We start from the raw sequence: 55,686 nt of genomic DNA on the forward strand, positions 1-55,686 counted from the left end.
GGTACGCGCGCATGCACGAAGTGCGGATTGTGCGAGACGCGCACCCACGCGGTGCCGGGTGTCGGCAGCGCGCGTACCGGCATCGTGTTCGTGGGTGAGGCGCCGGGTGCCGACGAAGACGCGAAGGGCGAGCCGTTCGTCGGTCGGGCGGGGCAGCTGCTCACGAAGATCATCGCGGCGATGGACGAGGCCGCGCTGATTCCAGGCGTGCCGCTCAACCGCGAGACGGTCTACATCTGCAACGTGCTCAAGTGTCGGCCGCCCGAGAATCGCAATCCGCTGCCGCACGAGATCGAGAGCTGCTCGCCCTACCTGCACCGACAGCTCGAAGCCCTTCAGCCCCGCATCATCTGTTGCCTCGGAAAGTTCGCCGCCGAATTGTTAGTAGGTTTGAAGGGCACGATCGGCGGGCTTCGCGGGAAGATTTATCGCTTTCGTGGCGCCAAGCTGCTGGTGACGTACCATCCGGCGGCGTGCCTCCGAAACCCGGCCTACAAGCGGCCGGTGTGGGAAGACATGCAACTCCTCGCACGCGAGTACTTGAAGGACCAGTAGCCCGGCGAGTCCTCCTCGCCGATTCATCAGGAACGCTGCGAATCGACTGATTCCCCCCCGGGAGACCCTTCATGACCGACATGCTCTCGCGCTCCCTCTCGGGCCTCTCCGAAGGACCGGTTCCACCGCAGTCGCTCGATGCCGAGCGTGCGGTGCTGTCCGCATGTCTGCTCGGCGCCGAGGCGATCGGACGCGCCGTCGAGAAGATCGACTCGAGCGTTTTCTACCGCCCCGCGCATCAGAAGATCTTCGATGCCTGTATCTCGCTCTACAACCGAAACGAGCGCGCGGATCTCATCACGGTGACCGAAGAACTGCGCATGCGGGGCGAGCTCGAAAGTGCGGGTGGCCCTGCGGCACTCGCGCAGTTGCTCGAATCGGCGACCACCACGGCGAACGTCGAAGAGCACGTGCGCATCGTGGCGTCGAAGGCGGTGCTGCGGCAGTTGATTCGCGCGTCGCAGGAGATCCAGGGCGAGTGCTTCTCGGGTTCGGACGAGACTCAGAACATTCTCGACCGCTCCGAGCAGAAGATCTTCGCGATCACCGACTCGCGCGTGCGCCAGGGATTCGTGACGCTGAAGGATCTTCTCAAGCCGACCTTCAAGCACATCCAGGAGCTCTACGAGCGCAAGGTGTTCGTCACCGGCGTACCGTCGGGCTACGACGACCTCGACAAGATGACGGCAGGCTTTCAGGCGGGTGATCTGATCATCATCGCGGGTAGGCCTGCCATGGGAAAGTGTCTCGCTGCGCATACTCTGATCGACGACCCGGACACAGGAGCGCGCGTGACGCTCGAAGAGTGCGTGCGCCGGCAGATGACGCGCGTCATGGGCATCGACGATCGGGGTCGTGTGCGCGCCGCCCCGATCTCGGCGTGGGTCGACAGCGGAGAGCAGCCGACCTATCGCGTGATCACGCGAACCGGTCGCGAGGTCGAAGTGACCGGTCATCATCCATTCCTGACCGTCCATGGCTGGCAGCCACTTCACGATCTGCCGGTGGGTTCGAAGATCGCGGTGGCGCGAAGCTTGCCGGTCTTCGGCTCGGATGAATCCTGGAGCCTCGAACGAGTGCGGCTCCTCGCTTACTTCATCGCCGAGGGCGGGCTCACGAGCCGGTGCCCGAACTTCACCAATACCGACCCTGTCATCGTCTCGGATTTCCACGAGTGCATCGAGCGCGAGTTTCCATCCACGCATACGAGGCTCCAGGATTCGCGTGGCATCACGTGGCGGGTATCACGCAAGCGGAACTGGCCTGAGGAGATCGCGGACCGCGTCCATCCTGTCACCGACTGGCTCGACAAACTTGGACTCATGGGCAAGAAGTCTGATTCGAAGTCCTTCCCGGCAGAAGTGTGGTGCTGGAGTCGCGAGCGCCTCGTCGAGTTCCTCAAGACGCTGTTCTCGTGCGACGGGACGATCTGCTCCATGTGGGGCGATCCGCGCATCGAGTTCACCGTCGCCTCTCGCAGTCTGGCATTCGACGTCCAACACGCGCTGTGTCGTTTGGGCGTCGTTGCCAAGCTGTGGCGGAAGACCGATCGGTCGTGGCGTGTCGAGATCACGGAGCCGGCCTCGGTGGACTGCTATCAGCACGAAGTCGGATGGATCGGTGAGAAAGCGACCCGATTCTCCGATGCATCGCCAGCCCGTCTCCCGGTTCGCGCAAGGCACTCGAACGTCGGGCATCCGTCGGCGGATGCGTGGGAACTGGTTTCGGCCGCGGCGAGTCGCAGCGGCGTTACCATCACGGAGCTCGCCAGTCGCGCGGGCGAAGCCCTCAAACGGGGCCACAATCTGCACCGCAATCGAGGGATCACGCGCACGCGACTCACCGCATTCGCCGAAGCGAGTGGCGATCCGGACCTCGGTCGCGCCGCGAGTCCCGATCTCTACTGGGACGAGATCCTCTCGATCGAGCCGGCTGGAACTCAGCAAGTGTATGACCTGAGCGTCCCCGACGGCGCGAATTTCGTGGCCGCCGATGTGTGCGTTCACAACACGTCGCTTGCCGTGAACATGGGCGAGAACGCGGCGATCCGGCACAAGGTGCCGGTCGCGATCTTCTCGCTCGAAATGAGCAAGGAGCAGCTCGCGATGCGCTTGTTGTGCTCGCAGAGCGAAGTCGCACTTCACAAGGTGCGCAGCGGCTTCCTCGGCCACGAGGACTGGCCGCGCCTCACGACCGGCGCCGGGCTGCTGAGTCAGGCGCCGATCATGATCGACGATTCGGCGTCGCCCACGATCCTCGAGATTCGCGCCAAGTGTCGGAGGCTCAAGGCCGAGAATCGGCTCGGGCTGGTGCTCATCGACTACTTGCAGTTGGTGCGGTCGGCAGGGGCGGCGGAGAATCGCGTGCAGGAGATCTCGCAGATCACGCGCGGACTCAAGGCGCTCGCGAAGGAACTCGCGGTGCCGATCATCGCGCTGTCGCAGCTCTCGCGTGCGGTGGACAGCCGTGCCGGCAACGAACGCCGACCCCAGCTCTCGGACCTGCGCGAGAGTGGGAGTATCGAGCAGGACTCGGATCTCGTGATGTTCGTGTTCCGCGAGGAGTACTACAAACGCGACGATCCGAGCTTGCGCGGCAAGGCCGAGCTGATCGTGGCCAAGCAGCGCAACGGTCCGACCGGCGAGATCGACATGACGTTTCTCCACGAGTTCACCAAGTTCGTGCCGGGATCGAACCTGATGCCGGGCGAGACGGAGCCCGGCTTCTAGCGCATGACCGACGATCTCGCGGTTCGCGGCGTGAGCTACCTCTCTCGCCGTGTCGAGGACGTGCTCGCCGAGATCGGGCGCGTCACCATGCTGATCGGCGACATCGGGCGCTCACTGATTCCCGCCCTGCGCTCGTTCCCGCTCATCGTGCAGCAGATGAGCGTGATCGGCGTCGGATCGCTGTGGCTGGTGGCGGTCGTCAGTCTGTTCACGGGTGCCGTGTCGGCGGTCCAGGCCGCCTATCAGTTCTCGAGCGTGGTGCCGCTCAAGTACATCGGCGCGGTGATCCTGCGCTCGGTCATCATCGAACTCGGGCCGGTCCTCACGGCACTCGTGGTCGGAGGACGCGTCGGCGCATCGATTGCGGCCGAGCTCGGCACCATGAAGGTGACGGAGCAGATCGACGCGCTGCAGGCGATGGCGATCAGTCCGGTGCGCTATCTGGTGGTGCCGCGCGTGATCGCGGCGATCATCATGCTTCCGGTCGTGACGGTGTTCGCCGATGCGATCGCGGTGTTCGGCGGCTACGTGGTCGCGGTCTCGACGCTCAACGTGAGTTCTCACACCTACATCGTGGGACTCAAACAATTCTTCTACATGAAGGATCTCTCGTCGGGACTGCTCAAGGCGACGTTCTTCGGCGGCATCATCGGAGTGATGGGCTGCTACTACGGTTTTCGCACCGAGGGAGGAGCCGAGGGCGTCGGCATCGCGACCACGCGCGCGGTCGTCGCTTCGTGCGTGCTGGTGCTGATCAGCGACTACGTGCTGGCCAACGTGCTGTTCCGGCTCATCTTCGCGTCGTGACGACCGTCATCGACTCCGGCCGCCCCATGATCCGCATCCGCGGATTGAGCAAGCGCCTCGGCACCCGACAGGTGCTCGACGGCCTCGATCTCGACGTCGCGCGCGGCGAGAGTCTGGTGGTGATGGGCCCGAGCGGCACCGGCAAGAGCGTCCTGCTCAAGCACATCATCGGACTCATGAAGCCCGATGCCGGGACCATCGAGGTCGACGGCGAAGAAATCACCGCACTCGGCGAGCGCGACCTCGACGAAGTGCGCAAGCGGATGGGCATGCTGTTCCAGGGGGCGGCCCTGTTCGACTCGATGACGGTCGGCGAGAACGTCGGACTTGCGCTGCGCGAGCATCAGCGGTGGCCCGAGGATCGCATTCGCGAACACGTGCGCGAGCGACTGCAATGGGTCGGCCTCGAGGGGGTCGAGAGCATGAAGCCGGCGTCGCTTTCGGGTGGCATGCGCAAGCGCGTCGGACTCGCACGCGCGATCGTCATGGATCCGGCGGTGATCCTGTACGATGAGCCGACCACCGGGCTCGACCCGATTCGCGCGGACGCGATCGACCAGCTGATTCGCAGTCTGCAGCGACGCATGGGGAGCACCGCCGTGGTGGTGACCCACGACATGGCGAGTGCGTTCAAGGTCGCGGACCGCCTGGCGATGCTGTACGGCGGCCGGGTGGTATTCCAGGGCACCGTCGAGGAAGCGCGCGCGACGCGTGATCCGATGATGCGCCAGTTCATCGAGGGCTCGAGCGAGGGGCCGATTCAGGAATGAGCCGGAGAACCGAGATTCAAGTCGGCATCACGGTGCTGGCGGCGCTGGCGATCGTGGTGGTGAGCGTGATGTGGCTGAAAGACTTCTCGATGGGTCGCGGTGCGCGGGTGTGGACCGTCGCGTTTCCGCAGACCGGGGGGCTCTCGAAGAGCGACGAAGTGCAGGTCAATGGAATCCGCAAGGGCGCGGTGGACGACGTTGCGCTGGCGGGTGACGGCGTGGTGGTGAAGCTGGCACTCGCCTCCGACGTGCACCTCACTTCCGACTCGCGCGTCGCGATCCGCAACGTGGGGCTGATGGGGGAGAAGGTCATCTCCGTCGACCTGCGCACCTCGGGGCAGCGCTACGCCGTGACCGATACGATTCCGGGCGTCTACGAGAAGGGGATTCCCGAGGTGATGGCGGAGCTCGGCGGCACGATCTCGGCGGTGAACGCGATCGCCTCGAACATGCAGGCGCTGGCGTCCACGATGAACGAGAACGGCAGCTTCGCGGCCACGCTCGCGAACTTCAAGCAGACCAGCGAGGAATTGCGCGGCGCGGTGACCGAGAATCGAGCCACGCTTCGAAACACGCTCGGTGACTTCGCGGCGGCGGCGCGCACCGCGCGCGGACTCACGACCGATCGAGAAGCGCAGCTTCGCAAGTCGCTCGACGACTTCGGGCGCGCGGCCGAGAACATGAATCGCCTCTCTTCGCGCCTCGATTCACTTCGCGCCTCCCTTCAGTCGGTGACGAGCCGCGTCGATCGCGGCGAGGGCTCGCTCGGCAAGGTGATGAAGGACGATTCGCTCTACAACGAGATCAAGGGCTCGATCCGCTCGCTCAACGATCTGATCGCGGACGTGAAGAAGAACCCGAAGAAGTATCTGCACGTGAGCGTGTTCTGATCATGAAGAAGAAGGCCGTCAAAGCCGCCCGATCGCACTTCTTCTGCACGCAGTGCGGCAACGAGGAATCGCGATGGTTCGGCCACTGCGCGAGCTGTGGCGCCTGGAACTCGGCGGCCGAAGCGCCGGCGGCGGGAAGCCCCAGCGCCGGCACCGTGCATCGTTCTTCGACCGCCGCGGCGCGCGCGCGCTGGCAACCGGGCGAGACCGCGACTGCGGTCCCGCGGCCGCTCGCGGACGTCGAGGTTTCGGACGTGCCGCGATTCCCGACCGGCATGCGCGAGCTGGATCGCGTGCTTGGCGGTGGCATCGTGCCGGGCTCCCTGCTGCTGGTCGGCGGCGACCCCGGCATCGGCAAGAGCACGCTGTTGCTCCAGGTCGCGTCGCGCCTCGCGGCGGCCGGGCGTCGCGTGCTGCTGGTGGCGGGTGAAGAGAGTGCCGAGCAGGTGCGACTGCGCGCCGAGCGACTCGGCGCGCTGCCGCAGAATCTGCTCATCCTGTGCGAGACCGATCTCGAACGCGTGCTCGAAGCGGCGGCGGCGCGCAAGCCCGACGTCATGGTGGTGGACTCGATCCAGACCATGGCGCGCAGCGATCTCGAGGGCGGACCCGGAAGCGTCACGCAAGTCCGCGAGTGCGGACTCGAACTCATGCACTTCGCAAAGGCGTCCGGCGCCGCGGTGTTCCTGGTCGGCCACGTGACGAAAGACGGCGGGGTCGCGGGACCACGCGTGCTGGAGCATCTGGTCGACGCGGTGCTCTATCTGGAAGGCGAGCGCTATCAGCAGTACCGCGTGCTGAGGGCCGCCAAGAATCGGTTCGGCTCGACCCACGAACTCGGCGTGTTCGAGATGGGCGACCGCGGACTGATCGAAGTCGACAACCCGAGTGCGGCCTTCCTGTCGGGAGGCGACCGCGAGGCACCCGGTGCGGCGGTGGTCGCGAGCCTCGAGGGTTCGCGCCCGCTGCTCGTCGAAGTGCAGGCGCTGGTCTCGACCTCGTTCTATGGCACCCCGCAACGGGTGACGAGCGGCTTCGATCCGCGCCGGCTCGCGGTGTTGCTCGCAGTTCTGGAGCGTCGCGTGGGGCTGCGACTCGGCCGCCACGACGTGTTCGTCTCGGTGACCGGCGGACTCAAGCTCGACGAGCCGGGCACCGATCTGGGCGTCGCACTCGCGGTTGCCTCGTCGTTTCGCAATCGACCGCTGCTCGCACGCACCTGTGCGATCGGCGAGGTCAGTCTGTCCGGCGAACTGCGCGCCGCGTCGCGACTCGAGCTGCGCGTGAGAGAGGCCGCACAACTCGGCTTTGCGCGCGTCGGGGCGCCGGCGGCGCAGGCCCGAGATCTCGACGTGCCCGGGATCGAGATCGTGCCGCTCGCGACCTTGCGAGAAGCGTGCGACCAGCTGCTCGGCGAGCGCGTGGAGTCGGCGGTTCCCGCCGCGGGCACCGGTGCGGTTCCCGCCGCGGGCGCCCGCGCAACCGTCGCCAGCACGCCGCCACGCGCGTCGCGTCGTGACCGCACATGAGCACGGTGGCGCTGCTGCTGTGCGCGGGGCGTGGCGAGCGCCTCGGCGCCGAAGTCGGCAAGGCGCTGGTGCCGCTCGCCTCGCGGCCACTCTTCACCTGGAGCCTCGAAGCGCTCGAGCACTGTCGCGCGATCGACGCGATCGTGGTGGTCGGTCCGGTCTCTCCGCTGCAGCACGCGCTTGCGGCGACCGGGCTCGCAATCCGCAAAGTCGTGGCGTGGACGGAAGGTGGCCGCGAGCGACAGCACTCGGTCGCGCGGGGACTTCACGTCATGCCGGAGGACGCGGAGATCGTCGCGGTGCACGACTCGGCCCGCGCGCTCGTCACGAGTGAGCTGATCGAGCGGGTGATCGAGGACGCACGAATCCATGGCGGCGCGATCGCGGCGCTGCCGATGTCCGACACGGTGAAGCGGGTTGGGGACTCGGTGATCCTCGAGACGCTTGCGCGTGAAGCGCTGTGGCGCGCACAGACGCCTCAGGCATTCCGGCGCGCATGGCTCGTCGAGGCCCACGCGAAGTCGGCATGCGCGACCGCGGTCGCGACCGACGATGCGGCGCTGGTCGAGGCGCTCGGCCACCCGGTGCACGTGACGCCGGGAGATGCGCACAACCTGAAGATCACGACGCCCGACGATCTGGCGCTCGCCGAAGTTTGGCTCGCGCGCCGCGGGATCGGCGTCACGGAGACACGCGGATGAGCGCACGAGTGGGCATCGGCTACGACATTCATCGCATCGCGGTGGGGCGACCGCTGGTGCTGGGCGGCGTGCGATTCGAGAGCCCGTGGGGGCTCGATGGACATAGCGATGCCGACGTCGTGTCGCACGCGATCGGAGATGCGCTGCTGGGCGCGATGGCGCTCGGTGATCTGGGCACGCACTTTCCACCCGGCGAACCGGCGTGGAAGGATGCTTCGAGCCTCGACCTGCTGGCGCGCATCCGTGCACTGCTCGATGCCCAGGGCGCGCGCATCGTGAACGTCGATGCGGCAGTCGCCGCCGAGGCGCCCAAACTCATGCCGATGCGCGATCGTATGCGCGAGAACGTCGCGTTCGCACTCGGGCTCGAGGTCGCTCAGGTCTCGATCAAGGCGACCACCAACGAGCGTCTGGGCGCGATCGGGCGCTCGGAAGGGATCGCAGCGTGGGCCGTCGCGATGGTGGAGGTCGGGTGAGCGTGCGGGTCCGCTTCGCCCCGAGTCCGACCGGCTGGCTGCACGTCGGCGGCGCACGTACCGCGCTGTTCAACTGGCTGTTCGCGCGCCGCCACGGCGGCGTGCTGGTGCTGCGAATCGAGGACACCGATCTCGAGCGCTCGAGTGCTGCGAGCGAACAGGCGGTGCTCGAGGACCTCGCGTGGCTCGAGCTCGACTGGGACGAGGGACCCGACCGCGGAGGCCCGCACGGACCCTATCGCCAGAGCGAGCGCATCGCGCTCTACAAAGAGCGCGCGGAGCTGCTGGTCGCTCAGGGGGCTGCGTATCCGTGTTTCTGCACCGATCACGAACTCGAGCTGCGACGCCAGGCCGCCCTGGCCGGCGGCCGGCCCCCGCACTACGACGGGCATTGCCGGACCCTGTCGCAGACGGAACGCGACGGCCTGAGAGCCGAGGGTCGTCCCGAGAGTGTGCGCTTCCGGGTCCACGACCACGACGTGGTGCTGACCGATCGCGTGCGCGGCGAGGTGCGTTTTCCGGCCGGCATGGTGGGCGACTTCGTGGTGCTGCGCGCGAATGGTCTGCCGACCTACAACTTCGCGTGTGTGGTCGACGATGCGGGCATGCAGATCACGCACGTGATCCGCGCCGACGAGCATCTCGCCAACACGCCGCGTCAGCTCATGCTTTACGCCGCGTTCGGGTGGGATCCGCCCGCATTCGCGCACGTCCCGCTGATCCTCAACCCCGATCGAACCAAGATGAGCAAGCGTGAAGGCGAGGCGGCGGTGGCGGTCGGCGACTGGCGCCGCGCGGGCTATGTGCCAGAAGCGTTGACGAGCTATCTGGCACTGCTGGGCTTTCATCCCGGCGATGATCGCGAAGTGCTCACGCGCGCGGAACTCGTCGAGGCCTTCGAGCTCGAACGAGTAGGACGAAGCGGCTCGGTGTTCGATGCCGCCAAGCTGCGATGGATGAATGCGCACTACCTGCACCATGCCGATGGCGCGACGCTCGAGCGCTGGTCGCGAGCGTTCCTGCCCGCGAGCGCGAACCAGCTGGAACCGCCGGCCCTCGAGCGCATGCTCGAGGTGGTGCGGGGCAATTTGCACACGCTGACGGATCTGCCAGTGGCGTTGGCGCCGTTTCTCGATGACGCACCGCCGATCGCGGAGGATGCCGCGGAAGCGCTGCGCTCCGAGCGTGCGGCGCCGGTGCTCGCAGCCGTCGCGAATGAGGTGAGACTGCTTGCGGAGTGGAACGCCGAAGGGTTTAGATCCGCGGTCACTGCGGCCGGCAAGGCGGTCGGCGCAAAGGGCCGCGAGCTGTTTCAGCCGGTGCGCGCCGCTCTCACCGGGCAGACTCATGGGCCGGAGCTGCCGCAGCTCGCGGAGTTGCTGGGGCGTGATCGCGTGATGTCGAGACTCGAGGCTCATTCGAAGGGCAGGGACGCTTGAAGGTTGCGATTCTCATGGGCGGGCGTTCGTCGGAACGCGAGATCTCGCTGCGGTCGGGGCGCGGCATCGCACAGGCGCTGCGTAATCTCGGGCACGAGGCACTCTCGATCGACGCGGCGGACGGGCGACTGCTGCCGGCGGGCAATGAAGAGCTCGGCGCTCCGGCGCTCGAATCGCTCGCGCCCGCCGACGAGACGGTGCTCGCACGGCCCGAAACTCTCGCGACCGCCGAGGTGGTGTTCCTGGCGCTGCATGGAGCCGCGGGCGAGAACGGCACCATTCAAGCGCTGCTCGATCTGGCCGGACGGCCCTACACGGGCTCCGGCATGCTCGCGAGTGCTCTCGCCATGAACAAGGCGATGAGCAAGCGCCTGTTCGAACGCGAAGGCGTGCCGACACCGGCGTGGCAACTGCTCGCGCCGAGCGCCGGCCCTGCGGACGTGGACGTCGAAGTGCTCGGCGGCTTCCCGATCATCGTCAAGCCGAACGAGGAAGGGTCTTCGTTCGGGCTGACCGTGGTGCGCAGTGTCACGACACTTCCAGGTGCGCTGCGCGAAGCCGGTGCGTTGGGGGAGATCCTGATCGAGAAGTTCATCGAAGGGCGAGAACTCACGGTCGCGGTGCTCGGAGACGAGTCGTTGCCGATCGTCGAGATCCGCCCCAAATCGGGGCTCTACGACTACCAGTCCAAGTACGCCGCGGGTGCGAGCGAGTACTTCTGCCCTGCCGTGCTGCCCGACGATGTCGCGCGCCGCGTCGCCGAGCTGGGCGTGCGAGCGGCACGCATTCTGGGTTGTCGCGGAGTGTCTCGCGCCGACTTTCGACTGTCGGACGATCAGGTGCCCTACTGTCTCGAAGTGAATACCATCCCCGGCATGACGCCGACGAGTCTGGTGCCGATGGCCGCGAAGGCCGCCGGCATGAGTTACGAACAGCTCGTTGCGCGCATGCTCGATCTGGCGGTTGCGCAACGACGCCCTCCCGGCGTGCCGACGCGCGCCTGAACCTCCCGGAGTTCTCATGGATCGCAGCCTGAAGTTCCTGAAGGATCTGGTCGAAGCGCACGGCGCCCCCGGCTTCGAGGGTGACGTCTCGAAAATCATGGCGGGCTATCTCAAGGGCGTCGGTCCCATCACGAAGGACCGCCTCGGAAGCTTCATCTGCGAGAAGAAGGGCACGACCGCCGGACCGCGCGTCATGCTGGCGGGTCACCTCGACGAGGTCGGCTTCCTGGTCAAGTCGGTGACCAAGGAAGGATTCGTCAAGTTCCTGCCGCTCGGCGGCTGGTGGGGCCACGTGGTGCTCGGCCAGCGACTCATCATCAAGACGCGCAAGGGCGACGTGATCGGCGTGGTCGGTTCCAAGCCGCCGCACGAGCTGATGGATGAGGACCGCAAGAAGGTGCTCGAGATTCGCCACATGTACATCGACGTGGGCGCGACCTCGGACTGGGACGTCAAGAAGAAGCTCGACATCCGACCCGGCGATCCGATCCTTCCCGACTCGTCGTTCGCTGTGATGGCGAATCCGAACCTGCTGCTCGCCAAGGCGTGGGACAACCGAATCGGCTGCGCGATCGCGGCCGACGTGGCGCTGCGGCTCAAGGGTCAGAGCCATCCGAACACGGTGTACGCGGTCGCGACCGTTCAGGAAGAGGTCGGACTGCGCGGCGCGCAGACTTCGGCGTTCTCGGTCAACCCCGACGTGGCGTTCGCGCTCGACGTGGGCATCGCCCACGACACGCCCGGCACCGAAGGCGACGAAAAGCTCGGTGGCGGTCCCCTGATCGTGATCTACGACGCGAGCGCGATCCCGAACCGGGCGTTGCGCGATCTGGTGATCGACACGGCGGAGCGGCTCAAGATGCCGTTGCAGTTCGAGTCGGTCGAGCGCGGAGGCACCGATGCAGGTCGCATCCACGTGCATGGGCGCGGCGTGCCGACGCTGTCGCTGGGCGTCGCCGCGCGCTACATCCACAGTCACGTGAGCATCATCGATCGGCGCGACTACGAGGCGACGGTCAAGCTCATGGTGGCGGTGGTGAAGCGCCTCGACGCGAAGACGGTCGACAAGCTGATCTGAGCGCTAGGCGAGCGTGACAAACCCGGCCGGATGTTCTCTATTCCGGCCATGGCCACATCCACGAACTCCGTCGCGCGGCCGTTCGAACACATGCTGCCTGCCTCCGAACGTCTGATCGAACTCGGAGTGCGGTTCGGCGTGACGCTGCTCGTCGGACTGCTGGTGCGCCAGTTGCTATTTCTGCTGGTGGCACGCGTCGAGCACTGGATTCGCAGCCTCGGTCATCAGAGCGATCACTCTCGTCAGCGCGCCGAGACGATCGGGCAGACGCTGCGCAATCTCGCGACCGTGATGGTCGGCGCCGCGGTGATCCTGCACTCGCTCGCGATCTTCGGCTGGGACGTGCGCCCGCTGCTCGCGGGTGCCGGCATCCTCGGTGTGGCGCTCGGATTCGGTGCTCAGACGCTGGTGCGCGACGTGATCGCCGGCATGTTCATCATCTTTGAAGATCAGTTTGGCATCGGCGACCTGGTCGAGGTAAACGGTCGCATCGCATCGGTCGAGGAACTGACCGTACGCTCGGCGACACTGCGCGACTTCAACGGCTATCTGCTGTTCGTTCCGAACGGCGAGATGAAGGTCGTGGTCAACCGCAGTCGCGGCTGGAACCGCATTGCGGTCGACCTGCCGGCGGCGGTCGATGCCGGCGTGCGCAGTGGCCAGTCCGATCTCGATCGACCCCAGGCGGTATCACCCGACTAGTCGCGGTTTCAATCCGGAGGAGGCACTTCCTTGGCGCTTCGAATCTACGACACGCTCACGCGCGAGAAGCGGGAGTTCGTGCCCATTACGCCGGGACGCGTGACGATGTACGTGTGCGGCATGACGGTCCAGAACAAGCCGCACGTCGGTCACATTCGCTCGTCACTGTCGGGCGAGGTGATGCGCCGCTACCTCGAGCACCTCGGATACGAAGTGATCTATGCCTACAACTTCACCGACGTCGACGACAAGATCATCGAGCGCGCGAACAGCGAAGGCGTCGAATGGCAGTCGGTCAGTCAGCGCAACATCGACGCCTACCTGAGGTTCGGTGACCTCCACAACATCAAGCGCGCCACGGTCTACCCGCGCGCGACCGAGCACATCGGCGAGATGCACGCGCTCATCGCGTCACTCATCGAGAAGGGCCACGCCTACGCGGCGGGCGGCGACGTCTACTTCGATGTCCGCAGCAAGAGTGACTACGGCAAGCTCTCGGGGCGCAAGGTCGACGACATGCGCGAGGGCTATCGCATCGAGCCGGGAGAGGCGAAGCGCGATCCGCTCGACTTCGCACTCTGGAAGGGCACCAAGCCGGGCGAGCCATCCTGGGAGAGCCCGTGGGGGCCCGGTCGCCCCGGCTGGCACATCGAGTGCTCGGCGATGGCGATGAAGCATCTCGGCGAGACGCTCGACATCCACGCCGGCGGTCAGGACCTGATCTTTCCGCATCACGAGAACGAGATCGCGCAGTCCGAGTGCGCGACCGGGCGACCGCTGGCGAATTTCTGGGCTCAGAACGGCATGGTGAATCTGGGCGGCGAGAAGATGTCGAAGAGCACCGGCAACCTGTTCTTCATCGAGGACATCGCGGCCCAGACGGATCCCGAGGTGGTGCGCTTCTACCTGCTCAGTACCCACTACAGCAGCCCGATCGACTTTACGGTCGAACGCCTCGCCGAAGCGGGGGTGGCCATCGAGCGTTTGCGGTCACCGCTCGTCCGGGCTCAGGCGTGGAAGGTCGAACCGGGTGCGCCGTCGAGCGGATGGCTCGCCGAGGCGACTGCGGAAGCCGACCGCCTGTTTCACGAGGCCATGGACGACGACTTCAACAGCGCCAAGGCGCTCGGGCATCTGTTCGACCTCGCCCGCGCGGTCAACCGGGCGCTCGACGATGGACTGGGACCCGAAGCGCGTGCAGCAGCCAGGGCCCTGCTGGACTTGGGGGGCGTGCTCGGCCTGTTCTGGCGCGAGCCTCAGGTCGAGGCGTGGCCGAGCGAGGTGCTCGAGCTGGTCCGGCTGCGGACCGAAGCCCGCAAGTCCAAGGACTGGCCCGCCGCCGACCGGATTCGTGACCAGCTGGCCGAGCGCGGCCTGGTGGTCGAGGACGGGGCCGAAGGCCCCAGGATCGTGCGCAAGAAGAGTTGAGGCTCCCCAGGGCTCGCGCTGCAATTAGCCGTTGACCCCTCCAGGACACGGGCGTAGCCTCGATAGCGGACCCGGGTACCAGAGTTTCGATTCAGGCCGAAAGACTCCGTATCCCATTTGGCCTCAATCGAGAATTCTGGTGGCAGCGAGTCCATTTTTTGTTTGGGCCTAGGCCCATGGGCACTCACTTCTGGGAAGGGACTCATGCGTCGATTCGCGAAGAGTCGGTGTTGGGCCCACATCCTCGTTCTAAGCCTCTCTCTCGTGGCGCTTGTCGGCTTGTCCGGCTCGGCCTCGGCGCGCGGTTCTGTGACCGTGCGAGACGAATCCCGCCGCACCTCGAGTGGTGATCCGGACGTTTCGGGCAACCCGAGCCGTGATGGCGGCTATGGCCCGTCGGGTGGTTGGCGGCCGGTCAAAGGCACTCGTGTGTCGAGTCAGGACAGCACGAGTGAGCTGACGTCGGAGTCGGTGGTTCTGAGAGCGATCGTGTGGGGGATGTTCCGAATTCAGTTCCTTCGTTAGGAGCTGAAGGTAGTTCTTCGGGTCCCCCAGGGCCTCAAGACGCAGTGTGACCGGAGATTCGGCGTGGCACGCGACGACCGAGATCGCATCACGCATATCGAAGAACGGCTCAGCGTTCCACCGGTGGTGGGCGAACCCACCACGGTGGAACAGCTGGAAATGCTTGCCGACCTGTATGTACAGGCCGACAGCTATCTGCCGGCCCTCGAGCTGATCGATCGCATTCTGGCGCTTCCCGAAGCGCGGGGCCTGAGCCCCGCGCGACGAGCCGCGCTCGGAAGCAAGGCGATCGCGTGTCGACTGGCGGGTGGTGACGCCAACGCCGCACTCGCGCAGGCTCGCGAGCTGCTGGTCACCGTGAACGACGACCTCGACGGCGCCGCGCTGTCGGTGCGCGTTCAACTTCAGTGTTTCGAAGCATTGTTCTGCCTGTCGCGATATGACGACGCGAAGGTCAGTGCGGATCGCGCGCTGGCAGTGGCGGAACGGGTCGGCGAGGTGCGACTGATCGCACCCTCGCTCACGGCGCTCGGCCGCGTGGCCCAGCGCCTCGGCGATACGCTTCGTGCCCGCGACCTGTTCGAGGAAGCCTTCGCGCTCTATCGCCGCCTCGGTGACGAGCCCGCCTGCGCGGTGCTCCGCAACAACCTCGGACTCCTGCACAAGAACCTGTGCGAGTGGGACACCGCGATCGCCCACTTGCGTGGTGCACTCGAGATCCAGCGCCGCCTCGGCCGACTCGCCGAGAGCAGCATGCCGCTCATGAATCTGGGCATCGTCTACCAGAAACTGGGCGACTGGGACCGGGCGCTCGAGTACTACCGCGAGGCGGAACAGGTCGCGCTGCAGATTTCGCAGCCGCTGATGCTGGCACGCGTCGCGATCGGGATGGGAAACATCGCCCGCTTTCGACACCGCTACTCCGAGGCGGAAACCCTGCTGCTCGGAGCGCTGAGCCGTGCGCGCTCCTGCGAAGCGGTGCGTGAAGAGGTGCTGGCGCTCGAGTTCCTGGGCGAGCTCGAGTACGACCGCGACGGCGCGGAACGCGCGCTGGCGCGCTACCACGAGGCGCTGCCGCTCGCCGAGCGCATCGCACCCGAAGGCGATCTGGTGGTCGAGCTGGAGCGTCGCCGCGCGGAGGCGCTGCTTCTGCTCGGGCGGTTCGACGAGGCCGAAGCGGCTTCCGAGCGCGCCGGACGGCTCGCGCGCCGCATCGACGATCGTCTCGAGCACGCCGTGACGCACCGCACCGCCGGCGCGATCGCCGAGGCACGCGGCGACCGTGAAGGCGCGCTGCACTCGTGGCGGATCGCAGCCAAGTTGCTCACCGACTGTCGTGAACGGCTCGAGCTGGCGAAAACGTTGCGGATGCTGGGTCGTGGAGTTCACGACTCGCAGGAAGCGCGGCGCCTTCTCTATCGTGCGAGTGCGCTCTACGCAGAACTCGGCGCCGACGCCGAGCTCGAGGAATGCGAGCAGGATCTCGTGCACGTCATGGCACCCGCCGCCGCGGCGCCGAATTCCGCGCACGCGACCGGACTGGGCCGCCGCCATCGCGCGCCGAGCCTGTTCGCCTCTTCGCCCGGCATGAAGCGCGCGGAGTCACTCGCGCGCCGTGCCGCCGCCACCGAACTCTCGGTGCTGGTGACGGGGGAGACCGGAACCGGCAAGGAGCTGGTCGCACGGACGATTCACGCGTTGTCGACGCGCGCTCAACGTCCGTTCCTCGCGGTCAACTGTGGCGCGTTGCGCGCCGACCTCGCGCTCTCGCAGCTGTTCGGGCATCGCAAAGGAGCCTTCACGGGAGCCCACGCCGAGGGCGTCGGGCTGGTCGAGGCGGCGCACGGCGGCACGCTGTTCCTCGATGAGGTGGGTGAGCTTCCGCATGACGTCCAGGTCACGCTCCTGCGCTTCCTCGAGACCGGCGAGTATCTGCGGCTCGGCGACACTCAGGTGCGGCGCGCGGACGTTCGCATCATCGCAGCGACCAACCGCGAGTTGCGCGGGGTCGAGGGCGAGAAGCTGTTCCGCCGTGATCTGATCTACCGGCTCAACGAGATCGAGATTCGGTTGCCGACCTTGCGCGAACGCTGCGAAGACATCGTTCCGCTGGCTCGTCACTTCCTCGTGTTCTACGGCGGTCTCGAGGGTGCGCGGTTGAGCGCCGAATCGGAGGCGGTCCTGCGTTCGTACGCATGGCCGGGCAATGTTCGCGAGCTGGAAAACGTCATGAAGCGGATCGCCGCCATGTACGGACGCGAGGGCGAGATTTCGAGCGAGGACATGCTGCCGTTCCTCGAACCGGGCGCGTGCGGAAACGTCGCGCCGCCGGCAGCCGATCGCGCGGCGACCGAGCGTGCGGATATCCTGCGCGCCTTCGAGAGTTGCGGCGGCAATCGCAGCCGTGCTGCCGAGCTTCTGGGAGTGAGTCGCAAGACGCTCTACGCGCGCCTCAAACGGCTTCACATCGATCTCGAGTAGCGGACTCGGCTTTTCCAGGATTCGAGCGTGATTCGTGAGTGGCTCGTTCCCCCTCGTGGGCGCGGGCCCTTTTTCATGCGCGACGGCGGGGTTGCCTGTCACGGGCGAGTGTCACCCCCCGTGACAGCCGCGTAAGTGATTGGCTCGCAATCGTTGAGCCTCGTTCGGTGCCTCCGAGCCACGTGTCACCCGAGCGCGTGCCGCGAGGCGGTGCGACTGCGCTCCGCCGCCCGCTCCGCCCGCGCCGCATGGATGAGCCGTTGATTCCATTGGACTTAGGAGCGCGAACCACGCATCGGGCAACTCGCAACGCGACTGGCACGCTGGCTGCTCTAGTACTTCCGCGGGATACGGTTCAGAGCAGCAAGGTTTGGCTACATCGGGGGTCGAATTCCTGGGGGACGTTCGATCCGGCTTTGGGCGGGGGAAGTCACTGGCTCGCACCTCCAGCCACCTCCTGCATCACCGCCCGAAGCCAACCGATGCACCCCGTTTCGAACCAGTCGTGCGGTTTCGTCGGCGCAGGATCGATCTTGGGTCTCGTACCCGGGTCCGGCGCCTACTCGTTCACTCCAACGCGAAAGGGGTGGGAGTCGGAAAAACGTCGGCTTGAAAATCGGTGAGTCGAAGTCAGTCGTTCACTAGTCGTTCACGAAACAAAAAAACTAAATACGCCCGGTCAACGAAGCTGGGAGGGCAGTGGACCTTTACCCGGTCATCCATTGTCTTCTCGGGAAGAGGCAGCCAGGGCGGTCGAACGAGACCCACACCTCATTTGACCCCACCCTTGGTTGCCTTTTCATATGAGCCGACTCCGCACTAGACCTTGGACGGCCTCGGACGCGGTGGTAGCCTGCCGCCCATGCTCGATCCCATTCGAAGTGCCCGCCGTTTCTCACGCCCGCTCGCCCGTGCTCCGTGGATTCTCGTCGGCTGCATGATTGCCGGAGTACTTGCGTTCGGTTGTGGTGGCTCAAAGGCAGGCGACGGCGACGCAACGACTGGCGCGACCACGTCAGGTGTGCCGGCGACCGATCCGGCGGTTACGACTCCCTCGGACACCGTCGCCGCGACGCCGGTGGGCGCGGATCCGCTCGTGGCCGGTGCGAAGGTATACGCCAGCAAATGCGCGCTGTGCCACGGTCCCGGTGGCAAGGGTGATGGGCCGGCTTCCAAGGGACTCAATCCCAAGCCGCGTGATCACACCGACAAGTCCTACATGTCGACGCTCTCGGACGAGGCGCTGCTCCACTCGATCCGCGAGGGCAAGGGCACGATGCCGGCATGGGGCAAAGTGCTTAAACCCGAGGAGCTGAGCGCGGTCGCCATGTTCGTGCGCTCGCTCTCCAAGTAGCAGGCGAATCAGAGCCTGCGCTTCTTGACAGTGCTCTCGCTGGCCGCATAGATTGCGGCCGCTCTCGCCCGGCGTCACGCTGGCGTAGCTCAATTGGTAGAGCATCTCATTTGTAATGAGAGGGTTGGGGGTTCGAGTCCCTTCGCCAGCTTTGCCTGCTCCCGTTCGATGATTCGGTGCCCGGGAGCGCATGACGTCGTGTTTCTGGAGGGATGCCCGAGCGGCCAAAGGGAGCAGACTGTAAATCTGCCGGCTTATGCCTTCGAAGGTTCGAATCCTTCTCCCTCCACCATTTTGTTTTTTGACAAAGACTTGAGCGGGAATAGCTCAGTGGTAGAGCGTCAGCCTTCCAAGCTGAGGGTCGCGGGTTCGAATCCCGTTTCCCGCTCCATTTTCCCGCCTCGAAAGAGCACCCGGACCCGCCTGCCCGGGGAGAGGATTTTCCCGTGCCGAACGATTTCGGATTGACACAGTTGCCGTCGCTTCACTAGATTACGGCGCTCACACCGATCCCCGCCGGCTCTCTTCACGGGCGCCGCACGGGAGATCGCGTCTTTGTGCGCCCAACGCCTCCTCGCGATCTCAGCCATTGCACAGCACTGCACCGCCGCGAAGCCACTCCGCGCGTGCTGTCCGATGATGAGCCGAAGGCGAATGCGCCCACGTAGCTCAGTCGGTAGAGCATCTCCATGGTAAGGAGAAGGTCATCGGTTCGATTCCGATCGTGGGCTCCATCACCGCACCATTGACTCGAGAACACGGCGTGTCGGACTCACCGACCGCTCGAACAACGAACGTTTCGATCGCAGGCCGCTGAACCGCACAGTGCCCGCTTCGGCGGGAAAACGTGGTTCGTGGTCGCATGGCAGATACCGGTCGCAGACGCGCGCCGCGCGTCGATCGAGGAGCGCTTACCGATGGCGAAGGCGAAATTTGAGCGAAACAAGCCGCACGTGAACGTGGGAACGATCGGGCACGTGGACCATGGGAAGACGACGCTGACGGCGGCGATCACGATGGTGCTGTCGCAGAACAACCCGAAGATCATGGTTCGTGACTACGGATCGATCGACAACGCGCCGGAAGAGCGGGAGCGCGGGATCACGATCGCGACGGCGCACGTGGAGTACGAGACGGCGAACCGTCACTACGCGCACGTGGACTGCCCGGGACACGCGGACTACGTGAAGAACATGATCACGGGAGCCGCGCAGATGGACGGCGCGATCCTGGTGGTGAGTGCAGCGGACGGCCCGATGCCTCAGACGCGGGAGCACATTCTACTGGCGCGCCAGGTGGGAGTGCCGTTCATCGTGGTGTTCATGAACAAGTGCGACATGGTGGACGATCCGGAGTTGCTGGAGCTGGTGGAGCTGGAGATCCGGGAGCTGTTGAAGAAGTACGAGTTCCCGGGCGACGACATTCCGGTGATCCGCGGCTCGGCGAAGGTGGCGATGGACGCGGGCGGCAAGGACGCGAAGGCGAACGAGCCGATCCTGAAGCTGATGGAAGCGGTGGACAACTACATTCCGACGCCGGAGCGCGCGACGGAGAAGCCGCTGCTGATGGCGGTGGAGGACGTGTTCTCGATCTCGGGTCGCGGGACGGTGGCGACGGGTCGAATGGAGCGCGGGAAGGTGAAGGTGGGCGACAAGGTGGAGCTGGTGGGCCTGCGCGAGACGCGCGACACGGTGGTGACGGGCGTCGAGATGTTCCGCAAGTCGATGGACGAGGCGATGGCCGGAGACAACGTGGGGCTGTTGCTGCGCGGGATCGAGAAGACGGACGTGGAGCGCGGGATGTGCGTGGTGTGGCCGAAGTCGATCACGCCGCACACGAAGTTCAAGGGGTCGGTGTACGTGTTGACGAAGGAGGAGGGCGGTCGGCATACGCCGTTCTTCAACGGGTACCGGCCGCAGTTCTACTTCCGGACGACGGACGTGACGGGGGTGGCGACGCTGCCCGCGGGACGCGAGATGGTGATGCCGGGAGACAACGTGGACATGGAAGTGGAGCTGATCACGCCGATCGCGATGGAGGATGGACTCCGGTTCGCGATCCGCGAGGGTGGCCGCACGGTCGGCGCCGGCGTCGTCGTCTCCATCATCCAGTAGACGTGGTTCAGAGAGGACGAGTGCCATGCGCGACCAAGTGACGCTCGCGTGCAACGACTGCAAGCGGCGCAACTACATCACGAAGAAGAACAAGCGGCTGCATCCGGACCGCGTCGAATTCAAGAAGTTCTGCCCGAGCTGTCGCAAGCACACGCCGCACAAGGAAACGCGCTGACGCGTCCGAAGTGGACGGTGGGACGGCAGAGGTAGGCCTGTAGCTCAGCCTGGCTAGAGCACCGGTCTCCAAAACCGGGTGTCGGGGGTTCGAATCCCTCCAGGCCTGCCATCTTTCGGGCGGGGCGAGGCGGTGGCGCGGATCAGCGGGGACGACGCCGGCCGATCGGGAGCCGGTGAAGACCGAGGAACGACGAAATGTCTTGGACCGAGAAAATTCAGGAGTTCGTGAAGGACGTGCGAGTCGAGGTCGGCCGCGTGAGCTGGCCGACTCGTGAGGAGCTGCGCGATTCGACGGTCGTCGTGATCGTGACGGTGCTGATCGTGTCGGCATTCATTGGAGTCGTCGACCGCATTCTGAACTTCGGACTGTCCAGGCTGTTCGGCTGATCGCGTAGGCGGGCGCGGCCGAGGGCCGCGACCGCACCAACCGCCGGGAGGGCTCCCGGCGAACGAGAGTTCTCATGGACAAGAAGTGGTACGTGATCCACACGTATTCGGGTCACGAGAACAAGGTCAAGACGAACCTCGAGAAGGCGATCGGGGCCGCCGGGCTCGCGGAGCGCTTCGGTCAGATTCTGGTCGCGACCGAGGACTTCGCTGAGATGAAAGATGGAAAGCGAAAGATCACGAAGCGGAAGACGTTTCCGTCCTACGTGATGGTCGAAATGGAGCTCGACGACGAAACGCGACACCTGGTGCAGAACGTGCCGGGCGTGACGCGTTTCATCGGTTCGGGCCAGAGCGCCGTCGCCCTCAAGGAGAACGAGGTGCGGCGGATTCTCGGACAGATGGAACAGACGAAGAACAAGCCGGTGCCGACCGTGACGTTCCGAGTGGGCGATCACGTGCGGGTGGTGGACGGGCCGTTCAGCGCGTTCTCCGGCGTGGTGGATGAAGTGAACAACGAGCGCGGCAAGGTGAAGGTGATGGTCAGCATCTTCGGTCGCGCGACCCCGGTGGAGCTCGATTTCCTTCAAGTTCAACCGGTGTGAGTCGGGCGTTCCGCGCCCGCTGAGGAGCAAGTCCGATGGCGAAGCCGATCCAGGCCATGGTGAAGCTGCAGTGCAATGCGGGCAACGCGACACCGGCTCCGCCGGTGGGACCGGCGCTCGGTCAGCACGGCATCAACATCATGGAGTTCTGCAAGCAGTTCAACGCCCGCACGCAGCATCAGACGGGTCTGGTCATCCCGGTCGTCATCACCGTCTACAACGACCGTTCGTTCACGTTCATCACGAAGACCCCGCCGGCTGCGATTCTGCTCAAGCGTTCGGCGGGCCTGGCGAAGGGCTCCGGAGTTCCCAATCGCACCAAGGTTGGGACGGTGACCCGCGCACAGGTCCGTGAGATCGCCGAGCTCAAAGCCCCCGATCTGAATTCGGCCTCCGTCGAGGCGGCCGAACGCATGGTCATGGGAACCGCCCGCAGCATGGGCATCGATATCGCGGACTAGGGAAGGGAAGGAACCGAAATGGTGCGCCTGGAAAAGGCAGACGCTGATCTGCTCCTCAGAGGAAAGACCCCGCGCGAGATCTACGACATCGTTCGTGATCGCGTGGCTCGTACTCCGGGAGCCAGCATCAACGATTTCTTCGACACGCTCGACTGGGTGGTCAGGGAAGGCTATGCCACGGAGGCCGAACTCGAGGCGGTCGAAGAAGAAGGCGGCAACTGATCCGAACGCCGTCGCGAGCCTCGCGGTTCGTGCCGGCGTGCGGTTGAACTCAAATCACGTGGGAGTGACGGCATCCCCGTCACGCTCGCACCACGGGAGGGACGATGCAGCACGGCAAGAAGTATCGCGCCTCCGCTGATCTCGTCGTGAAGGCCGGACAGGTCAAAGACCTGGCCGAGGCCGTTCGACTGGTGAAGCAGACCTCGCGCGCGAAGTTCGACGAGACCATCGTGGTTTCGTCGCACCTCGGAGTGGACCCTCGCCATTCCGATCAGCTGGTTCGCGGCACCGTCGTACTGCCGCACGGAACCGGCAAGAAGCTGCGAGTGCTGGTGCTCGCGAAGGCCGACAAGCAGAAAGAGGCGCAGGCGGCGGGCGCCGAACACGTCGGAGCCGAGGACTACGTCCAGAAGATCCAGGGCGGCTGGCTCGAAATCGACGCGATCATCGCCACGCCCGACATGATGGGTGAGGTCGGCAAGCTCGGAAAGGTGCTCGGCCCGCGCGGGCTGATGCCGAATCCGAAGAGCGGCACGGTCACGTTCGACGTGGCGAAGGCCGTGAAGGAACTCAAGGCCGGCAAGATCGAATTCCGTGTCGACAAGGGCGCCAACGTGCACGCTCCGGTCGGCAAGGCTTCGTTTGCCGAGGCTCATCTGCTCGAGAACATGACCACCTTCCTTCGCGAGCTGTTGCGCGCGAAGCCGCAGGCAACCAAGGGCACGTACATCAAGAGCCTCACTCTGAGCTCCACCATGGGACCCGGCATCATGCTGGACCCCGTGGCGGTCGCCTCCGGGTTGGGGGTCTAGGAGCCCACGATGCCGACCCAGGAAAAGGTGGACACCGTTGCGAAGGCCGTCTCGGATCTGAGCGGTGTGAATGGTCTGTTCCTCGCCGACTTCAGCGGCATGAGCGTCGAGAAGCTTTCGTTGCTCCGCAAGAAGTGCCGCGAGGAGGACATTCGCTTCAAGGTTCTCAAGAACACGCTGCTGCGCCGCGCGTTCCATGCGAACGGTATTCAGCAGCTCGACGAGTATCTGGTCGGGAACACCGGCCTGGTGTACAGCAAGCGCGACGACGTTTCGCCGGCGCGCGTGCTGGTGACGTTCGCGAAGGAACACGAACGTCCCAAGGTGAAGGCCGCGGTCGTGAACGGCCGCCTGTACGACGACAAGGCGATCGCGGTGCTGGCGTCACTGCCGAGCCGCGAGGTGTTGCTGCAGCAGGTCCTCGGAACATTCATCGCTCCGATGACGCAGTTCCTCGCCGCGGTCGAAGCCGCGCTGCGTGTGCCGGCCCTCATGGCCGACGCGCTCGAGCGCGAACGATCCAAGGCGTCCTGATCCCGAGCAATCACCGGGGCCTTCGCGCCCCGTTCCAAGTGTTCAATCCACGCCACACCCGTATCGGAAGGAGATCCAACCCATGTCCGCCTCGATCGATCAGGTTCTCGACCTCATCGGAAACATGACCGTGCTCGAGCTCTCCGAGCTCAAGACCAAGTTCGAAGACAAGTTCGGCGTCACCGCCGCGGCCCCGATGATGGCGATGCCGATGGGTGGCATGGCCGGCGCCGGCGCGGCCGTCGAAGAGAAGACCGAGTTCGCGGTGGTGCTGACCGGCGCGGGCGACAAGAAGATTCAGGTCATCAAGGTGGTGCGCGAGCTGACCGGTCTCGGCCTCAAGGAGGCGAAGGACCTGGTGGACGGCGCCCCGAAGAACGTGAAGGACGGCGTCAGCAAGGAAGAAGCCGCGAAGATGAAGGCGGCGCTGGAGGAGCAGGGCGCGTCCGTCGAGATCAAGTAATCCGACCTTCGGCACCGTGTGGGTGGCCGACGCGGCCCGGATCGATTCCGCCGACGTGGAACGATCCGGGGCCTGTTCCGCATCTCGCGCTCCGACGATTCGATCGGACGGCGGGATCGGATTCGTCGTCGGCGGCAGCGTGCGCATCCCATCGAGAAAGGCGGGAAGCCCTTGAAGACAGTACGCCGTAAGGAACGGAAGAGCTTCAGCAAGATCGACCGCGAGTGGAACCTTCAGATTCCGAATCTGCTCGAGGTCCAGCTCAAGAGCTTCCGCGACTTCCTTCAGATGGACCTGGACCCCCTGCGCCGCCGCAACGAGGGGCTGCAGGAGGTGTTCACCGGGGTGTTCCCGATCTCCGACCCGCGCGAGCTGTTCGCGCTCGACTTCGTCGGCTACGAGATCGGCGAGCCGAAGTACACGGTGACGGAGTGCATCGAGCGCGATCTCTCGTTCTCGGCGCCGCTCAAAGCGCGCATGCGCCTCATGACCCGCGAAGAAGTCGACGGGGTCAAACGCGACAAGGACGTGATCGAGCAGGAGGTGTACCTCGGCGAGCTGCCGCTCATCACCGACAGCGGCACCTTCATCATCAACGGCGCGGAGCGCGTGATCGTTTCGCAGCTCCATCGTTCGCCGGGTGTGTTCTTCGACGAGCTGACGCATCCGAACGGCAAGCTGCTGTTCTCGGCCCGCATCATTCCGTACCGCGGCTCATGGGTGGAGTTCAGCCTCGACGTGAACGACATCATGCACGTGCACATCGATCGCAAGCGCAAGCTTCCGGTCACGGTTCTGCTGCGCGCACTGGGCTTCGTCGGAGATCGCGAGATCCTCGACCTGTTCTACGAGCGCGAGGCCGTCGACGTGAAGGGCAAGAAGGCCGAGGCGGCGCTCGGACGGATCTGCGCCCAGGACCTGGCCGACGACGCGACCGGGGAGATCCTGCTCGAGGCCAACGACGAGCTGACGGCCGAGAAGATCGAGGTCATCAAGCGCGCCGGGCTCGAGACGCTCGAGGTCTACCTCATTCCGAAGCAGGACGAAGCCGACCTGATCCGCAACACGCTGCGCAAGGATCCGACGCGTTCGCAGGAGGATGCGCTCCACCGCATCTACAACCTGCTGCGCCCGGGTGAGCCGCCGCGGGCGGATTCGGCGCGCGAAATCCTCAACAAGCTGTTCTTCAATCCGAAGCGCTACGACCTGGCGCGGGTGGGGCGCTACAAGCTCAACCAGAAGCTCCCGCACGAGTATCTGCTGCCGAACCGCGAGGTGCGCAAGCGCCTCGGCCTCGGCATCCCGGATCTCAACCACACCACCCTGTGCCGCGAAGACTTCATCGTCATCGTGAAGTACCTGGTGATGCTGCGCACCGGCGGCGAACTGGTCACCGATCGCGGTTCCGATCAGGCGGTCACGGACGACATCGATCATCTCGGCAACCGGCGCGTGCGCTCGGTCGGCGAGCTGCTCGCGAACCAGTTCAACATCGGACTGGCGCGCATGGCCCGCATCATTCGCGAGCGCATGTCGCTTCAGGACCAGGAAAACGTCACGCCGATGGACCTGGTGAACTCGCGGACGATCTCCGCGGTGATCCAGAGCTTCTTCGGGTCATCGCAGCTCTCGCAGTTCATGGACCAGACCAACCCGCTCGCGGAGCTCACGAACAAGCGCCGCCTGTCGGCGCTCGGACCGGGCGGCCTCACGCGCGATCGCGCCGGCTTCGAGGTTCGCGACGTCCACTACACGCATTACGGCCGCGTGTGCCCGATCGAGACGCCGGAAGGCCCGAACATCGGCCTGATCTCGTCGCTGTCGACGTATGCGCGGGTCAACGAGTTCGGATTCCTCGAGACCCCGTACTTCCGGGTCAACGACGGCATCGTCGATCGCAAGAAGCCCGAATTCCTGGCCGCCGACATCGAGGACCGCGCGCACATCGCACCGGCGAACACGCCGTTCGACGTGCGTTCCGGCACCATCGATCCCGAGATGCTCACCGTGCGTCATCGCGGTGAGTACCCGACAATCGACCGCCGCGTGGTCGAGTACATGGACGTCTCGCCGATCCAGCTGGTTTCGCCGGCCGCGGCGCTGATTCCATTCCTCGAACACGACGACGCGAATCGTGCGCTGATGGGTTCGAACATGCAGCGCCAGGCGGTGCCGTTGCTGCAGACCGAGGCCCCGCTCGTGGGCACCGGGCTCGAAGAGAAGGTCGCGGTCGACTCGGGAGCGCTGGTGCTCTCGCGTCGCTCCGGCGTGGTCGAGTTCGTGTCGGGCGAGATGATCGCGGTGCGCTACGAGCGTGACGAGGACGAGCCGCCGGTCGACTACAGCGAGCAGCCGAATCTCGACATCTACCGGCTGGTGAAGTTCCGACGCTCGAATCAGGACACTTGCCTCAATCAGCGTCCGGTCGTCGCGGAAGGACAGAAGGTCAAGAAGGGCCAGGTCATCGCGGACGGCCCGGCCACCCGCGATGGCGAGCTGGCACTGGGCCGCAACTGCCTGGTCGCCTTCATGCCGTGGGGCGGCTACAACTTCGAGGATGCCATCCTGGTGAGCGAGAAGCTCATCAAGGAGGACATGTTCACCTCGATCCACATCGAAGAATTCGAACTGCAGGTGCGCGACACCAAGCGCGGCGTCGAAGAGATCACGCGCGAGATTCCGAACGTGTCCGAGGATGCGGTCAAGAATCTCGATGAAGAAGGCGTGATCCGAATCGGCGCCCGCGTGCGCCAGGGCGACATCCTGGTCGGCAAGGTGACGCCGAAGGGCGAGCAGGAATTGTCCCCCGAGGAGCGCCTGCTCAAGGCGATCTTCGGCGACAAGGCCGGCGACGTGCGCGACGCGTCGCTCAAGGCACCGCCCGGCATGGACGGCATCGTGATCGACATCAAGGTGTTCTCGCGCCGCGAGAAGGACGAGGGCACCAAGCAGCAGGAGAAGAAGAAGATCGACAAGCTGCGCCGCGAGTCGAAGAAAGAGCGTGAGCGAGTCGCCGACGTGCGCCTCGCGACCGTCAGCCAGGTGCTCGACGAGCAGCTCGTCAACGTGTTGCGCAGTGCGTCGAGCGGCGAGCCGATCGCGCGCAAGGGCCGCAAGTACTCGAGCGACTTCCTGGTCGAGGTCGATCTCGACGACCTCGCATGGGGCACGCCGGTCACCGACGAGGCGCGTATCAACGAGCGCTTCTGGGCGGTAATGGACGGCGCGCAGTCGGCGTTCAGCCGCTGCGAGAAGGAACTCGAAAAGGAGATCGAGAAGGTCACGCGAGGCGACGAACTCCCGCCCGGCGTGGTCAAGCTCGTGAAGGTCTACATCGCGAAGAAGCGCAAGCTGTCGGTGGGTGACAAGATGGCCGGCCGCCACGGCAACAAGGGCGTGGTCGCCAAGATCCTGCCGGAGGAGGACCTGCCGTACCTCCCCGAAGGGTCGCCGGTCGAAATCGTGTTGAACCCGCTCGGCGTGCCTTCGCGCATGAACATCGGGCAGGTGCTCGAGACGCATCTCGGCTGGGCCGCGCACTCGCTGGGCTACAACTGCGCGACGCCGGTGTTCGCCGGGGCGAGCGTCGACGAGATCAAAGCCGAGCTCAAGACGGCGGGCCTGCCGGAAGATGGAAAGTCCGTGCTGCACGACGGCCGCAGCGGCGAATCGTTCGATCAGCGGGTGTGCGTGGGCTACCTCTACATGCTCAAGCTCAGCCATCTCGTGGATGACAAGATCCACGCGCGTTCGACCGGCCCCTACTCGCTCGTGACCCAGCAGCCGCTGGGCGGCAAGGCGCAGTTCGGCGGTCAGCGCTTCGGAGAAATGGAAGTGTGGGCGCTCGAAGCCTACGGCGCGGCCTACACGCTGCAGGAATTGCTGACGGTCAAGAGCGACGACGTGGCCGGACGGTCGCGCATCTACGAAGCCATCGTGAAGGGCGAGAATCCACCCGAACCGGGGACGCCGGAGTCATTCAACGTGCTCGTAAAGGAACTCCAGAGCTTGTGCCTGGAGGTCCAATTCGAAGAAGTCTGATGCGCGCGGCGGCGTGACGTCGCCCGGCCCGGTGCCACACCGGAAGCCGGCCGTCACCAACGGACCGAGGGAGAATCGATGATCCAGGACACCGAACTGCAGTCGCCGCTGAACATGGCCGCAGGCAAGTTGGGCCTCAGCCGACTGGAGGAGCACGATCAGCGCCGCCGCGCCTCGTTCAACGCCATCCGTATCCGGCTGGCGTCGCCGGACGTGATTCGCAGCTGGTCGCACGGCGAGGTCACGAAGCCGGAGACGATCAACTATCGCTCGTTCAAGCCCGAGAAGGACGGCTTGTTCTGCGAGAAGATCTTCGGCCCGGTCAAGGACTGGGAGTGCAACTGCGGCAAGTACAAGCGCATCCGCTACCGCGGCGTGATCTGCGATCGCTGCGGCGTCGAGGTGACGCAGGCGAAGGTGCGGCGCGAGCGGCTCGGTCACATCCAGCTCGCCGTGCCGGTCTCGCACATCTGGTTCTTCAAGGGCGTGCCGTCGCGCATCGGTCACCTGCTCGACATGAGCATCCGTGACCTCGAGCGCATCCTGTACTACGAGTCGTACGTGGTGATCGATCCGGGCAAGACCGGATTCAAGAAGAAGGAGATCATCACCGAGGACCAGTACAACGAAGTGATGGAAGAGCAGCCGGAGTCCGGCCTCAAGTCCAAGATGGGCGCCGAGGCGATCCGCGACCTGCTGTCCGAGCTCGACCTGGAAGAACTGCAGGCCGATCTGCGCGCCAAGGCGAAGATCGAGACCTCGGTGCAGCGCAAGAAGGAGACGCTCAAGCGCCTCCGCATCGTCGAGGCGTTCCGCCACAGCGGAAATCGTCCGGAGTGGATGATTCTCGAGTGCGTTCCGGTGCTGCCGCCGGATCTGCGCCCGCTGGTGCCGCTCGAGGGCGGACGGTTCGCGACCTCGGATCTCAACGATCTCTACCGTCGCGTGATCAACCGCAACAACCGACTCAAGAAGCTCATGGACATCAAGGCGCCGGAAGTCATCCTGCGCAACGAGAAGCGCATGCTGCAGGAGGCCGTCGACGCGCTGTTCGACAACGGCCGCCGCAGCCGCGCCGTGCGTGGCCAGGGCAACCGCCCGCTCAAGAGTCTCAGCGACATGCTCAAGGGCAAGCAGGGCCGGTTCCGGCAGAACCTGCTCGGCAAGCGCGTCGACTATTCGGGTCGTTCCGTGATCGTCGTCGGCCCGGAGCTGAAGCTCAATCAGTGCGGGCTCCCGAAGAACATGGCGCTCGAGCTGTTCAAGCCGTTCATCATTCGCAAGCTCGAGGACCGCGGCTACGTGCAGACGGTCAAGAGCGCGAAGCGGCTGGTCGAGCGCGAGAAGCCCGAAGTGTGGGACATCCTCGGCGAGATCATCGAGAACCATCCGGTGCTGCTGAACCGTGCGCCCACGCTCCATCGTCTCGGCATTCAGGGCTTCGAGCCGGTGCTGGTCGAGGGCAAGGCGATCAAGATCCATCCGCTGGTGTGCCAGGCGTTCAACGCCGACTTCGACGGCGACCAGATGGCCGTCCACGTGCCGCTGTCGTTCGAGGCGCAGATCGAGACCAGCCTGCTGATGCTGTCCTCGAACAACATTCTGTCGCCGGCGCACGGGCGTCCGCTCGCGACGCCGAACCAGGACATCGTGCTCGGCTGTCACTACCTCACCAAGTCACGCGGCGACACTCCGAATCCGCGCGTCGCCGGGACCAAGGCGAAGCTCGAGGCGGACGATCCGCGCCGACTGCGCATGTTCTCGAGCGCCGGCGAGGTGCGGGCAGCCTATGACAACGGCGAGGTGCCGCTCCACGGTTACGTGGCGGTGCGCGCGACCGGACTGAACCTGCCGCGCAACGCGGTCGGCAAGCATGGCTATCTCGAGACCACGCCCGGCCGCGTGCTCTTCAACGAAGTGGTGCCGGAGGCGCTCGAGTTCCTCAACCAGACCATGGACAAGAAGCGGCTCGAGGGCCTGGTCGGCGACTGCTATTCGCGGCTCGGTCCGGCGGCGACCGCCGAATTGCTCGATCAGCTCAAGGATCTCGGCTTCAAGTACGCCACCTCGGCCGGCTTCACGGTCGGTATCGACGACGTGCGCATTCCGCCCGAGAAGGAAGAGATCATCCAGAAGTCGCTGGCAGCGGTGGAGCGCATCAATCTGAACTATCGCCGCGGCGTCATCACCGAAGGCGAGCGCTACAACAAGGTGATCGACACCTGGCAGCACGCCATGACCGAGGTCGAGGAGATCACCTTCGACGGTCTGTCCAAGGACCGCGAGGGCTTCAACCCGATCTTCATGATGGCTGACTCCGGTTCGCGCGGTAATCGCGAGCAGGTGCGTCAGCTCGCCGGCATGCGCGGTCTGATGGCGAAGCCACAGAAGAAGATCACCGGCGGTCTCGGCGAAATCATCGAGTCCCCGGTCATTCACAACTTCAAGGAAGGTCTCGACGTGCTCGAGTACTTCATCTCGACGCACGGCGCTCGCAAGGGACTCGCGGACACCGCACTCAAGACCGCCGACGCCGGCTACCTCACGCGTCGACTGGTCGACGTGGCGCAGGACGTCATCATCAACGAGCCGGACTGCGGCACCATCCGCGGTCTCTCGGTCGGCGCTCTGAAGGACGGCGAGGACATCATCGAGCCGCTCGCGGACCGCATCCTGGGTCGCGTCGCCTCCGAAGACGTGCTCCACCCGATCTCGAACGAGCGCATCGTCGAGGCCGGCGAGCTGATCGACGAAGCGATCGCGGCGAGCATCGACGCGGCGGCCAAGGCGGGTCTCGACAAGATCCGCATCCGCTCGGTGTTGACCTGCGACGCACGGCGCGGAGCATGCGGCAAATGCTACGGCCGCAACCTCGCGACTGGACGCCCGGTGGACCTCGGCGAAGCGGTCGGCGTGATCGCGGCGCAGTCGATCGGCGAGCCGGGTACGCAGCTCACGCTGCGCACCTTCCATATCGGCGGCACGGCGAGCCGAATCGTCGAGCAGTCGCGCACGCTGTCGAAGGAAGCGGGCCTGGTGCGGTTCCAGAGCCTCGAAGTCGTGTCGTTCGCACGTGCAACCGAGAGCACCGGTGCATCGGTGTGGGTCGCCGTCAGCCGCTCCGGCGAGATCGAGTTGCTAGATTCCGACGGCCGCGCGCGGCAGCGCTACTCGGTGCCCTACGGCGCACATCTCTACGTCGCCGACGGCCAGCACGTCGACAACGAGCAGGCGCTGTTCGAGTGGGACGTCTACAACGTGCCGGTGATCTCCGAGAAGAGCGGCGTCGTGCGATTCGTCGACGTCAAGGAGAAGGTCACCGTTCGCGACGAAGTCGACGACACGTCGGGCATGAAGCTGCTCGTCATCATGGAAGACCGAAACAAGGAGCTGCAGCCGGCGATCGACATCATCGACACCGGCAGCGGCGCCAAGCTCGCTCACTATCCGCTGCCGACCGGTGCGCGCCTCGAAGTGCGCGACGGCCAGGCGGTCGTGGCCGGCGATCCGCTCGTCAAGACGCGTCGCGAAGCTTCGAAGACGCGCGACATCACGGGCGGTCTGCCGCGCGTGGCCGAGCTGTTCGAAGCGCGGCGTCCGAAGGACGCCTCGATCATCACCGAGATCGATGGTCGCGTGGAGTTCGGCGGCGTCACCCGCGGCATGCGCAAGCTAATCGTGCGCGCCGAGGATGGAGACACGCGCGAGTACCAGATCCCGCAGGGACGCCACTTGCACGTGCAGGAGGGCAGCGTGGTGCGGGCGGGAGACCGTCTGACCGAGGGCCCGATCAATCCGCACGACGTGCTGGCGATCAAGGGGATCGAAGAAGTGCAGGAGTACCTGGTCAACGAGATCCAGGAGGTCTACCGACTGCAGGGAGTTCGCATCGACGACAAGCACATCGAAACGATCGTGCGTCAGATGCTGCAGAAGGTGCGCATCGAGGATCCGGGCGACACGGTGTTCCTGGAGGGCGAGGCGGTCGATCGCCTGGTCGTACTCGAGGAGAACGAGCGCATCCTGAAGGAGGGTCAGCAGCCGGCCACCTTCAAGCCCCTGCTGCTCGGCATCACCAAGGCGTCGCTGTCGACCGAGAGCTTCATTTCGGCGGCTTCGTTCCAGGAGACGACCCGGGTGCTCACCGAGGCGGCGGTCCACGGTAAGGTGGACTATCTGCGCGGTCTCAAGGAAAACGTGATCATCGGACACCTGATCCCGGCTGGAACCGGCATGTCGGCCTACCGCAAGCTCAAGCTCGATTCCGAGCGTCAGACTTCGGAGGGGCTCGAGGAGCCACTGGGTGAAGGGGCAAAATCGGCTTGACAGTCCTAAGCTAACTCTCGTAGATTCCCCGGCCTGCGCGGCAACGGCGCATGCTGTTCCTTCACGGATGCCGTGGCCTGCCTGACCGCGCAATCCCTTATTCGACAGAAGGCTGGAGGATTTTTGTGCCTACGTTGAACCAGCTTGTCCGCCACGGGCGGAAGCCGGTGAAGACGAAGACCGGTGCGCCTGCGCTCAAGGGGGCTCCCCAGAAGCGCGGGGTCTGCACTCGTGTCTACACGACCACGCCCAAGAAGCCGAACTCGGCGCTACGCAAGGTGGCACGTGTGCGGTTGCAGAACGGGATCGAGGTGACGTGCTACATCCCGGGCGAGGGGCACAACCTGCAGGAGCACTCGATCGTGCTGGTGCGGGGAGGTCGTGTGAAGGACCTGCCGGGTGTCCGGTACCACATCGTGCGCGGCGCACTCGACGCCAGCGGCGTGAACGGACGCAAGCAGAGCCGGTCCAAGTACGGCACGAAGTCGAAGTAAGGGCACAATCGATACGGCGGACGGTGGCCCACCGGGCCATGGTCCGCGCGTCGTGTTGGCCGTTGACGGATGGGTGCGCAACGCACTCGACGTCCGGCCCGAAGGTGGAGAGGAAGTCGACACATGCCTCGTAAAGGCTCAGTTCCGCGGCACGATCTGCCGGGGGACCCCAGATTCGACAACGTGCTCGTCACGCGCATCATCAACGCGATCATGAGTGCGGGGAAGCGTTCCGTTGCCGAGCGCACGTTCTATGGCGCCATGGACATCGTCGAGCAGAAGGGCGGTCAGGATGCCATGACCGTTCTGAAGCAGGCGATGACCAACGTCAAGCCGGTGCTCGAAGTGAAGTCTCGTCGTGTCGGCGGCGCCAATTATCAGGTGCCCGTCGAAGTGCGACCGGACCGTCGCAACGCGCTCGCGATCCGCTGGCTCATTCTGTATTCGCGTCAGCGCACGGATCACTCGTTCACGGAGAAGTTCGCGAACGAGGTCCTGGCCGCGTCCCGGAACGAAGGTGGCGCAGTCAAGAAGCGCGAAGACACGCACAAGATGGCCGAGGCCAACAAGGCCTTCGCACACTACCGCTGGTAATTCGCTCGCGTTGAAGGTCGGATCCACTCCGACCTGGGCTCGGGACTCGGCTCTGCCGACCTCCCGGACTTTCGCATCGCCGGCGCAAACATCATCGACGCACCACCGCGTGTTCCTCATCGGAAACGCGTGTGGTGTCGCGACGCATTCAGGCAGGCCGCTCAATCGAGGTTTTCAAGCAGATGGCTCGGCAGACTCCGCTCAATCGATACCGGAACATCGGGATCATGGCCCATATCGACGCCGGCAAGACCACCTTGACCGAGCGCGTGTTGTTCTATACGGGCCGCATCCACCGCACGGGCGAAGTCCACGAGGGCGGCGCCACGATGGACTGGATGGAGCAGGAGCGTGAGCGCGGGATCACCATCACCTCGGCCGCGACGACCTGCATGTGGCGCGATCACCGCATCAACATCATCGACACGCCCGGACACGTCGACTTCACGGTCGAGGTCGAGCGCAGCCTGCGCGTTCTCGACGGAGCGGTCGCGGTGTTCTGTGCGGTCGGCGGCGTGGAGCCTCAGTCCGAGACCGTGTGGCGGCAGGCCGACAAGTACAAAGTCCCGCGCATCGCGTTCGTCAACAAAATGGACCGCGTCGGCGCGGACTTCGAAAACGTCATCAAGATGATGCGCGAGCGGCTCGGGGCCAAGCCGGTGCCGATCCACGTGCCGATGTTCGCCGGCGACATCTTCCAGGGCACCATCGATCTGGTCGAGATGAAGGCGATCACCTACGACGAAGGCTCGCAGGGCACCAAGATCGACATCCACGACATTCCGCGCGACCTGGTCGAATCTGCGAACAAGGCGCGTTTCCAACTGCTCGAAGCGGTGGCGGAGTTCGACGAGCAGCTGCTCGACGACTACCTGCACGAGAAGCCCTACACCTCCGACGATCTCCGACGTGCGCTGCGCAACGGCACGATCAAGGGTGAGATCACGCCGGTGCTGTGCGGCTCCGCGTTCAAGAACAAGGGCGTTCAGCGGCTGCTCGATGCGGTCGTCGATTTGCTGCCTGCTCCGGTCGACATGCCGCCGGTGATGGGTCAGTCGCTGCCCGATTTCCTGCACGTCGAACGCAAGCCCGACGACACGGAAGCGTTCTCGGCGCTGGCATTCAAGATCATGACCGACCCCTACGTCGGCCGTCTGACCTTCTTCCGCGTCTATTCGGGCGCCGTCAAGAGCGGCGACACCGTGCTCAACGCCGCGACCGGTCGCAACGAGCGCATCGGTCGTCTGGTGCAGATGCACGCGAACAAGCGTGAGGAGATCAGCGAGGTGTTCGCCGGCGACATCGCGGCCGGCATCGGCTTCAAGAAGGTCACGACCGGCAATACGCTGTGCGACACCGACCGACCGCTCGCGCTCGAATCCATGCACTTCCCCGAGCCGGTCGTCGACGTTGCAATCGAACCCAAGTCGAAGGTGGACGAGGAGAAGATGTCCAATGCGCTGCAGCGTCTGTCCGAAGAGGACCCGACGTTCCGTGTGCGCACCGACGAGGAGACGTCGCAGACCGTCATCTCCGGCATGGGCGAGCTTCACCTCGAGATCATCGTGGACCGGATGATGCGCGAGTTCGGCGTGCAGGCGAACGTCGGCAAGCCTCAGGTCGCGTATCGCGAAACCATTTCGACTTCGGCCGAGCAGCGGCACCGCTTCATCCGGCAGACCGGTGGTAAGGGCATGTTCGCCGACGTGAGGATCCGAGTGGAACCGCAGGAGCCCGGCAAGGGCTTCGAGTTCGTGAACGACATCGTGGGCGGCTCGATCCCGAAGGAGTACATCCCGGCGGTCGAGAAGGGCATCGAGGAAGCGCTCAAGGGCGGCGTCGTCGCGGGCTTCCCGCTCGTCGACATCAAGGTCACACTGTTCGACGGCTCGTACCACGAGGTCGACTCGTCCGAAATGGCATTCAAGATCGCGGGTTCGATCGCGTTCAAGGAGGCGTGCAACAAAGCCAAACCGCGCCTGCTCGAACCGATCATGGACGTCGAGGTGGTGGTGCCCGAGGAGTACATGGGCGACATCATCGGCGACCTCTCGTCGCGCCGTGGCCGCATCGGCGGCATGTTCACGCGCTCGGAAGCGCGCGTGATCGCCGCATCGGTGCCGCTCGCGGAAATGTTCGGCTATGCGACGCGCATGCGCTCGATTTCTCAGGGTCGTGCCGTCTATTCCATGCAGTTCTCGCGCTACGAGACGCTCCCGGCGGCGGTCGCCGAGGAAATCGTGGCGAAGGTCAAAGGCTAGAAGTTCCGGACCGCGGTCCCGGCCGGCTGAGGCCGGCGACGGGGTGCCGCGAATCCGAACCCGCGCGACGCGCGCTCAGGGAGGTTCCACCGATGGCGAAGGCGAAATTTGAGCGAAACAAGCCGCACGTGAACGTGGGAACGATCGGGCACGTGGACCATGGGAAGACGACGCTGACGGCGGCGATCACGATGGTGCTGTCGCAGAACAACCCGAAGATCATGGTTCGTGACTACGGATCGATCGACAACGCGCCGGAAGAGCGGGAGCGCGGGATCACGATCGCGACGGCGCACGTGGAGTACGAGACGGCGAACCGTCACTACGCGCACGTGGACTGCCCGGGACACGCGGACTACGTGAAGAACATGATCACGGGAGCCGCGCAGATGGACGGCGCGATCCTGGTGGTGAGTGCAGCGGACGGCCCGATGCCTCAGACGCGGGAGCACATTCTACTGGCGCGCCAGGTGGGAGTGCCGTTCATCGTGGTGTTCATGAACAAGTGCGACATGGTGGACGATCCGGAGTTGCTGGAGCTGGTGGAGCTGGAGATCCGGGAGCTGTTGAAGAAGTACGAGTTCCCGGGCGACGACATTCCGGTGATCCGCGGCTCGGCGAAGGTGGCGATGGACGCGGGCGGCAAGGACGCGAAGGCGAACGAGCCGATCCTGAAGCTGATGGAAGCGGTGGACAACTACATTCCGACGCCGGAGCGCGCGACGGAGAAGCCGCTGCTGATGGCGGTGGAGGACGTGTTCTCGATCTCGGGTCGCGGGACGGTGGCGACGGGTCGAATGGAGCGCGGGAAGGTGAAGGTGGGCGACAAGGTGGAGCTGGTGGGCCTGCGCGAGACGCGCGACACGGTGGTGACGGGCGTCGAGATGTTCCGCAAGTCGATGGACGAGGCGATGGCCGGAGACAACGTGGGGCTGTTGCTGCGCGGGATCGAGAAGACGGACGTGGAGCGCGGGATGTGCGTGGTGTGGCCGAAGTCGATCACGCCGCACACGAAGTTCAAGGGGTCGGTGTACGTGTTGACGAAGGAGGAGGGCGGTCGGCATACGCCGTTCTTCAACGGGTACCGGCCGCAGTTCTACTTCCGGACGACGGACGTGACGGGGGTGGCGACGCTGCCCGCGGGACGCGAGATGGTGATGCCGGGAGACAACGTGGACATGGAAGTGGAGCTGATCACGCCGATCGCGATGGAGGATGGACTCCGGTTCGCGATCCGCGAGGGTGGCCGCACGGTCGGCGCCGGCGTCGTCGTCTCCATCATCCAGTAGGGGTCTGAAGATGCTGCTCCAGAAGATTCGCATCAAGCTCAAGGCTTACGATCACGCGACGCTCGACCAGTCGGCGGCCGAGATCGTGCGTACGGCGCGACGTACCGGAGCGATGACCTCGGGTCCGGTTCCGCTCCCGACTCAGAAGACGATCTGGACGGTGCTGCGCAGCCCGCACGTCGACAAGAAGTCGCGCGAGCAGTTCGAGCGACGCGTGCACAAGCGGCTCATCGACATCACGCGCTCCACCCCTCAGACCATGGAAGCACTCGAGAAGCTCGACATCCCTGCCGGTGTCGACATCGAGATCAAAACCTAGGCATTCAGGAGGCGCGGCGCGGGGACCACCCGGGTCTGGCGAATGCCGGACCGACGTGCGGAGACCCGACGCGGGCGATGACATGATTGGATTGATCGGTAAGAAAGTGGGCATGACCCAGATCTACAACGAGAGGGGCGATGTCCTTCCCGTGACCGTGATCGAGGCCGGCCCGTGCACGGTGACCGAAGTGCGCACTCCCGAGCGCAACGGCTACTCGGCGGTGCAGCTCGGCTTCGGCACCAACAAAGAGAGTCGCTTTCTGCGCCCGGTGCTCGGGCAGTTCAAGACGCGCAATCTGCCGCCGTCGCGGTACGTGAAGGAATTCCGAGTCGAGGATGCCTCCGAATTCCAGCCCGGCCAGAGCCTCACGGTCTCGCTGTTCGAGCCCGGACAGAGCGTCGACGTCCAGGGCGTCACGAAAGGCCGCGGCTTCCAGGGCGTCGTCAAGCGCTACGGCTTCGTCAGCGGTCACGCTTCGCACGGACCCACGTTCGGCAAGCAGCCGGGCTCGATCGGCGCATCGGCGTTCCCGTCGCGCGTCATCAAGGGCAAGCGTCTGCCGGGCCGCATGGGTGGCGTCAACCTGACCATCAACAACCTCAAGGTCGTGGCGATCGACACCGAGCAGAACCTGCTGCTGGTTCGCGGCGCGGTGCCGGGCCCCGTCAATGGCCTGGTGTTCGTGAAGAAGCGGGTGGTGCGATGAACGCGAAGCGTTACGCGATGGACGGCAGCGAGAACGGCACCGCCGCGCTCCCCGAGGAGTTGTTCGGGCAGCAGGTGCACGAGCACCTGTTGTGGGCGTCGGTGAAGCGCTACCTCGGAAACCAGCGCCAGGGCACCGCCAAGGTGAAGAACCGCGGCGAGGTGTCGGGCGGCGGCAGAAAGCCGTTCAAGCAGAAGGGCACCGGACGTGCGCGCCAGGGCTCGAACACGTCCCCGCTGATGCCGGGCGGCGGTCGTGCGTTCGGTCCGGATCCGCGCAGCTATCGCACCGAGATGCCGCGCGGACAGCGTCGCAAGGCGCTCGCCTCGGCGCTGTCGCTCAAGGCGAGCGAAAACGCGGTGCTGGTCCTCGCGCCGCTGCACTTCGACGTTCCGAAGACCTCGCTCATGGCGGCGACGCTTCGCAAGCTGGGCGCCGAAGGCAAGAAGACGTTGCTGGTGCTCGACTCGCCCGATGTGAACGTCGTCAAGTCGTGCCGCAACCTCCGCAATCTGCGCACCACGCTCGCGCACCAGGTGAATCCGTACGAGCTGCTGGCGTGCGACCTGCTGCTGGTGACCGAGACCGGCCTGGCGCGTATGAAGGAGGTCTTCGTCAAATGAAAGACCCGCGTTCCGTCGTCCGCAAAGTGCTGATCACCGAGAAGGGCACCGAGTTGCGTGAGATGCGCAACGCGTACACCTTCGAGGTGGCGCGCGAGGCGAACAAGATCGAGATCAAGCGTGCGGTCGAGTCCATCTTCCATGTGAAGGTGGCGCAGGTCCGCACCATGCAGATTCGTGGAAAGATCAAGCGGATGGGCCGCTTTGCCGGCCGACGCAATGACTGGAAAAAGGCCGTGATCACGCTCCAGCCCGATCAGAAGATCGAGCTGTTCGAGCAGATCTAGCCCGGGGAATCGACCATGGGTCTCAAAAAATTCCGACCGTTGACGCCGTCGCTGCGGCACACCGTGGTGCCGGACTACAAAGAGATCACGCGCCGGAGTCCGCTCAAGTCGCTGACCGAGCCGATCCGCAAGACCGGCGGCCGCGACAACTACGGCCACGTCTCGATGCGCTGGATCGGCGGGGGCCACAAGCAGCGCTACCGCATCATCGACTTCCGTCGCACCAAGGACGGGATCCCGGCGCGGGTGGCGAGCATCGAGTACGACCCGAGTCGCTCGGCGCGCATCGCGCTTCTGAACTACTTCGACGGCGAGCGCCGCTACATCATCGCGCCCGACGGGTTGAAGGTGGGCGAGATCGTGCAGTCGGGTCTCGACGCCGAGATCAAGCCCGGCAATTGTCTGCCGCTGCGCGCGATTCCAGTCGGTACCAACGTACACAATCTGGAATTGATGCCGGGTCGCAACTCGCGCGTCGCACGCGCTGCCGGCTCGTTCTGTCAGTTGATGGCGAAGGAAGGCGACTACGCGCAGCTGCGGCTGCCGTCCGGCGAGGTGCGCAGCTTCCACGTGAACTGCCGCGCCGTGGTCGGCCAGGTCGGCAACCTGGATCACGAGAACGTTTCGATCGGCAAGGCTGGTCGCTCGCGCTGGCTCGGCCGCAATCCGAGCGTGCGCGGTGTCGCAATGAACCCCGTGGATCATCCGATGGGCGGCGGCGAGGGTAAGACCTCGGGCGGCCGTCATCCGTGTTCGCCGTGGGGCAAGATCACGAAGGGTCTCAAGACTCGGAAGCGCAAGTTGAGCGACTCGCTCATCGTGCGCCGACGGAAGAAGTAGTAAGGAGCCGAGGACCATGCCGCGTTCCGTAAAGAAGGGACCGTACGTCGTCGACTCCCTCGTTCGAAAGATCGAGGGCATGAATCGCAGCGGCGAGAAGCGTGTGCTGAAGACGTGGGCACGCCGCTGCACGATTCTGCCGGAGTTCGTCGGCCACACGCTCGCCGTGCACAACGGCAACAAGTTCATTCCGATCTACGTGACCGAAAACATGGTGGGCCACAAGCTCGGTGAGTTCGTGCCCACCCGAGTCTTCCGCGGACATGGCCATTCGGCCGAGAAGTCTGCGGCACCGGCAAAGGCGTGACCATGGAAGCCAAAGCGATCCAGCGTTACGTGCGGATCACTCCGCGCAAGTGCAATCAGGTGCTCGGTCTCATCCGGGGCATGAACGTCGAGTCGGCTCAGACCACCCTGCAGTTCACGCCCAAGTACGGGGCGCGCATCGTGCAGAAGGTGCTGAAGTCGGCGGTGGCGAACGCGCTGCAGGGTGGGCACGTGCGCCTCGAACAGCTGTACGTCAAAGGCGCCATCGTCGGCGCGGGGCCCACGCTCAAGCGTTGGCTGCCGCGCGCACAGGGCCGCGCCACGCCGTTGCTCAAGCGCACGAGTCACGTGACGGTGACCGTGGCGACCAAGGAGTAGCCATGGGTCAGAAAACGCATCCCATCGGCCTTCGACTCGGGATCGTGAAGACGTGGGAGTCGCGCTGGTTCGCCAAGCGCAACTACGCGGAGCTTCTCAAGGAGGACCTGCTGATCAAGCGCTATCTGAAGAAGCGCCTGTATCAGGCCGGCATCTCCAAGATCACGATCGAGCGCAAGGGCGAGAAGGTCACGATCGGCATCTTCACCGCCCGTCCGGGCCTCGTGATCGGTCGCAAGGGCGAGCAGGTCGACAAGCTGTCGGAAGAGATGAAGGCGCTGACCAAGAAGCAGGTGCAGCTCAACATCGAAGAGATCAAGCGCGCCGATCTGGATGCCCAGCTCGTCGCCGAACACATCTCGAAGCAGCTCGAGCAGCGCGTGTCGTTCCGTCGCGCCATGAAGAAGGCGATTGCGTCCTCGATGCGCGCTGGCGCGCTCGGGATCCGCATCGCGTGCTCGGGCCGCCTCGGCGGTTCCGAAATGGCGCGTTACGAGGTGTATCGCGAAGGCCGGGTTCCCCTCCACACGCTGCGCGCCGACATTGACTTCGCGCGGGCGACCGCGATGACGGCCTACGGCACGTGCGGCGTCAAGGTGTGGATGTTCCACGGCGAGGTGCTGGACAAGCCGCAAACCACCGCGGCCCCGGCGCGATAGGAGTCCCACCATGTTGATGCCGAAGCGAGTCAAATACCGAAAGAGTCATCGCGGCCGCATGAACGGCAAGGCCTACCGTGGCGGCTCGGTGACGTTCGGCGAGTTCGGGCTGCAGGCGCTCGAGCCGGCGTGGGTGACGAACCGCCAGATCGAGGCGGCCCGCGTCGCCATCACGCGCTCCATCAAGCGCGGCGGAAAGATGTGGATTCGCGTGTTCCCGGACAAGCCGTACACGAAGAAGCCGCTCGAAACCCGAATGGGCAAGGGCAAGGGTCCGCCCGAGGGCTGGGTGGCCGTCGTGAAGCCGGGCCGAGTGCTGTTCGAGCTCGAAGGGATCACGAAGACGGCGGCCCAGGAGGCGATGCGCCTCGGGGCTTCGAAGCTCCCGATCCGGACGCGCTTCGTGGAGCGTCACGAACTGGGAGGGGAGTGAGATGCCGCATACCAAGGCGAGCGCGATGCGCGACCTGTCGGCTGCGGAGATCACGCAGCGGTTGACGGAGCTGCGCGAGGAAATGTTCAACCTGCGGTTTCGAAACACGATGCGGCAGCTCGACAATCCGCTGAAGATCCGTGAGACGCGGCGCGAGATGGCGCGGTTGATCACGGTGCTGCGCGAGAAGGAGCAGGTGAAAGCATGACGACCGACACGACCGAAGCGACTCCCCGCCATCGCCGCAAGGCGCGCGTCGGCAAGGTCCTGAGCGACCGCATGGACAAGACCGTCGTGGTCTCGATCGAGCGTCTCGTCAAGCATCCGACGGTCGGCCGCTATGTGCGCCGCCGCGAGAAGTTCAAGGTTCACGACGAAAAGAACGAATGCCGCGTGGGTGACGTGATCCGCTTCATGGAGACCCGGCCGCTGTCCAAGGACAAGCGCTGGCGCTTCGTGGACTTCGTGGAGAGGGCCAAGTAGCCATGATCCAGCTCCGAAGCATGGTGATCGTCGCCGACAACTCGGGCGCCAAGCGCGCCCAGTGCATCAAGGTGCTCGGTGGACACCATCGCCGTTACGGATATCCAGGCGACATCGTGGTGGTCGCGGTGAAGGATGCGATCCCCGGCGCCGCCGTGAAGAAGGGCGACGTCGCCAAGGCGGTCGTCGTCCGCAGCCGCAAGGAGACGCGTCGCGAGGACGGCTCCTACATCCGCTTCGACGAGAACGCGGTGGTGCTCATCAACGACGACAAAGAGCCGCGCGGGACCCGCATCTTCGGACCGGTGGCTCGCGAACTGCGCGAGAAGTCGTTCATGAAGATCGTTTCGCTCGCGCCGGAGGTCATCTGATGGCGACGCGTATCCGCAAGGGCGACACCGTGGTGGTGATCGCGGGGGACGACAAGGGCACGGCCGCGAAGCCGAAGACGGGCCGCGTGCTCTCGGTCGACGAAGTGAAGCAGCGCGTGGTGGTCGAGGGCGTGAATCTGGTGCGCCGCCATCAGAAGGCGCGCAGCAGCAAGGTGCAGAGCGGCATCATCGAGAAGGAAGCACCGGTTCACATTTCGAATGTGATGTTGTGGGATGCGAAGGCGGGCCGCGGCTCGCGGATCGGCATGCGCGTGAACCGCAGCGGGGAACGTGAGCGAGTGTCGAGAGCGAGCGGCGAGGTGATTCCGAAGCCCGAAAAGGCCTAGGGCGGCGCGGCCGGTCGGCTGCGACGCGCGCGATCTCCGAAGCACCAGGGTCGGGGGAGATCGCGATGACTCGAGACCCTGGAGAGTGACCGATGGCGGACGACAAGAAAGACAAGAAGGACAAGGACGCGGCCAAGGCCGCGAAGCCGGCGAAGACTCCGAAGGCCGCAGCCAAGCCGGAAGGCGCCGCGAAGAGCAGCAAGTCGCGCGGCGACGGCTCGAAGGTCGCGATCGCGCTCTCCGAGGGTCGTCCGGGCGTGCTCGGCAAGAAGCCGCGCCTGCGCGAGCACTACGAGCAGAAGGTCGTAAAGGCGCTGATGGAGAAGTTCACGTACCGCAGCGCCATGCAGGTGCCGCGTTTCCAGAAAATCGTCGTCAACATGGGCGTCGGTGACGCGATCACGGACGCCAAGCACATGGACGCCGCGGTCAACGAGCTGGCGCAGATCACCGGACAGAAGCCGTCGGTGCGGCGCGCGCGCAAGTCGATCGCGAACTTCAAGCTGCGCGAGAAGCTCCCGATCGGCTGCATGGTGACGCTGCGGGGCGAGCGCATGTACGAGTTCTTCGATCGCCTCATCAGTGTGGCGATTCCCTCGATGCGTGACTTTCGTGGTTTGAGCCCGCGGTCGTTCGACGGTCGCGGCAACTACACGTTCGGCATCACCGAGCACAATATCTTCAGAGAAATCGACATCGATAAGGTCATGAAGCTGCGCGGCATGGATGTGACGATCGTGACGTCCGCGCGGACGGACGAGGAAGGGCGCGAGCTGCTGAAGCTCATGAACATGCCCTTCCGTCAGCGCTAGCGAACGCGGGACGCGAACCGCGCCCCTCGGGAGGCTCTGTGGCGAAGAAGTCGCTCATCGAAAAGTGGAAGCGCAAGCCCAAGTTCAAGGTTCGTGCGTACACCCGCTGTCACCGTTGCGGGCGGCCGCGTGCGTTCCTGCGGGATTTCGGCATGTGTCGTATCTGCTTCCGTGAACTCGCCCTCTCCGGGCAGATCCCCGGAGTGGTGAAGGCAAGCTGGTAACTCCGCCTCGCGGCGGTTCGGGCCAGGCTGCACGCCTCGCGGCGTGGACGCTGGCTCTGGAGGAACATTCATGTCAGTGAGCGATCCGGTCGCGGACTTCCTCACGTGCGTGCGCAACGCCATTCAGGCGAAGCACCGCAAGGTGGACGTCCCATCGTCGCGTCTCAAGCATCAGATCGCCGAAGTGCTGTTGCGCGAACGCTTCGTGAACAACGTCAAGCTCATCGAGGACGAACGTCAGCGCACGCTTCGCGTGTATCTCCGCTACGGCGCCGACAACGTCAACGTGATCTCGGGCATCCGGCGCATCAGTTCGCCGGGGCGCCGTGTCTACGTGCGCAAGACCGAGTTGCCGCGGGTGTTGGGCGGGCTCGGGACCTCGATCGTTTCCACTTCGAAGGGCGTGATGACCGACCGTGAGGCCCGCGAAGCGGGACTCGGCGGCGAAGTCATCTGCCAGGTCTGGTAGGGGGCGATCATGTCGAGAATCGGTAAGCTTCCGGTCGCCATTCCGAGCGGCGTCAGCGTCTCTCAAGAGGGTGGCCACATCAACGTGAAGGGCCCGAAGGGTGAGTTGCGCACCCACGTGCTGATCGGCACGACGGTCGCGATCACCGACGGGCAGGTACAGGTCAGTGCCGAGCAGATCACGCGCAACCCGGCGTTTGGGACGATGCGCGCGAACATCAACAACATGGTGCTCGGCGTGACGACGGGATTCAGCAAGGTGCTCGAGATCGTGGGCACCGGATACCGCGCTCAGATGGATGGCAAGAACCTGGTGCTTCAGCTCGGCTTTTCGCACCCGGTCAACTTTGCGACTCCGGCCGGTATCACGATCAAGCTCGACAACCCGACGCGAGTGGTGATCAGCGGCGCCGACAAGGCGCTGGTGGGCCAGGTCGCGGCGGACATTCGCGCCTTTCGTCCGCCGGAGCCCTACAAGGGCAAGGGCGTCAAGTACGAAGGCGAGATCATCCGGCGCAAGGCCGGCAAGGCGGCGGGGTCGGCATGAGCAGCGGACATCACGACAAATACGAGCGGCGGCAGATCCGTCGCTATCGCATTCGCAATCGGGTCACCGGCTCGGGCGATCGCCCGCGTCTCTCGGTGTACCGCAGCTCGAAGCACATCTACGCGCAGATCATCGACGATGCGCGCGGCGTCACGCTGGCGGCGGCCTCGAGCCGTGATTCGCTGGACGGACGCGTGGATGGCAAGGGCAAGACCGCGGTGTGCGCGGCCGTCGGCAAGCTGCTCGCCGAGCGCGCAAAGGAAAAGGGATTCGCGAAGGTGTGCTTCGATCGCGGCGGCTATCTGTACCACGGGCGCGTGAAGGCGCTCGCCGACGGCGCGCGCGCCGGCGGTCTCGAGTTCTAGGAGGGTTCTCATGGCGCGTGGCGCCGACATGCCGAAGTCCGAGTTTCTCGAGCGCGTGATCCAGATCAATCGCTGCGCGAAGGTCGTGAAGGGCGGGCGCCGGTTCTCGTTCAACGCGATCGTCGCCGTGGGCGACCAGGCGGGTCGCGTGGGAGTGGGGCTCGGCAAGGCGAACGAAGTCGCGGACGCCATCCGCAAGGCGAATGACTCCGCGAAGAAGAGCATGTTCCAGGTGCCGATCACGCGGCACGGCAGCATTCCTCACCTGATCGTCGGTCACTTCGGTGCCGGCGAGGTGATGCTCAAGCCCGCGAGCGCCGGTACCGGCATCATCGCCGGCGGCGGCATCCGCGCGGTGCTCGAGGCGGCCGGCATTCAGAACGTGCTCACCAAGTGTCTCGGTACCCGCAATCCGCACAACATGGTCAAGGCGACGGTCGACGGCCTGCGCCGTCTGCGCCGCCCGGCCGAGGTTGCGGCCCGTCGCGGCATGACGGTTGCCGAGCTGCTCGGGCCGCGGGAGGCACATCGTGGCGCTTAAGCTCCGCATCACCCAGACCAAGAGCGCGAGCGGTCATCAGGAGAACCAGCGCCTCACGATTCGTGCGCTGGGGATTCGTCGTATGCAGCAGACCGTCGAGCACAACGATACGCCCCAGATTCGGGGCATGATCTTCAAGGTCCGCCACCTGGTCACGGTGGCCGAGACCGCCTGAGAGGCACTTACTCATGAAGCTCGGCAATCTCCGTCCGGCAGCGGGAGCCACCAAGACCCGCAAGCGTCGCGGCAAGGGCGCGGGCACCGGCCTCGGCGGCACCGCAGGCAAGGGACACAAAGGACACAAGGCTCGCTCCGGCGGCAAGATCCCGGCGCGATTCGAAGGCGGCCAGATGCCGATTCAGCGCCGCCTGCCGAAGCGCGGGTTCACCAATCCGACCCGGGTCTCCTATCAGGTGGTGCAGCTGGGTCGACTCGCTTCGGCGGCCGCCGGCACCGTGGTGGATCGCGCCTGGCTCAAGCAGCACGGCATCGCCCGAGAGCGCGGACCGATCAAACTGCTCGCGGGGGGCGACCTCAAGGTGGCGTTGACGATTCAGGTCGACGCGATCAGCGCGACGGCGAAGGAAGCGATCGAGAAGGCGGGTGGACGTGTGGAGTTGACGCGAGCGGCCGCGAAGGCCTGAGGAATCCATGCTTGAGAAGTTGAGAAACATGTTCCAGATCCCCGAGCTGCGGCGGCGGCTGATCTTCACGCTGCTGATGTTCGTGGCGTACCGACTCGGCGAGCACGTGCCGACGCCGGGCGTCAACGCGCGCGCGCTCGCAGGGGTGTTCCAGAGCAGCGGCTCGCTATTCGGGCTCTACGACTTCTTCGTCGGCGGTGCGTTCTCGCGTGCGACCGTGTTCGCGCTCGGAATCATGCCGTACATCTCGGCCTCGATCATCCTGCAGCTGCTCGGAGCGGTGGTTCCGGCGCTCGAGAAGCTGCGTAAGGAAGGCGAGGAAGGGCAGAAGAAGATCACGCAGTACACCCGCTACGGCACCGTGATCATCGCGGTCATCCAGTCGTTCGCCTACAGCGTGTTCCTGGCCAATCTCGGCGCTTCGCAGGGCGTTGCGATCGTTCCGAACCCCGGCATCGCCTTCACGCTCTCGACCATCATCACGCAGACCGCGGGCACCATCCTGGTCATGTGGATGGGCGAGAAGATCACCGAGCACGGGATCGGCAACGGCATCTCGCTGATCATCTTCCTCAACATCGTCGGACGTCTTCCGAACTCGCTGTTCGCGGCGGTCGACAGCTTCCGTGCGGGCACCTTGACCGTGATCCACATCGGCGTGGTCGGGATCCTGGCGATTGCGGTGATCGCGGCGGTCATCTTCATGACGCAGGGCACGCGAAAGATCCCGGTGCAGTATGCCAAGCGCATCGTGGGCCGGCGCATGTACGGTGGCTCCAATACGTTCATCCCGCTGCGCGTCAACACCGCGGGCGTGATTCCGATCATCTTCGCGCTCAGCCTCATGAGCCTGCCGACCGCGGTCGCGGGCTTCGTGCCGCCGGGTCATCCGCTCGCGCAGCTCCACAACTGGTTCAACCCGACCGGCTGGCTCTACAACATCCTCTACGGGCTGATCATCGTCTTCTTCACCTACTTCTACACCGCCGTGGTGCTCAATCCGAACGACCTGGCGGAGAACATGCGCAAGTACGGCGGCTTCATTCCGGGCGTACGCCCGGGCAAGAAGACCGCCGAATACATCGATCGGGTGCTGTCGCGAGTGACGCTGCCGGGCGCGGTCTTCCTGGCACTCATCGCGGTGATCCCGGACCTCGCGTTCAGCGCGCTCGGACTGCCGTTCCTGGCGTTCGGTGGCACCAGCGTGCTGATCGTCGTGGGAGTGGCGCTCGACACACTTCAGCAGATCGAGTCGCATCTGCTGATGCGCCACTACGAGGGATTCGTGAAGCGCGGCCGCATCCGCGGCCGGCAGAGGATGTGACGTGCGTCTGGTCCTGCTCGGCCCTCCCGGTGTGGGCAAGGGCACGCAGGGGCGGAGGCTGGCGGCGGAACACGGCTGGGCGCTGATCTCGACAGGCGAGATGCTGCGAGACGCCGTGACTCGTCGCACGTCGATGGGACTCGAGGCACAGAAACGAATGGATGCGGGACTGCTGGTTCCGGACGACGTGATGATCGGACTGGTGCGCGAGCGAATCGTGCTGCCGGATGCGGAGTCGGGCTTCGTGCTCGACGGCTTTCCGCGCACGGTGGCACAGGCGGACGCACTCGACTCGATGTTGCAGGCGCGCGGTCAGCGTCTCGACGCGGTGATCGGAATGGCGGCACCCGAAGACGAGCTGGTGACGCGGCTGAGTGCGCGTCGGGAGTGCCCGGTCTGCAAGCGGGCGTACAACCTGGTGAGTGCGGCACCGAAGGACGGACGTCACTGCGACGATCACCCGAGTGTCGAGGTGGTGCAGCGCGCGGATGACGCCGAGACGACGGTGCGGAAGCGACTCGAAGTGTTTCGGCGCGAAACCGCGCCGCTGATGGAGTACTACCGTGGGCAGGGCCGGCTCCGCGAGGTGCCGGGACTCGGTCCCATGGACGGCGTGTTTCAGGCCCTTGCGGCCGCGGTCGGGGCGTAGTCCCGATGGCGCGCAGGGCGTTTACGAGAGATCCGAGCGAGATCGACGCGATTCGTGCCTCGGCACGGCTCGTGGCTCGCACGCTCGCGATGCTGGGTCGCGAAGTGCGGCCCGGGATCACGACGATCGAGCTGGATCGACTCGCGGAAAGCTTCATCCGGGATCACGGCGGTCGCCCCGCGTTCAAGGGCTATCGCGGCTTCCCGGCGAGCATCTGCCCCTCGGTGAACGAGGAAGTCGTTCACGGCATTCCGGGATCGCGCCGCCTCGAAGAAGGCGACATCGTCGGAATCGACGTCGGGGTTGAAATCGATGGTTTTTTTGGCGACGCGGCGAAGACGTTCCCGGTCGGGAACATCGACTCCGAGTCGGCTCGGCTTCTCGCAGTCGCGAGCGCTGCCCTCGAACGGGGCATCGCGAAGGCCTGTGCGGGACTCCGAGTGGGTGACATCTCGCATGCGATCCAGAGTCATGCGGAAGGCGAGGGCTTCGCCGTGGTGCGGGCCCTGGTCGGACATGGGATCGGACGCCAGATGCACGAGGAACCGCAAGTCCCCAACTACGGACTGCCGGATCGCGGACCTCGGTTGATGGCCGGGCAGGTGCTGGCGATCGAACCGATGGTCAACATCGGCGGACCCGACGTGGTGACGCAAGACGACGGCTGGACGGTCGTGACGAAGGACGGCTCGCGCAGTGCGCACTTCGAACACACGGTCGCAGTCGGCGTGGACGGACCCGATATCCTGTCGCTCGAGTCTTGAGGCACGATCGAGATGACCGGACCGGCAACCATGAGGTGAGATGAGTAAGGAAGAGGGCATCCAGGTCGAAGGCACCGTGATCGAGCCGCTCCCGAACGCGATGTTCCGCGTGGAACTCGAGAATGGCCACAAGGTGCTCGCCCACATCTCGGGCAAGATGCGGATGCACTTCATCCGGATTCTTCCGGGCGACAAGGTCACGGTCGAGCTGTCGCCGTACGACCTGACGCGCGGCCGGATCGTCTATCGCTACAAGTAACCGCCGCCGCGGCGTTCCGCCGCGGGGGAATCAGGGGGCGTCATGAAGGTTCGTGCGTCCGTTAAGAAGATCTGCGAGCACTGCAAAGTGGTGCGTCGCAAGGGCGTGATCCGCGTGATCTGCAAGCGCAATCCGCGGCACAAGCAGCGCCAGGGGTAACGAAGGAGGCAAGCGGTGGCACGTATTGCAGGGGTCGACCTTCCCGCCGAGAAGCGCATCGAGGTCGCACTCACTTACATTTTTGGCATCGGCCCGACGACCGCGAAGCGCATTCTGGCGGCGACGGGACTGGAGCCCAGCACTCGCGTGAAGAACCTCTCGGACGAGGACGCGGGCAAGCTGCGCGCGCTCATCGAGCGCGAATACAAGGTCGAAGGCGCGCTGCGCGGCGAGGTCGCGATGAACATCAAGCGATTGATGGACATCGGTTCCTACCGCGGTTTGCGTCACCGCCGCGGCCTGCCCGTACACGGACAGCGCACCAAGACGAACGCGCGGACCCGCAAGGGACCGAAGAAGACGGCCGGAGTCACCAGGGCGAAGGTCGCCAAGCCGGCTCCTAAGAAGTAGTCGTGCCGGCCTGACGCCGGAATTTTGACGGAGGAACGTCGCGTGGCAGATGCGAAGAAGCCGACCAAGAAGCGCGATCGGCGCGTGAGTGTGAATGGTGTCGCTCACGTGCAGGCGAGCTTCAACAATACGATCGTCACCATCACCGACACCGACGGCAACGTCATCACCTGGGCGAGCGCCGGAAAGGTCGGCTTCAAGGGATCGCGCAAGAGCACTCCGTTCGCGGCGCAGGTCGCAGCGGAATCGAGCGCGCGCGAAGCCATCAACCAGGGCATGAAGCGCGTCGAGGTGTGGGTCAAGGGACCGGGTTCCGGCCGTGAAGCCGCGATCCGCTCGCTGCAGGCGGCGGGCCTCGAGATCTCCGCGATCAAAGACGTGACACCCATTCCGCATAACGGCTGCCGCGCTCCCAAGCGGCGCCGCGTCTAGAGGAGTATCCATGGCGGTCTATCACGATGCTCGATGCCGGCTGTGCCGGCGAGAAGGCGCGAAGCTGTTCCTCAAGGGAACGCGCTGCTTCACCGACAAGTGTGCGTTCGAGAAGCGCGGCTACGCTCCCGGCGAGCATGGCAAGAGCCGGCGCATCAAAGAGACGAACTACGGCCTGCAGCTGCGCGAGAAGCAGAAGGCGCGCCGGCTGTACGGCGTGCTCGAGCGGCAGTTCCGCAACTACTTCTCGAAGGCGTCCGAAGCGAAGGGCGTCACCGGCGAAGTGCTGCTCCAGATGCTCGAACGCCGCCTCGACAATGTCATCTATCGGTTCGGCTTCGCGCTCTCGCACCACCAGGCCCGTCAGCTGGTCGGCCACGGTCACTTCACGGTCAACGGCCGCAAGGTCGACATTCCGTCGTACCTCGTGAAGGTCGGCGATACGGTTCAGGTGCGCGAACGCAGCCGCAAGATGCCGGTCATTCTCACGTCGCTGGAGCAGCGCAAGGGTCAGTGGGTGCCCGAATGGCTGGAGATCAGCGCCGAAGCCCTGACGGGACGCGTGCTCAACATTCCCACGCGTCAGTCCATCACGGTTCCGATCAACGAACAGCTGATCGTCGAGCTCTACTCGAAGTAACGACGCTCCGCCTTCCATCAGGAGGCTTGATCACATGAAGTGGAAGAACCTGACCATGCCCCGGCAGCTTGCCGCCGACCCGGGCAACACGGATCGCTACGGAAAGTTCACGATCGAGCCGCTCGAGCGCGGCTTCGGCCTCACGGTCGGTAATTCGCTGCGCCGCGTGCTGCTGTCGTCGCTGCAGGGCGCCGCGATCACCGCGGTGCGCATCGACGGCGTGCTGCACGAGTTTTCGACGCTGCCGGGTGTCATCGAAGACGTGACCGAGATCATCCTCAATCTCAAGCAGGTGCGGCTCAAGCTGCACGGCGACGGTCCCAAGAAGGCGATGTTCGAAGCCACCGGCAAGGGCGAGGTGCGTGCCGGCGACCTGAAGATCGAGGGCGACGCGCAGGTGCTCAATCCCGACCTGCACATCGCGACGCTCAACAAGGACGGCGACCTGCGCATGGAAGTCGAGCTCGACGGCGGCCGCGGCTATGTTTCGGCCGACCAGCACTCGATGACCGACCGTCCGATCGGCGTGATTCCGATCGACGCGATGTTTTCGCCCGTGACCAAGGTCAACTACACGGTCGAGGCCACGCGGCTCGGCCAGCGCATCGACTACGACAAGCTCACGATCGAGTTGTGGACCGACGGAAGCATCCTGCCGCAGGACGCGGTGGCGGTGGCGGCGATGGTGCTGCGCGATCACTTCAGCCTGTTCATTCACTTCGAGGAGCCGCTCGAGACCGAAGTCGAGGAAGAAGTCGACGAGGACAAGGAAAAGGTGCGTCAGCTGCTCGGGCGAAGCGTCGACGAACTCGAGCTCTCGGTGCGTTCGAGCAACTGTCTCAAGGCTGCCGAGATCAAGTCCATCTCCGAGCTGGTCGTGAAGAGCGAGGCGGAGATGCTCAAGTTCCGGAACTTCGGGCGCAAGTCGCTCAAGGAGATCCAGGACATTCTCGGCGAGATGGGCCTGCACTTCGGCATGGACATCGCGCCCTACACGGAGAATCGCAACACGGTCGGACTCGACGCCTGATACCGGGCGTGTCCGGCCTCCAGCCGGCGCGGGATCGGCCCTCACTTCTAGAGGACGGGACGCACATGCGACACCGCAAAAGTTTTCGCAAACTCAGCCGCACCTGGTCGCACCGGCGTGCGCTGCTTCGCAACCTGGTGACTGCGCTGTTCCAGTACGAGCGCATCGAGACCACGGTGGCGAAGGCGAAGGAGGCCCGGCAGATCGCGGAGCGCCTCATCACGTTCGCGAAGCGCGGCGACATGGCGGCACGCCGTCACGTCGATCGCTTCGTCATGAAGCCCGAGATCACGGCCAAGCTGTTCGCGACGATCGCACCCTGGTACGCCGAGCGACCGGGCGGCTACACGCGCATCATCCGCATCGGACGGCGCCTCGGTGATGCGGGCGAAACCGCCTACCTCGAGCTGGTGAAGAGCGTCGAGCAGAAGGAGCAGGAGCGCCAGGCGCGTCTCGCGGCCGCCGAGGCCAAGGAAACGGCGCTCAAGGGCGAGAAGCCGGGCAAGAAGCCGAAGGCGGAAGCTGCGTCGGAAGGAGCCGCCGAAGAAGGCGCGCGCACCAAGCGCGGTCGCTCGCGTACTTCGGTCAAGCCGACCGGCCCCGCTCCGCCGTCGAAGAAGAAGTCGACGACCCGGAAGGTCGGCGCGAGCTGATCGAACGCCGCCTCCGAAGCTGGCGAGACGGGCGGGAATCCCCCGCCCGTTTTCGTTTTGCGCTCCCGGGCGGCGGCCGGCGGGCCGATCACTTCCGCGAGCCCTCGACGCGCACCCACACCCCATGAACCCGGCCCTTCTCGCACTCCTGCTCGCGGTGACTCCCATGGCCGACTCGGTCGCCGTGGGTGACTCGGTCGCGCGAGCACTCGGGGCCGACCCTGCGACGCGCGTGGACTATCTGTGGGTGACGCGTTCGACCCTGCAGTCGCGCGAGTCGATCGATCGGATGGTCGAGCGTGCGGCGCTCATGCACGTGAGGGGAATGCTGGTCCAGGTGGTCGGCCGAGGGGATGCCTGGTACCGCTCCGAGCGCCTGCCGCGCGCCGAAGGGCTCGCAGGCACGCCGGCCGACTTCGATCCGCTCGCGCGGGTCGTCGAAGCGGCGCACCCACGGGGACTCGAAGTGCATGCGTGGATCAACTGCGCGCTGGTGTGGTCGGGCGACCACCCGCCGCGCGATCCGCGCCACGTCGCTCGCAGTCATCCCGAGTGGTTCGGCTGGACCTCCGACGGCCAGGCGGTGCTCCACATGGGGCCGCGACGCTGGAAGCGGCTCGGCATCGAGGGCGCCTACCTGTCGCCTGCGCATCCGGGGGTGCGGGCGTGGGTCGCCGGAACCGCGGCCGAGATCGCGCGGCGGTACGCGGTCGACGGAATCCATCTCGACTACATCCGCACTTCGGGCGCCGATCTGGGCTTCGACAATGCCACGCGGGCCGCCTTCGCCCTCGAATCCGGCATCGATCGCTCGCGACTTCCGCGTCTCACGGCGGTGGAGCGCACCCGCCTCGACACCGCATTCGCGGCGTTTCAGGGTCGCCAGGTGACCGCCATCGTACGGGCGGTGCGAGACTCTCTCGAGGCGTTACGCCCCGGCCTCGTGCTGAGCGCCGCGGTGCGCCCCGACCCCCGCGAGGCGTCGCGGTATTTCGGCCAGCCATGGGAGGGTTGGCTCTCGGAACGACTCCTCGACCGCGTGTTCCCGATGTGTTATTCCCCGAGTACTCAGGTCGTTCTCGACCAGCTCCAGCGGATCGCGACCCCCGCGCTCAAAGGACGGGTGATACCCGGAATCGCGGTCTACAACGCCGGCCCCACCCGGGCGGCGTCCAACCTGCAGGGCGCGCGCGCGCTCGGCTTCGCGCAGCTGGCGCTCTACTCCTACGATTCCCTGTTCGCGAGCCAGCGCTACTGGGAGCGGCTCAACGAGCTGCTCCAATCGGCGACCGCGACTCAACCTTGAGAAGGACGGCATGACCACCACTCGCCTCGACTCCGCGACCGGTTCCGCGACCGGAGTCCGCAACGACCTGCGCAACATCGCGATCATCGCCCACGTCGATCACGGCAAGACCACGCTGGTCGACGCGATGCTGTGGCAGAGCGGCGTGTTCCGCGAGAACCAGGAAGTCGCGGAACGTGTCATGGACTCGAACGATCTGGAGCGCGAGAAGGGCATCACGATCCTCGCGAAGAACACCGCGGTCCGCTACGGCGAGTACAAGATCAACATCGTCGACACTCCCGGTCACGCCGATTTCGGCGGCGAGGTGGAGCGCACGCTCAAGATGGTCGACGGCGTGCTGCTGTTGGTGGACGCGAGCGAAGGGCCGCTGCCGCAGACACGCTTCGTCCTGCGCAAGGCGCTCGAACTCGGGCTGCCGCCGATCGTGGTGATCAACAAGATCGACCGCAAGGACGCGCGCCCCCAGGAAGTGTTGAACGAGATCTACGACCTGTTCATCGATCTCGATGCCACCGAGCAGCAGCTCGAGTTCCCGGTGCTCTACGCGATCGCGCGCGACGGCATCTGCCGCACCACGGCGGATGGTCCCGATCAGCTGCTCAAGCCGCTGTTCGAGGAGATTCTGCGCACCATTCCAGCGCCGCGCTTCGACCCGAACATGCCGCTGCAGATGCTGGTGTTGAACCTCGACTACTCCGAGTACGTCGGGCGGCTCGCGATCGGCCGGCTGGTCAACGGGAGCGTCCACACCCGCCAGGACGTCATGCTGTGCCGGATGGACGGCGAGAACGTCAAGGCGCGGGTCACGAACCTCTACGCGTTCGAGGGGCTGGAGCGCACCGAGGTCGAGCAGGTGGGCCCCGGCGATATCGTGGCGCTGGCCGGATTCTCCGTCGTGCACATCGGCGACACCGTCACCGATGCCGAGGATCCGCGTCCGCTGCCGCGCGTGCAGATCGACGAGCCCACGGTGAGCATGGTGTTCTCGGTCAACAACTCGCCGTTCTCGGGTCAGGAAGGCAAGTACGTCACGTCGCGCAACATCCGCGACCGCCTCGACCGCGAGCTGCTCACCAACGTGAGCATCCGGATCGAGCAGGGCGAGACGCCCGACAGCTTCGTGGTTTCGGGGCGCGGCGAACTGCAGATGGCGATCCTGATCGAGATGATGCGCCGCGAGGGCTTCGAGCTGGCGGTGAGCAAGCCCGAGGTCATCACGCGTACGGTGAACGGTCAGCGCCAGGAGCCGATGGAGAAGCTCGTGATCGACTGCCCCGAAGAGTTCGTCGGCGTGGTCACTCAGAAGATCGGCACCCGCAAGGGCCGCATGACGAACATGGTGAATCACGGCACCGGCCGCGTCCGTCTCGAGTTCCGGATTCCGTCGCGCGGGCTGATCGGATTCCGCAGCCAGTTCCTGACCGACACCCGCGGTACCGGATTGCTCAATCACCTGTTCGACGGTTACGAGGCGTGGCAGGGAGAGATCCC

Annotated in this window: 63 protein-coding genes and 5 tRNA genes (1 of these 68 only partly in view); all 68 read left to right on the forward strand. The window is 65.3% G+C overall.

The genetic code is table 11. The annotated features are described in order from the left end of the window. On the forward strand, positions 1-555 hold a 555-nt coding region (locus tag HOP12_06405; GenBank protein ID NOT33788.1), incomplete at its 5' end, for a uracil-DNA glycosylase. 71 nt (positions 556-626) lie between these two features. Then, entirely contained in the window at positions 627-3,284 is a 2,658-nt protein-coding gene (gene dnaB / locus HOP12_06410; protein ID NOT33789.1) for a replicative DNA helicase, read from the forward strand. A 3-nt stretch (positions 3,285-3,287) separates the two neighbouring features. Further along, positions 3,288-4,091 (forward strand): ABC transporter permease, encoded by an 804-nt coding sequence (locus tag HOP12_06415; protein NOT33790.1) that lies wholly within the window; start codon positions 3,288-3,290, stop codon positions 4,089-4,091. A gap of 26 nt (positions 4,092-4,117) precedes the next feature. Then, entirely contained in the window at positions 4,118-4,861 is a 744-nt protein-coding gene (locus HOP12_06420; GenBank protein NOT33791.1) for an ABC transporter ATP-binding protein, read from the forward strand. Beyond that, positions 4,858-5,751, forward strand: a complete 894-nt coding sequence (locus tag HOP12_06425) for an MCE family protein (protein ID NOT33792.1) — start codon at positions 4,858-4,860, stop codon at positions 5,749-5,751. Before HOP12_06420 ends, HOP12_06425 begins: the two co-directional genes overlap by 4 nt. Positions 5,752-5,753: 2 nt before the next feature. Next, entirely contained in the window at positions 5,754-7,280 is a 1,527-nt protein-coding gene (radA, locus tag HOP12_06430; GenBank protein NOT33793.1) for a DNA repair protein RadA, read from the forward strand. Next, a complete protein-coding gene (ispD, locus tag HOP12_06435; GenBank protein NOT33794.1) occupies positions 7,277-7,981 on the forward strand; it encodes a 2-C-methyl-D-erythritol 4-phosphate cytidylyltransferase in 705 nt (234 codons plus the stop codon). The genes radA and ispD overlap by 4 nt, the downstream gene beginning before the upstream one ends. After that, positions 7,978-8,457 (forward strand): 2-C-methyl-D-erythritol 2,4-cyclodiphosphate synthase, encoded by a 480-nt coding sequence (locus tag HOP12_06440; GenBank protein NOT33795.1) that lies wholly within the window; start codon positions 7,978-7,980, stop codon positions 8,455-8,457. Before ispD ends, HOP12_06440 begins: the two co-directional genes overlap by 4 nt. Before the next feature lie 2 nt (positions 8,458-8,459). Continuing rightward, positions 8,460-9,896, forward strand: coding sequence for a glutamate--tRNA ligase (locus tag HOP12_06445; GenBank protein ID NOT33796.1), 1,437 nt, complete (start codon positions 8,460-8,462; stop codon positions 9,894-9,896). Beyond that, on the forward strand, positions 9,893-10,900 hold the full coding sequence (locus HOP12_06450; GenBank protein NOT33797.1) for a D-alanine--D-alanine ligase: 1,008 nt from the start codon (positions 9,893-9,895) through the stop codon (positions 10,898-10,900). Before HOP12_06445 ends, HOP12_06450 begins: the two co-directional genes overlap by 4 nt. Before the next feature lie 16 nt (positions 10,901-10,916). Next, positions 10,917-11,978, forward strand: a complete 1,062-nt coding sequence (locus HOP12_06455) for a M42 family metallopeptidase (protein NOT33798.1) — start codon at positions 10,917-10,919, stop codon at positions 11,976-11,978. 48 nt (positions 11,979-12,026) lie between these two features. Next, a complete protein-coding gene (locus HOP12_06460) occupies positions 12,027-12,680 on the forward strand; it encodes a mechanosensitive ion channel (GenBank protein NOT33799.1) in 654 nt (217 codons plus the stop codon). 30 nt (positions 12,681-12,710) lie between these two features. Then, positions 12,711-14,108 (forward strand): cysteine--tRNA ligase, encoded by a 1,398-nt coding sequence (locus HOP12_06465; GenBank protein ID NOT33800.1) that lies wholly within the window; start codon positions 12,711-12,713, stop codon positions 14,106-14,108. Between the two features lie 588 nt (positions 14,109-14,696). Next, positions 14,697-17,114, forward strand: coding sequence for a sigma 54-interacting transcriptional regulator (locus tag HOP12_06470; GenBank protein NOT33801.1), 2,418 nt, complete (start codon positions 14,697-14,699; stop codon positions 17,112-17,114). Positions 17,115-18,210: 1,096 nt separating this feature from the next. After that, the gene (locus HOP12_06475) at positions 18,211-18,468 is read left to right on the forward strand and encodes a cytochrome c (protein ID NOT33802.1); all 258 of its coding nucleotides are present in this window, start codon (positions 18,211-18,213) and stop codon (positions 18,466-18,468) included. A 78-nt stretch (positions 18,469-18,546) separates the two neighbouring features. Then, positions 18,547-18,619, forward strand: a tRNA-Thr gene (locus HOP12_06480). A 55-nt stretch (positions 18,620-18,674) separates the two neighbouring features. Beyond that, positions 18,675-18,760 (forward strand) — tRNA-Tyr (locus HOP12_06485). A gap of 24 nt (positions 18,761-18,784) precedes the next feature. Continuing rightward, positions 18,785-18,859: transfer RNA gene (locus tag HOP12_06490), tRNA-Gly, on the forward strand. 267 nt (positions 18,860-19,126) lie between these two features. Next, positions 19,127-19,202: transfer RNA gene (locus HOP12_06495), tRNA-Thr, on the forward strand. A 183-nt stretch (positions 19,203-19,385) separates the two neighbouring features. Then, complete coding sequence (gene tuf, locus HOP12_06500; protein ID NOT33803.1) at positions 19,386-20,582, forward strand: elongation factor Tu; 1,197 nt, start codon at positions 19,386-19,388, stop codon at positions 20,580-20,582. A 25-nt stretch (positions 20,583-20,607) separates the two neighbouring features. Continuing rightward, on the forward strand, positions 20,608-20,757 hold the full coding sequence (gene rpmG, locus HOP12_06505; GenBank protein ID NOT33804.1) for a 50S ribosomal protein L33: 150 nt from the start codon (positions 20,608-20,610) through the stop codon (positions 20,755-20,757). Between the two features lie 33 nt (positions 20,758-20,790). Continuing rightward, positions 20,791-20,868: transfer RNA gene (locus HOP12_06510), tRNA-Trp, on the forward strand. A gap of 86 nt (positions 20,869-20,954) precedes the next feature. Further along, positions 20,955-21,146 (forward strand): preprotein translocase subunit SecE, encoded by a 192-nt coding sequence (secE, locus tag HOP12_06515; GenBank protein ID NOT33805.1) that lies wholly within the window; start codon positions 20,955-20,957, stop codon positions 21,144-21,146. A 74-nt stretch (positions 21,147-21,220) separates the two neighbouring features. Then, positions 21,221-21,751, forward strand: coding sequence for a transcription termination/antitermination factor NusG (gene nusG, locus HOP12_06520; GenBank protein ID NOT33806.1), 531 nt, complete (start codon positions 21,221-21,223; stop codon positions 21,749-21,751). 35 nt (positions 21,752-21,786) lie between these two features. After that, positions 21,787-22,212, forward strand: coding sequence for a 50S ribosomal protein L11 (gene rplK / locus HOP12_06525; protein NOT33807.1), 426 nt, complete (start codon positions 21,787-21,789; stop codon positions 22,210-22,212). Between the two features lie 18 nt (positions 22,213-22,230). Further along, entirely contained in the window at positions 22,231-22,434 is a 204-nt protein-coding gene (locus HOP12_06530) for a hypothetical protein (GenBank protein ID NOT33808.1), read from the forward strand. A gap of 104 nt (positions 22,435-22,538) precedes the next feature. Then, complete coding sequence (locus HOP12_06535; GenBank protein ID NOT33809.1) at positions 22,539-23,246, forward strand: 50S ribosomal protein L1; 708 nt, start codon at positions 22,539-22,541, stop codon at positions 23,244-23,246. A 9-nt stretch (positions 23,247-23,255) separates the two neighbouring features. Beyond that, complete coding sequence (locus HOP12_06540; protein ID NOT33810.1) at positions 23,256-23,780, forward strand: 50S ribosomal protein L10; 525 nt, start codon at positions 23,256-23,258, stop codon at positions 23,778-23,780. Positions 23,781-23,862: 82 nt separating this feature from the next. Further along, the gene (gene rplL, locus HOP12_06545; protein ID NOT33811.1) at positions 23,863-24,243 is read left to right on the forward strand and encodes a 50S ribosomal protein L7/L12; all 381 of its coding nucleotides are present in this window, start codon (positions 23,863-23,865) and stop codon (positions 24,241-24,243) included. Positions 24,244-24,414: 171 nt separating this feature from the next. Beyond that, complete coding sequence (rpoB, locus tag HOP12_06550) at positions 24,415-28,284, forward strand: DNA-directed RNA polymerase subunit beta (GenBank protein ID NOT33812.1); 3,870 nt, start codon at positions 24,415-24,417, stop codon at positions 28,282-28,284. 114 nt (positions 28,285-28,398) lie between these two features. Next, positions 28,399-32,610, forward strand: coding sequence for a DNA-directed RNA polymerase subunit beta' (rpoC, locus tag HOP12_06555; protein NOT33813.1), 4,212 nt, complete (start codon positions 28,399-28,401; stop codon positions 32,608-32,610). 125 nt (positions 32,611-32,735) lie between these two features. Next, positions 32,736-33,104, forward strand: coding sequence for a 30S ribosomal protein S12 (locus tag HOP12_06560; GenBank protein NOT33814.1), 369 nt, complete (start codon positions 32,736-32,738; stop codon positions 33,102-33,104). Positions 33,105-33,227: 123 nt separating this feature from the next. Then, positions 33,228-33,698 (forward strand): 30S ribosomal protein S7, encoded by a 471-nt coding sequence (gene rpsG / locus HOP12_06565; GenBank protein ID NOT33815.1) that lies wholly within the window; start codon positions 33,228-33,230, stop codon positions 33,696-33,698. Between the two features lie 182 nt (positions 33,699-33,880). Continuing rightward, positions 33,881-35,959, forward strand: a complete 2,079-nt coding sequence (gene fusA, locus HOP12_06570) for an elongation factor G (protein ID NOT33816.1) — start codon at positions 33,881-33,883, stop codon at positions 35,957-35,959. Between the two features lie 92 nt (positions 35,960-36,051). Further along, on the forward strand, positions 36,052-37,248 hold the full coding sequence (gene tuf, locus HOP12_06575) for an elongation factor Tu (GenBank protein ID NOT33817.1): 1,197 nt from the start codon (positions 36,052-36,054) through the stop codon (positions 37,246-37,248). A 10-nt stretch (positions 37,249-37,258) separates the two neighbouring features. After that, positions 37,259-37,567: a 30S ribosomal protein S10 gene (gene rpsJ, locus HOP12_06580; protein ID NOT33818.1), complete on the forward strand. Its 309-nt coding sequence runs from the start codon at positions 37,259-37,261 to the stop codon at positions 37,565-37,567. 82 nt (positions 37,568-37,649) lie between these two features. Beyond that, the gene (gene rplC / locus HOP12_06585) at positions 37,650-38,276 is read left to right on the forward strand and encodes a 50S ribosomal protein L3 (GenBank protein ID NOT33819.1); all 627 of its coding nucleotides are present in this window, start codon (positions 37,650-37,652) and stop codon (positions 38,274-38,276) included. Beyond that, positions 38,273-38,899: a 50S ribosomal protein L4 gene (rplD, locus tag HOP12_06590; GenBank protein ID NOT33820.1), complete on the forward strand. Its 627-nt coding sequence runs from the start codon at positions 38,273-38,275 to the stop codon at positions 38,897-38,899. Before rplC ends, rplD begins: the two co-directional genes overlap by 4 nt. Then, positions 38,896-39,186, forward strand: coding sequence for a 50S ribosomal protein L23 (gene rplW / locus HOP12_06595; protein NOT33821.1), 291 nt, complete (start codon positions 38,896-38,898; stop codon positions 39,184-39,186). The genes rplD and rplW overlap by 4 nt, the downstream gene beginning before the upstream one ends. 15 nt (positions 39,187-39,201) lie before the next feature. Further along, on the forward strand, positions 39,202-40,026 hold the full coding sequence (rplB, locus tag HOP12_06600) for a 50S ribosomal protein L2 (protein NOT33822.1): 825 nt from the start codon (positions 39,202-39,204) through the stop codon (positions 40,024-40,026). Positions 40,027-40,042: 16 nt separating this feature from the next. Beyond that, entirely contained in the window at positions 40,043-40,333 is a 291-nt protein-coding gene (rpsS, locus tag HOP12_06605) for a 30S ribosomal protein S19 (GenBank protein ID NOT33823.1), read from the forward strand. A 2-nt stretch (positions 40,334-40,335) separates the two neighbouring features. Then, entirely contained in the window at positions 40,336-40,671 is a 336-nt protein-coding gene (gene rplV / locus HOP12_06610) for a 50S ribosomal protein L22 (protein ID NOT33824.1), read from the forward strand. Positions 40,672-40,673: 2 nt separating this feature from the next. Next, on the forward strand, positions 40,674-41,330 hold the full coding sequence (gene rpsC, locus HOP12_06615; protein NOT33825.1) for a 30S ribosomal protein S3: 657 nt from the start codon (positions 40,674-40,676) through the stop codon (positions 41,328-41,330). Between the two features lie 10 nt (positions 41,331-41,340). Then, positions 41,341-41,763, forward strand: a complete 423-nt coding sequence (rplP, locus tag HOP12_06620; protein NOT33826.1) for a 50S ribosomal protein L16 — start codon at positions 41,341-41,343, stop codon at positions 41,761-41,763. 1 nt (position 41,764) lies between these two features. After that, entirely contained in the window at positions 41,765-41,971 is a 207-nt protein-coding gene (gene rpmC / locus HOP12_06625) for a 50S ribosomal protein L29 (protein ID NOT33827.1), read from the forward strand. Then, a complete protein-coding gene (gene rpsQ, locus HOP12_06630; GenBank protein NOT33828.1) occupies positions 41,968-42,246 on the forward strand; it encodes a 30S ribosomal protein S17 in 279 nt (92 codons plus the stop codon). The genes rpmC and rpsQ overlap by 4 nt, the downstream gene beginning before the upstream one ends. A gap of 2 nt (positions 42,247-42,248) precedes the next feature. Next, positions 42,249-42,617, forward strand: coding sequence for a 50S ribosomal protein L14 (gene rplN, locus HOP12_06635; protein ID NOT33829.1), 369 nt, complete (start codon positions 42,249-42,251; stop codon positions 42,615-42,617). Then, the gene (gene rplX / locus HOP12_06640; GenBank protein ID NOT33830.1) at positions 42,617-42,964 is read left to right on the forward strand and encodes a 50S ribosomal protein L24; all 348 of its coding nucleotides are present in this window, start codon (positions 42,617-42,619) and stop codon (positions 42,962-42,964) included. The genes rplN and rplX overlap by 1 nt, the downstream gene beginning before the upstream one ends. A 92-nt stretch (positions 42,965-43,056) precedes the next feature. Continuing rightward, the gene (gene rplE / locus HOP12_06645) at positions 43,057-43,776 is read left to right on the forward strand and encodes a 50S ribosomal protein L5 (protein ID NOT33831.1); all 720 of its coding nucleotides are present in this window, start codon (positions 43,057-43,059) and stop codon (positions 43,774-43,776) included. A gap of 38 nt (positions 43,777-43,814) precedes the next feature. Further along, positions 43,815-44,000 (forward strand): type Z 30S ribosomal protein S14, encoded by a 186-nt coding sequence (locus tag HOP12_06650; protein ID NOT33832.1) that lies wholly within the window; start codon positions 43,815-43,817, stop codon positions 43,998-44,000. A 70-nt stretch (positions 44,001-44,070) separates the two neighbouring features. Next, entirely contained in the window at positions 44,071-44,469 is a 399-nt protein-coding gene (rpsH, locus tag HOP12_06655) for a 30S ribosomal protein S8 (GenBank protein NOT33833.1), read from the forward strand. 9 nt (positions 44,470-44,478) lie between these two features. Continuing rightward, on the forward strand, positions 44,479-45,015 hold the full coding sequence (gene rplF / locus HOP12_06660) for a 50S ribosomal protein L6 (GenBank protein ID NOT33834.1): 537 nt from the start codon (positions 44,479-44,481) through the stop codon (positions 45,013-45,015). After that, a complete protein-coding gene (gene rplR, locus HOP12_06665) occupies positions 45,012-45,380 on the forward strand; it encodes a 50S ribosomal protein L18 (protein ID NOT33835.1) in 369 nt (122 codons plus the stop codon). Before rplF ends, rplR begins: the two co-directional genes overlap by 4 nt. Positions 45,381-45,390: 10 nt before the next feature. Further along, complete coding sequence (gene rpsE / locus HOP12_06670; GenBank protein ID NOT33836.1) at positions 45,391-45,921, forward strand: 30S ribosomal protein S5; 531 nt, start codon at positions 45,391-45,393, stop codon at positions 45,919-45,921. After that, complete coding sequence (rpmD, locus tag HOP12_06675; GenBank protein NOT33837.1) at positions 45,911-46,096, forward strand: 50S ribosomal protein L30; 186 nt, start codon at positions 45,911-45,913, stop codon at positions 46,094-46,096. The genes rpsE and rpmD overlap by 11 nt, the downstream gene beginning before the upstream one ends. A 13-nt stretch (positions 46,097-46,109) precedes the next feature. Then, the gene (rplO, locus tag HOP12_06680; protein ID NOT33838.1) at positions 46,110-46,565 is read left to right on the forward strand and encodes a 50S ribosomal protein L15; all 456 of its coding nucleotides are present in this window, start codon (positions 46,110-46,112) and stop codon (positions 46,563-46,565) included. 7 nt (positions 46,566-46,572) lie between these two features. Continuing rightward, positions 46,573-47,889: a preprotein translocase subunit SecY gene (gene secY / locus HOP12_06685; GenBank protein ID NOT33839.1), complete on the forward strand. Its 1,317-nt coding sequence runs from the start codon at positions 46,573-46,575 to the stop codon at positions 47,887-47,889. 1 nt (position 47,890) lies between these two features. Continuing rightward, positions 47,891-48,538, forward strand: a complete 648-nt coding sequence (locus HOP12_06690; protein ID NOT33840.1) for an adenylate kinase — start codon at positions 47,891-47,893, stop codon at positions 48,536-48,538. Positions 48,539-48,543: 5 nt separating this feature from the next. After that, positions 48,544-49,302 carry a type I methionyl aminopeptidase gene (gene map / locus HOP12_06695; GenBank protein ID NOT33841.1) on the forward strand — a complete coding sequence of 253 codons (759 nt, stop codon included), beginning with the start codon at positions 48,544-48,546 and terminating at the stop codon, positions 49,300-49,302. 40 nt (positions 49,303-49,342) lie between these two features. After that, positions 49,343-49,561 (forward strand): translation initiation factor IF-1, encoded by a 219-nt coding sequence (infA, locus tag HOP12_06700; GenBank protein NOT33842.1) that lies wholly within the window; start codon positions 49,343-49,345, stop codon positions 49,559-49,561. Positions 49,562-49,603: 42 nt separating this feature from the next. Then, complete coding sequence (gene rpmJ, locus HOP12_06705) at positions 49,604-49,720, forward strand: 50S ribosomal protein L36 (GenBank protein NOT33843.1); 117 nt, start codon at positions 49,604-49,606, stop codon at positions 49,718-49,720. A 15-nt stretch (positions 49,721-49,735) separates the two neighbouring features. After that, complete coding sequence (gene rpsM / locus HOP12_06710; protein NOT33844.1) at positions 49,736-50,131, forward strand: 30S ribosomal protein S13; 396 nt, start codon at positions 49,736-49,738, stop codon at positions 50,129-50,131. A gap of 42 nt (positions 50,132-50,173) precedes the next feature. Next, positions 50,174-50,563 (forward strand): 30S ribosomal protein S11, encoded by a 390-nt coding sequence (gene rpsK / locus HOP12_06715; GenBank protein ID NOT33845.1) that lies wholly within the window; start codon positions 50,174-50,176, stop codon positions 50,561-50,563. Between the two features lie 10 nt (positions 50,564-50,573). Continuing rightward, positions 50,574-51,203: a 30S ribosomal protein S4 gene (rpsD, locus tag HOP12_06720; GenBank protein ID NOT33846.1), complete on the forward strand. Its 630-nt coding sequence runs from the start codon at positions 50,574-50,576 to the stop codon at positions 51,201-51,203. Between the two features lie 34 nt (positions 51,204-51,237). Further along, entirely contained in the window at positions 51,238-52,233 is a 996-nt protein-coding gene (locus HOP12_06725; protein ID NOT33847.1) for a DNA-directed RNA polymerase subunit alpha, read from the forward strand. A gap of 65 nt (positions 52,234-52,298) precedes the next feature. Further along, entirely contained in the window at positions 52,299-52,886 is a 588-nt protein-coding gene (gene rplQ / locus HOP12_06730; protein ID NOT33848.1) for a 50S ribosomal protein L17, read from the forward strand. Positions 52,887-53,010: 124 nt separating this feature from the next. Continuing rightward, positions 53,011-54,192 (forward strand): family 10 glycosylhydrolase, encoded by a 1,182-nt coding sequence (locus tag HOP12_06735; protein NOT33849.1) that lies wholly within the window; start codon positions 53,011-53,013, stop codon positions 54,190-54,192. 10 nt (positions 54,193-54,202) lie between these two features. Beyond that, on the forward strand, positions 54,203-55,686 hold the 5' portion of the coding sequence (gene typA, locus HOP12_06740; GenBank protein NOT33850.1) for a translational GTPase TypA. 376 nt of this gene lie beyond the right edge of the window; 1,484 of the gene's 1,860 nt are visible here — the first part of the coding sequence; it begins with the start codon at positions 54,203-54,205; its stop codon lies off the right edge, out of view.

The organism is Candidatus Eisenbacteria bacterium, from assembly GCA_013140805.1.
Taxonomy (GTDB): domain Bacteria; phylum Eisenbacteria; class RBG-16-71-46; order RBG-16-71-46; family RBG-16-71-46; genus JABFRW01.

Excerpts from the sequence above, each read along its gene's own strand:
- dnaB (NOT33789.1), top strand. The coding sequence starts at position 627 with ATGACCGACATGCTCTCGCGCTCCCTCTCGGGCCTCTCCGAAGGACCG.
- HOP12_06415 (NOT33790.1), top strand. The coding sequence starts at position 3,288 with ATGACCGACGATCTCGCGGTTCGCGGCGTGAGCTACCTCTCTCGCCGT.
- HOP12_06420 (NOT33791.1), top strand. The coding sequence starts at position 4,118 with ATGATCCGCATCCGCGGATTGAGCAAGCGCCTCGGCACCCGACAGGTG.
- HOP12_06425 (NOT33792.1), top strand. The coding sequence starts at position 4,858 with ATGAGCCGGAGAACCGAGATTCAAGTCGGCATCACGGTGCTGGCGGCG.
- radA (NOT33793.1), top strand. The coding sequence starts at position 5,754 with ATGAAGAAGAAGGCCGTCAAAGCCGCCCGATCGCACTTCTTCTGCACG.
- ispD (NOT33794.1), top strand. The coding sequence starts at position 7,277 with ATGAGCACGGTGGCGCTGCTGCTGTGCGCGGGGCGTGGCGAGCGCCTC.
- HOP12_06440 (NOT33795.1), top strand. The coding sequence starts at position 7,978 with ATGAGCGCACGAGTGGGCATCGGCTACGACATTCATCGCATCGCGGTG.
- HOP12_06455 (NOT33798.1), top strand. The coding sequence starts at position 10,917 with ATGGATCGCAGCCTGAAGTTCCTGAAGGATCTGGTCGAAGCGCACGGC.
- HOP12_06460 (NOT33799.1), top strand. The coding sequence starts at position 12,027 with ATGGCCACATCCACGAACTCCGTCGCGCGGCCGTTCGAACACATGCTG.
- tuf (NOT33803.1), top strand. The coding sequence starts at position 19,386 with ATGGCGAAGGCGAAATTTGAGCGAAACAAGCCGCACGTGAACGTGGGA.
- rpmG (NOT33804.1), top strand. The coding sequence starts at position 20,608 with ATGCGCGACCAAGTGACGCTCGCGTGCAACGACTGCAAGCGGCGCAAC.
- secE (NOT33805.1), top strand. The coding sequence starts at position 20,955 with ATGTCTTGGACCGAGAAAATTCAGGAGTTCGTGAAGGACGTGCGAGTC.
- nusG (NOT33806.1), top strand. The coding sequence starts at position 21,221 with ATGGACAAGAAGTGGTACGTGATCCACACGTATTCGGGTCACGAGAAC.
- rplK (NOT33807.1), top strand. The coding sequence starts at position 21,787 with ATGGCGAAGCCGATCCAGGCCATGGTGAAGCTGCAGTGCAATGCGGGC.
- HOP12_06530 (NOT33808.1), top strand. The coding sequence starts at position 22,231 with ATGGTGCGCCTGGAAAAGGCAGACGCTGATCTGCTCCTCAGAGGAAAG.
- HOP12_06535 (NOT33809.1), top strand. The coding sequence starts at position 22,539 with ATGCAGCACGGCAAGAAGTATCGCGCCTCCGCTGATCTCGTCGTGAAG.
- HOP12_06540 (NOT33810.1), top strand. The coding sequence starts at position 23,256 with ATGCCGACCCAGGAAAAGGTGGACACCGTTGCGAAGGCCGTCTCGGAT.
- rplL (NOT33811.1), top strand. The coding sequence starts at position 23,863 with ATGTCCGCCTCGATCGATCAGGTTCTCGACCTCATCGGAAACATGACC.
- rpoC (NOT33813.1), top strand. The coding sequence starts at position 28,399 with ATGGCCGCAGGCAAGTTGGGCCTCAGCCGACTGGAGGAGCACGATCAG.
- rpsG (NOT33815.1), top strand. The coding sequence starts at position 33,228 with ATGCCTCGTAAAGGCTCAGTTCCGCGGCACGATCTGCCGGGGGACCCC.
- fusA (NOT33816.1), top strand. The coding sequence starts at position 33,881 with ATGGCTCGGCAGACTCCGCTCAATCGATACCGGAACATCGGGATCATG.
- tuf (NOT33817.1), top strand. The coding sequence starts at position 36,052 with ATGGCGAAGGCGAAATTTGAGCGAAACAAGCCGCACGTGAACGTGGGA.
- rpsJ (NOT33818.1), top strand. The coding sequence starts at position 37,259 with ATGCTGCTCCAGAAGATTCGCATCAAGCTCAAGGCTTACGATCACGCG.
- rplC (NOT33819.1), top strand. The coding sequence starts at position 37,650 with ATGATTGGATTGATCGGTAAGAAAGTGGGCATGACCCAGATCTACAAC.
- rplD (NOT33820.1), top strand. The coding sequence starts at position 38,273 with ATGAACGCGAAGCGTTACGCGATGGACGGCAGCGAGAACGGCACCGCC.
- rplW (NOT33821.1), top strand. The coding sequence starts at position 38,896 with ATGAAAGACCCGCGTTCCGTCGTCCGCAAAGTGCTGATCACCGAGAAG.
- rplB (NOT33822.1), top strand. The coding sequence starts at position 39,202 with ATGGGTCTCAAAAAATTCCGACCGTTGACGCCGTCGCTGCGGCACACC.
- rpsS (NOT33823.1), top strand. The coding sequence starts at position 40,043 with ATGCCGCGTTCCGTAAAGAAGGGACCGTACGTCGTCGACTCCCTCGTT.
- rplV (NOT33824.1), top strand. The coding sequence starts at position 40,336 with ATGGAAGCCAAAGCGATCCAGCGTTACGTGCGGATCACTCCGCGCAAG.
- rpsC (NOT33825.1), top strand. The coding sequence starts at position 40,674 with ATGGGTCAGAAAACGCATCCCATCGGCCTTCGACTCGGGATCGTGAAG.
- rplP (NOT33826.1), top strand. The coding sequence starts at position 41,341 with ATGTTGATGCCGAAGCGAGTCAAATACCGAAAGAGTCATCGCGGCCGC.
- rpmC (NOT33827.1), top strand. The coding sequence starts at position 41,765 with ATGCCGCATACCAAGGCGAGCGCGATGCGCGACCTGTCGGCTGCGGAG.
- rpsQ (NOT33828.1), top strand. The coding sequence starts at position 41,968 with ATGACGACCGACACGACCGAAGCGACTCCCCGCCATCGCCGCAAGGCG.
- rplN (NOT33829.1), top strand. The coding sequence starts at position 42,249 with ATGATCCAGCTCCGAAGCATGGTGATCGTCGCCGACAACTCGGGCGCC.
- rplX (NOT33830.1), top strand. The coding sequence starts at position 42,617 with ATGGCGACGCGTATCCGCAAGGGCGACACCGTGGTGGTGATCGCGGGG.
- rplE (NOT33831.1), top strand. The coding sequence starts at position 43,057 with ATGGCGGACGACAAGAAAGACAAGAAGGACAAGGACGCGGCCAAGGCC.
- rpsH (NOT33833.1), top strand. The coding sequence starts at position 44,071 with ATGTCAGTGAGCGATCCGGTCGCGGACTTCCTCACGTGCGTGCGCAAC.
- rplF (NOT33834.1), top strand. The coding sequence starts at position 44,479 with ATGTCGAGAATCGGTAAGCTTCCGGTCGCCATTCCGAGCGGCGTCAGC.
- rplR (NOT33835.1), top strand. The coding sequence starts at position 45,012 with ATGAGCAGCGGACATCACGACAAATACGAGCGGCGGCAGATCCGTCGC.
- rpsE (NOT33836.1), top strand. The coding sequence starts at position 45,391 with ATGGCGCGTGGCGCCGACATGCCGAAGTCCGAGTTTCTCGAGCGCGTG.
- rplO (NOT33838.1), top strand. The coding sequence starts at position 46,110 with ATGAAGCTCGGCAATCTCCGTCCGGCAGCGGGAGCCACCAAGACCCGC.
- secY (NOT33839.1), top strand. The coding sequence starts at position 46,573 with ATGCTTGAGAAGTTGAGAAACATGTTCCAGATCCCCGAGCTGCGGCGG.
- map (NOT33841.1), top strand. The coding sequence starts at position 48,544 with ATGGCGCGCAGGGCGTTTACGAGAGATCCGAGCGAGATCGACGCGATT.
- infA (NOT33842.1), top strand. The coding sequence starts at position 49,343 with ATGAGTAAGGAAGAGGGCATCCAGGTCGAAGGCACCGTGATCGAGCCG.
- rpmJ (NOT33843.1), top strand. The coding sequence starts at position 49,604 with ATGAAGGTTCGTGCGTCCGTTAAGAAGATCTGCGAGCACTGCAAAGTG.
- rpsD (NOT33846.1), top strand. The coding sequence starts at position 50,574 with ATGGCGGTCTATCACGATGCTCGATGCCGGCTGTGCCGGCGAGAAGGC.
- HOP12_06725 (NOT33847.1), top strand. The coding sequence starts at position 51,238 with ATGAAGTGGAAGAACCTGACCATGCCCCGGCAGCTTGCCGCCGACCCG.
- rplQ (NOT33848.1), top strand. The coding sequence starts at position 52,299 with ATGCGACACCGCAAAAGTTTTCGCAAACTCAGCCGCACCTGGTCGCAC.
- HOP12_06735 (NOT33849.1), top strand. The coding sequence starts at position 53,011 with ATGAACCCGGCCCTTCTCGCACTCCTGCTCGCGGTGACTCCCATGGCC.